General features: G+C 29.9%; 49 protein-coding genes (1 of these 49 cut by a window edge). 24 read left to right on the top strand and 25 right to left on the bottom strand.

From position 1 onward, the window contains the following. Positions 1–391 precede the first annotated feature (391 nt). The 4 genes from Q0762_RS10430 (at position 392) to Q0762_RS10415 (ending at position 3,688) form a co-directional block, all read left to right on the top strand. Positions 392–961 carry a Crp/Fnr family transcriptional regulator gene (locus Q0762_RS10430; protein WP_298766674.1) on the top strand — a complete coding sequence of 190 codons (570 nt, stop codon included), beginning with the start codon at positions 392–394 and terminating at the stop codon, positions 959–961. A gap of 61 nt (positions 962–1,022) precedes the next feature. Continuing rightward, on the top strand, positions 1,023–2,036 hold the full coding sequence (locus Q0762_RS10425) for an NAD-dependent epimerase/dehydratase family protein (protein ID WP_298766673.1): 1,014 nt from the start codon (positions 1,023–1,025) through the stop codon (positions 2,034–2,036). A gap of 147 nt (positions 2,037–2,183) precedes the next feature. Continuing rightward, positions 2,184–2,777 carry a hypothetical protein gene (locus tag Q0762_RS10420; RefSeq protein ID WP_298766671.1) on the top strand — a complete coding sequence of 198 codons (594 nt, stop codon included), beginning with the start codon at positions 2,184–2,186 and terminating at the stop codon, positions 2,775–2,777. Positions 2,778–3,076: 299 nt separating this feature from the next. Beyond that, entirely contained in the window at positions 3,077–3,688 is a 612-nt protein-coding gene (locus Q0762_RS10415; RefSeq protein ID WP_298766669.1) for a hypothetical protein, read from the top strand. 118 nt (positions 3,689–3,806) lie between these two features. Here Q0762_RS10415 and Q0762_RS10410 read toward each other — a convergent pair whose 3' ends face one another. The 11 genes from Q0762_RS10410 to Q0762_RS10360 form a co-directional block, all read right to left on the bottom strand. Further along, positions 3,807–4,253 (bottom strand): KTSC domain-containing protein, encoded by a 447-nt coding sequence (locus Q0762_RS10410; protein WP_298766667.1) that lies wholly within the window; start codon positions 4,251–4,253, stop codon positions 3,807–3,809. A 97-nt stretch (positions 4,254–4,350) separates the two neighbouring features. After that, positions 4,351–5,253, bottom strand: coding sequence for a septum formation inhibitor Maf (locus Q0762_RS10405; RefSeq protein ID WP_298766665.1), 903 nt, complete (start codon positions 5,251–5,253; stop codon positions 4,351–4,353). Between the two features lie 155 nt (positions 5,254–5,408). Next, positions 5,409–5,789 (bottom strand): cupredoxin domain-containing protein, encoded by a 381-nt coding sequence (locus Q0762_RS10400; protein WP_298766664.1) that lies wholly within the window; start codon positions 5,787–5,789, stop codon positions 5,409–5,411. 47 nt (positions 5,790–5,836) lie between these two features. Continuing rightward, the gene (locus tag Q0762_RS10395) at positions 5,837–6,385 is read right to left on the bottom strand and encodes a carboxymuconolactone decarboxylase family protein (RefSeq protein ID WP_298766663.1); all 549 of its coding nucleotides are present in this window, start codon (positions 6,383–6,385) and stop codon (positions 5,837–5,839) included. 357 nt (positions 6,386–6,742) lie between these two features. Further along, on the bottom strand, positions 6,743–7,057 hold the full coding sequence (gene trxA / locus Q0762_RS10390; RefSeq protein ID WP_298766662.1) for a thioredoxin: 315 nt from the start codon (positions 7,055–7,057) through the stop codon (positions 6,743–6,745). A gap of 359 nt (positions 7,058–7,416) precedes the next feature. Continuing rightward, positions 7,417–9,213: an acyl-CoA dehydrogenase family protein gene (locus tag Q0762_RS10385; RefSeq protein WP_298766660.1), complete on the bottom strand. Its 1,797-nt coding sequence runs from the start codon at positions 9,211–9,213 to the stop codon at positions 7,417–7,419. Positions 9,214–9,347: 134 nt separating this feature from the next. Beyond that, positions 9,348–9,473, bottom strand: a complete 126-nt coding sequence (locus tag Q0762_RS10380; protein WP_298766658.1) for a hypothetical protein — start codon at positions 9,471–9,473, stop codon at positions 9,348–9,350. A 189-nt stretch (positions 9,474–9,662) separates the two neighbouring features. Further along, entirely contained in the window at positions 9,663–10,856 is a 1,194-nt protein-coding gene (locus Q0762_RS10375) for an acetyl-CoA C-acyltransferase (protein WP_298766656.1), read from the bottom strand. A gap of 78 nt (positions 10,857–10,934) precedes the next feature. Beyond that, the gene (locus Q0762_RS10370; RefSeq protein WP_298766654.1) at positions 10,935–13,337 is read right to left on the bottom strand and encodes a 3-hydroxyacyl-CoA dehydrogenase/enoyl-CoA hydratase family protein; all 2,403 of its coding nucleotides are present in this window, start codon (positions 13,335–13,337) and stop codon (positions 10,935–10,937) included. Between the two features lie 12 nt (positions 13,338–13,349). Then, the gene (locus Q0762_RS10365) at positions 13,350–13,808 is read right to left on the bottom strand and encodes a MarR family transcriptional regulator (RefSeq protein WP_298766652.1); all 459 of its coding nucleotides are present in this window, start codon (positions 13,806–13,808) and stop codon (positions 13,350–13,352) included. A gap of 118 nt (positions 13,809–13,926) precedes the next feature. Continuing rightward, positions 13,927–14,796 (bottom strand): T9SS type A sorting domain-containing protein, encoded by an 870-nt coding sequence (locus tag Q0762_RS10360; RefSeq protein ID WP_298766650.1) that lies wholly within the window; start codon positions 14,794–14,796, stop codon positions 13,927–13,929. A gap of 149 nt (positions 14,797–14,945) precedes the next feature. Here Q0762_RS10360 and Q0762_RS10355 point away from each other — a divergent pair, with 149 nt between their 5' ends. The 4 genes from Q0762_RS10355 to Q0762_RS10340 all read left to right on the top strand — a co-directional run bounded on the left by Q0762_RS10355 (position 14,946) and on the right by Q0762_RS10340 (position 19,344). Further along, positions 14,946–15,875, top strand: a complete 930-nt coding sequence (locus Q0762_RS10355; RefSeq protein WP_298766648.1) for an ABC transporter ATP-binding protein — start codon at positions 14,946–14,948, stop codon at positions 15,873–15,875. Between the two features lie 3 nt (positions 15,876–15,878). Next, the gene (locus tag Q0762_RS10350) at positions 15,879–17,204 is read left to right on the top strand and encodes an ABC transporter permease (RefSeq protein WP_298766646.1); all 1,326 of its coding nucleotides are present in this window, start codon (positions 15,879–15,881) and stop codon (positions 17,202–17,204) included. Between the two features lie 8 nt (positions 17,205–17,212). After that, positions 17,213–18,040, top strand: coding sequence for a mechanosensitive ion channel domain-containing protein (locus tag Q0762_RS10345; protein WP_298766644.1), 828 nt, complete (start codon positions 17,213–17,215; stop codon positions 18,038–18,040). Between the two features lie 140 nt (positions 18,041–18,180). Further along, on the top strand, positions 18,181–19,344 hold the full coding sequence (locus Q0762_RS10340; RefSeq protein WP_298766642.1) for a sigma-54 dependent transcriptional regulator: 1,164 nt from the start codon (positions 18,181–18,183) through the stop codon (positions 19,342–19,344). A 160-nt stretch (positions 19,345–19,504) separates the two neighbouring features. Here the strand turns inward: Q0762_RS10340 and katG are convergent, their stop codons facing one another. Then, the gene (katG, locus tag Q0762_RS10335) at positions 19,505–21,709 is read right to left on the bottom strand and encodes a catalase/peroxidase HPI (RefSeq protein WP_298766640.1); all 2,205 of its coding nucleotides are present in this window, start codon (positions 21,707–21,709) and stop codon (positions 19,505–19,507) included. Between the two features lie 279 nt (positions 21,710–21,988). Here katG and Q0762_RS10330 point away from each other — a divergent pair, with 279 nt between their 5' ends. The 3 genes from Q0762_RS10330 (at position 21,989) to Q0762_RS10320 (ending at position 23,267) form a co-directional block, all read left to right on the top strand. Next, on the top strand, positions 21,989–22,630 hold the full coding sequence (locus Q0762_RS10330) for a peroxiredoxin (RefSeq protein ID WP_298766638.1): 642 nt from the start codon (positions 21,989–21,991) through the stop codon (positions 22,628–22,630). 68 nt (positions 22,631–22,698) lie between these two features. Then, complete coding sequence (locus tag Q0762_RS10325; protein ID WP_298766636.1) at positions 22,699–23,007, top strand: thioredoxin family protein; 309 nt, start codon at positions 22,699–22,701, stop codon at positions 23,005–23,007. A gap of 2 nt (positions 23,008–23,009) precedes the next feature. Continuing rightward, positions 23,010–23,267 (top strand): hypothetical protein, encoded by a 258-nt coding sequence (locus Q0762_RS10320; protein ID WP_298766634.1) that lies wholly within the window; start codon positions 23,010–23,012, stop codon positions 23,265–23,267. Positions 23,268–23,309: 42 nt separating this feature from the next. On the opposite strand, the gene Q0762_RS10315 is transcribed toward Q0762_RS10320, so the two are convergent. Continuing rightward, positions 23,310–23,474, bottom strand: a complete 165-nt coding sequence (locus Q0762_RS10315) for a hypothetical protein (protein ID WP_298766632.1) — start codon at positions 23,472–23,474, stop codon at positions 23,310–23,312. Positions 23,475–23,572: 98 nt separating this feature from the next. Between Q0762_RS10315 and Q0762_RS10310 the strand changes: the two genes are divergently transcribed. The 4 genes from Q0762_RS10310 (at position 23,573) to Q0762_RS10295 (ending at position 28,297) form a co-directional block, all read left to right on the top strand. Further along, positions 23,573–24,535 (top strand): DUF368 domain-containing protein, encoded by a 963-nt coding sequence (locus Q0762_RS10310; protein WP_298766630.1) that lies wholly within the window; start codon positions 23,573–23,575, stop codon positions 24,533–24,535. Beyond that, the gene (locus tag Q0762_RS10305; RefSeq protein WP_298766628.1) at positions 24,535–25,542 is read left to right on the top strand and encodes a DUF368 domain-containing protein; all 1,008 of its coding nucleotides are present in this window, start codon (positions 24,535–24,537) and stop codon (positions 25,540–25,542) included. The genes Q0762_RS10310 and Q0762_RS10305 overlap by 1 nt, the downstream gene beginning before the upstream one ends. Next, complete coding sequence (locus Q0762_RS10300) at positions 25,523–26,281, top strand: shikimate dehydrogenase (protein WP_298766626.1); 759 nt, start codon at positions 25,523–25,525, stop codon at positions 26,279–26,281. The genes Q0762_RS10305 and Q0762_RS10300 overlap by 20 nt, the downstream gene beginning before the upstream one ends. Positions 26,282–26,377: 96 nt before the next feature. Next, positions 26,378–28,297, top strand: a complete 1,920-nt coding sequence (locus Q0762_RS10295; protein WP_298766625.1) for a DUF349 domain-containing protein — start codon at positions 26,378–26,380, stop codon at positions 28,295–28,297. Between the two features lie 79 nt (positions 28,298–28,376). Here Q0762_RS10295 and Q0762_RS10290 read toward each other — a convergent pair whose 3' ends face one another. Then, positions 28,377–29,150 carry a hypothetical protein gene (locus Q0762_RS10290; protein ID WP_298766623.1) on the bottom strand — a complete coding sequence of 258 codons (774 nt, stop codon included), beginning with the start codon at positions 29,148–29,150 and terminating at the stop codon, positions 28,377–28,379. A gap of 2 nt (positions 29,151–29,152) precedes the next feature. Then, a complete protein-coding gene (locus Q0762_RS10285; RefSeq protein WP_298766621.1) occupies positions 29,153–30,247 on the bottom strand; it encodes a Nif3-like dinuclear metal center hexameric protein in 1,095 nt (364 codons plus the stop codon). A gap of 74 nt (positions 30,248–30,321) precedes the next feature. On the opposite strand from Q0762_RS10285, the gene lpxK reads away from it, so the two are divergent. Both lpxK and Q0762_RS10275 read left to right on the top strand, forming a co-directional pair. Beyond that, the gene (gene lpxK, locus Q0762_RS10280; RefSeq protein WP_298766619.1) at positions 30,322–31,347 is read left to right on the top strand and encodes a tetraacyldisaccharide 4'-kinase; all 1,026 of its coding nucleotides are present in this window, start codon (positions 30,322–30,324) and stop codon (positions 31,345–31,347) included. Positions 31,348–31,385: 38 nt separating this feature from the next. Continuing rightward, positions 31,386–31,895 (top strand): thioredoxin family protein, encoded by a 510-nt coding sequence (locus Q0762_RS10275; protein WP_298766617.1) that lies wholly within the window; start codon positions 31,386–31,388, stop codon positions 31,893–31,895. Between the two features lie 916 nt (positions 31,896–32,811). Here the strand turns inward: Q0762_RS10275 and Q0762_RS10270 are convergent. From Q0762_RS10270 to Q0762_RS10250, 5 genes are all read right to left on the bottom strand, one after another. Then, positions 32,812–33,912 carry an OmpA family protein gene (locus Q0762_RS10270; protein WP_298766615.1) on the bottom strand — a complete coding sequence of 367 codons (1,101 nt, stop codon included), beginning with the start codon at positions 33,910–33,912 and terminating at the stop codon, positions 32,812–32,814. Between the two features lie 111 nt (positions 33,913–34,023). Further along, positions 34,024–34,923, bottom strand: a complete 900-nt coding sequence (locus Q0762_RS10265; RefSeq protein WP_298766613.1) for an exopolyphosphatase — start codon at positions 34,921–34,923, stop codon at positions 34,024–34,026. Positions 34,924–34,930: 7 nt separating this feature from the next. Further along, entirely contained in the window at positions 34,931–35,419 is a 489-nt protein-coding gene (locus Q0762_RS10260) for a histidine phosphatase family protein (RefSeq protein ID WP_298766612.1), read from the bottom strand. A gap of 31 nt (positions 35,420–35,450) precedes the next feature. Then, positions 35,451–36,098, bottom strand: a complete 648-nt coding sequence (gene pdxH, locus Q0762_RS10255; protein ID WP_298766611.1) for a pyridoxamine 5'-phosphate oxidase — start codon at positions 36,096–36,098, stop codon at positions 35,451–35,453. A 12-nt stretch (positions 36,099–36,110) separates the two neighbouring features. Beyond that, positions 36,111–37,547, bottom strand: a complete 1,437-nt coding sequence (locus tag Q0762_RS10250; RefSeq protein WP_298766610.1) for a sodium:solute symporter — start codon at positions 37,545–37,547, stop codon at positions 36,111–36,113. A 95-nt stretch (positions 37,548–37,642) separates the two neighbouring features. Here Q0762_RS10250 and recR point away from each other — a divergent pair, with 95 nt between their 5' ends. Beyond that, on the top strand, positions 37,643–38,260 hold the full coding sequence (gene recR, locus Q0762_RS10245; RefSeq protein WP_298766609.1) for a recombination mediator RecR: 618 nt from the start codon (positions 37,643–37,645) through the stop codon (positions 38,258–38,260). A 43-nt stretch (positions 38,261–38,303) separates the two neighbouring features. On the opposite strand, the gene Q0762_RS10240 is transcribed toward recR, so the two are convergent. The 5 genes from Q0762_RS10240 to Q0762_RS10220 form a co-directional block, all read right to left on the bottom strand. Further along, positions 38,304–38,729, bottom strand: a complete 426-nt coding sequence (locus Q0762_RS10240; RefSeq protein WP_298766608.1) for a lipocalin family protein — start codon at positions 38,727–38,729, stop codon at positions 38,304–38,306. Between the two features lie 85 nt (positions 38,730–38,814). Next, positions 38,815–39,387 carry a CopD family protein gene (locus Q0762_RS10235; protein WP_298766607.1) on the bottom strand — a complete coding sequence of 191 codons (573 nt, stop codon included), beginning with the start codon at positions 39,385–39,387 and terminating at the stop codon, positions 38,815–38,817. Positions 39,388–39,456: 69 nt separating this feature from the next. Next, the gene (hemH, locus tag Q0762_RS10230; protein ID WP_298766606.1) at positions 39,457–40,476 is read right to left on the bottom strand and encodes a ferrochelatase; all 1,020 of its coding nucleotides are present in this window, start codon (positions 40,474–40,476) and stop codon (positions 39,457–39,459) included. A 100-nt stretch (positions 40,477–40,576) separates the two neighbouring features. Then, complete coding sequence (locus Q0762_RS10225) at positions 40,577–41,104, bottom strand: TrmH family RNA methyltransferase (protein ID WP_298766605.1); 528 nt, start codon at positions 41,102–41,104, stop codon at positions 40,577–40,579. A gap of 53 nt (positions 41,105–41,157) precedes the next feature. Further along, a complete protein-coding gene (locus Q0762_RS10220; RefSeq protein ID WP_298766604.1) occupies positions 41,158–42,039 on the bottom strand; it encodes an AraC family transcriptional regulator in 882 nt (293 codons plus the stop codon). A gap of 204 nt (positions 42,040–42,243) precedes the next feature. On the opposite strand from Q0762_RS10220, the gene hemA reads away from it, so the two are divergent. The 6 genes from hemA to hemE form a co-directional block, all read left to right on the top strand. Then, a complete protein-coding gene (hemA, locus tag Q0762_RS10215) occupies positions 42,244–43,479 on the top strand; it encodes a glutamyl-tRNA reductase (RefSeq protein ID WP_298766603.1) in 1,236 nt (411 codons plus the stop codon). A 9-nt stretch (positions 43,480–43,488) separates the two neighbouring features. Continuing rightward, a complete protein-coding gene (gene hemC / locus Q0762_RS10210; protein WP_298766602.1) occupies positions 43,489–45,078 on the top strand; it encodes a hydroxymethylbilane synthase in 1,590 nt (529 codons plus the stop codon). 33 nt (positions 45,079–45,111) lie between these two features. Further along, entirely contained in the window at positions 45,112–46,077 is a 966-nt protein-coding gene (gene hemB, locus Q0762_RS10205; protein WP_298766601.1) for a porphobilinogen synthase, read from the top strand. A gap of 89 nt (positions 46,078–46,166) precedes the next feature. Beyond that, the gene (gene hemL / locus Q0762_RS10200; RefSeq protein ID WP_298766600.1) at positions 46,167–47,456 is read left to right on the top strand and encodes a glutamate-1-semialdehyde 2,1-aminomutase; all 1,290 of its coding nucleotides are present in this window, start codon (positions 46,167–46,169) and stop codon (positions 47,454–47,456) included. A 58-nt stretch (positions 47,457–47,514) separates the two neighbouring features. Next, positions 47,515–47,892: a GxxExxY protein gene (locus tag Q0762_RS10195; RefSeq protein ID WP_298766599.1), complete on the top strand. Its 378-nt coding sequence runs from the start codon at positions 47,515–47,517 to the stop codon at positions 47,890–47,892. Between the two features lie 42 nt (positions 47,893–47,934). Then, on the top strand, positions 47,935–48,375 hold the start of the coding sequence (gene hemE, locus Q0762_RS10190; protein WP_298766598.1) for a uroporphyrinogen decarboxylase. 591 nt of this gene lie beyond the right edge of the window; 441 of the gene's 1,032 nt are visible here — the first part of the coding sequence; it begins with the start codon at positions 47,935–47,937; its stop codon lies off the right edge, out of view.

Raw genomic sequence — 48,375 nt, 5'->3', positions numbered from 1 at the left:
ACAGTGAGCTTCCTCTCTGTTAAATCAAAAATAATAAAAATTAAGACAATAAAATTAGGAATTAAAGATAGTACCTAAAATTTTTTGCCAACTCAAAGCACCTTAAAATTCAGTAAATATTTAATACAGAAGTAGTGTTGTTTAGCTTGTAAAAGTAACAAAGCAAAAGAAAAAAAGTATATTTACAAAACGACAATTAAAAATTACGAAATCCTATAATTTTACAAAGTATCGTTAATTAAAGTTGTTGATTCAGTACTTAGCAAAATCTACTCACTTCCTTAAGCATGAAAAAATAAACTAAGAAATAAATTAGAAAAATAAAATAATTATGAGAAATCACAACTTTTCATAATAAAATCAATTCCTACGCGATTTAAAACGTCAACTAATGAAAAATCTATTAAAACATATACAATCACAATTTTCTTTAACTAGTGCGGAAATTAGTTTACTTAAAAATAGTTTTATTTCAGAAAGTGTTACTGCAAACACTAAACTTTTAGAAGCTGGTAAAATAGAGCATTATGTTTATTTTTTAAGTAGTGGAATTGTTAAAGGCTATCAAAATATAGATGGTAAATTAGTTATTCAGCATCTAGTTTCTGAACAAGATTTTTTTACATCTTTAGATAGTTTTATGAACGAAACACCATCATTAGATTATTTTGAAACAATTACCGATTGTGAACTAATTAAAATATCTAAACCCGACTTTGACAACTTACAAGTAAAAACAACTTTTTGGAAAGATTTTGTAAAAACAATAACCAATGAACATTTAAACTGCAAGTTAGAACGCGTTAAAGATTTTCAAATTTTAACAGCTAAAGAACGTTATCTAAAGTTTATAAATGAAAACCCAAAGTTAGCACTTAACGTCTCTGTAGATAACATCGCATCTTTTTTAGGCATAGCACCACAATCTTTAAGTCGAATAAGAAAACAAGTCTCTTTCTAACAAATGTTATTTTTAAAGCCTTAAAAATCACTGAAATTTGCTCAAAAATAAAATAGAAAAAATGAGCAACGAAATTTCATTAGTAACAGGAGGAAATGGACATTTAGGAAATAACTTAGTAAGACTATTGCTTTCTGAAAATAAAAAAGTAAGAACAACAGTCAGAAACATTAACAATCAAAAACCATTTAAAGGTCTAAATTGTGAAGTTGTACAAGCTGACATTACAGATAGGAAATCGCTAAAAAAAGCATTTCAAGGAGTTACAAACCTGTATGCTGTTGCTGCAAATTTTAGTATGTGGGCTAAAAACCCTAAAACTGAAATTTACGATAACAATATGCAAGGAACTCAAAATGTGTTTGATATTGCAAAACAATGTGGTATTAAAAATATTGTATATATAAGTTCTATTGCAAGTTTAGATTTTACAATTTTGCCCGCCAATGTAGATAACGGATACAATAAAGATAGAAGAAATTGGTATTATAATTCTAAAAATGATTCGGATAAATTAGCATTAAAATTGGGTCAAAAATACGGAATAAGAACAGTTTTAATACTTCCTTCAGCTATGATTGGTGCAAAAGCATTCAACTTAAGTTATTCAAATAAGCTTGTCTTACAAATTTTGAATAATAAAATTCCAGTAGATACTAAGGTAACTTTAAATTGGATAGATGTAAAAGATGTTGCTTTAGGAACATATAACGCAATGAAAAAAGGTAGAAATTTAGAACGTTATATTTTAGCAAACCATAAACATACTACTTTACAAGAAAGTGTTAAGATAGCATCTGAATTATATCCTGAATTGAAATTGAAAACCCCAAAAAAAGTACCAAAGTGTTTACTGTATTCTGTTGCAGGATTAATGGAATTTAGCAGTAAAATAACAGGAAAAGAGCCATTATTACAAAGACAATATTTAGATATGTTTTATAATTTAAAACAAGATTACGACATTAGTAAATCAAAGGAAGAATTAGATTTCAAACCTAAATCATCAAAAAAAGCTTTGGAAAAAACCTTAGAATATCTTAAAAACGAATGGAAAAAGAAAAAAACGGCATAGAATATTGTGTAAATTGTATTGCTATTAATGGCTTATTTTATAAAAATCTCGCACACTTTTAATTCAGTAAATATTTGTTAACTTTACGCTAAGTCAGCACAACAAACTTTGTAAAACCACGTTAACTGTAATTAAAAATGGCAAAAAATGACACCAAAGCAAGTCGAAAGAATTCAAAATAAAATAAAGAAAATTAAACGTGAACTTGCGAAAGATAAAAAACATTGGGGTGGCTTTTATCACGATGGAAAAGGGCTTAGATATATGCCTCCAGAATTATATTTAAAATTAAAAGATTATTCAGGAGCTTTGAGATATTTTAATTGGTTTGAAAAGAATTTTCCTGAAGACTCTGGTTTTCCAATATTTCTTTTTGAATGGACAATTACACTTTTCAAAAAGAATAAGATTAAACTTGCAGAGAAAAAAGCTTTGGAAACTTTTTATTCTAATACTTACTTAATTGACTTTTTTTTGGAGAATAAATTACTCAATTTTGATAAATCTGAAAGTTCTAATTGGGAATACTCAAGTTTAGTAGAAAACTTAGAATATTCGCAAAATACAGAAGAACTTATTGATTTTTCGGAATGGCTGAAAGAATTTACAAAAACGAAGACGTTTTATGGTTTTGCTAATAATTTAATTGAAATTGAAACAAAATTAAAAAATGAACCTATTGGCAAGAAAAGATCCAAGCTAGTTAGTGAAAAATACCAACTACTTGAAAATCTGAAATAAAAAAACTAAAGCGAACAATGTGTAAAATTTATTGCTTTTTAAGATTTTTTTGGCGATTTATCACGTAAGTCTAAAAGTCTAGTTATTTTAGTTGTATTTGCGCAATAAATCTGATAGAATGAAACTGTAGATAATTTAAGGAAAATCTTAGACACAATTCAACATACAGAAAATTTGGTAAATTTTTACTAACTTTACCCTAGTAACGCTACAAATTTATACAACCATCTTTGGTGTAGTAGGAGCAAATCGCTCTAAAAAAAACAAAAGTTGATTATAATTATATATACCTTTCTAAAATGGAATCTATAAACAAAATAAAACAAAATAAATGGTTGAATCTTTTGGAAGAGGCCATTAATGAAAAGGTTGAAATCCAAGTAAATCATCGTTTTAAGTACAAAAATAAATGTTTAGGTACTTTTTTAGTATCAGCTAAAAGTAAACAAAACCCAGAATTAATTAAAAAAATTGAACTTTTAGGAGTCAATTTTAAAATGCACAGTAAACAACCTGAACATTATTTAGAAAAGTTTATTTTACAACTCTCTACTGATAAAAAACCTAATAAACAGCATTATATCACCAGATTTAATCAATATGTACTACCAAAAAAGGAACTTTTAAAAGACCAAACAATAAAGAAACTGAATAAAGTTTGGAAAAGAAAATTTGGAGATATCAGAAAATGGGAGAAACCTGAAACAATAATTGACAAAATTGAGAATTGGAAAGAATTTAGGTATAACTCTGAAATAAACCCAACTGGAAAATGGTTTGATTATAGAGTAAATATGGGAAAATTATACGGTTGGGTGTACTTAAGAAAAAGAGACAAGCAAAAAATGGGTTTAATTTTAGAGCATTTTACTAAAGAGGAAATAGCTGAATTGCAAAAAGAAGGATTTTAATAGAAAAAGCAACAACGCATAACAACATACAAAACAAATAAAATTCTTTGTGTTAGCATAAAGAACAAAAAAAATCCCAAGTTAAAACTTGGGATTTTTTACAGGATAACTAGAACTCTTAAACCTCTACAGAAGCTTTCATAGATTTTCTATACGTAAACTTGTTAAAAATATTTCTTTTACCAAAGTTGTTCATCGATTTTGCATTTAAAAATTTTCCAAAAAGTATTTTACTAACACCAAAGTATTCGTATTTATTACCATCTGTAAATGTAACTTCTAACAACATGCTTTTATGATGCCAATCTGCAACTTGAAACGCTGTAATGGTTTTTTTATAGTCTTCTAAATTTGCTGCCTTTGTTTCTGGAGCAATACTTACTAAAAAATGGTAACCGTCAATAATTTCTGTACTTTTTTCTTCAGCTTCCAATTTCTTAGTTTCATCTTGAAATTTGTCTGGATGCCATTCTTTAACTAATTTTCTATAAGAAGTTTTTAAATCTTTTAGATTAATATCGCCTTCTATATTAAACAATTTTTTATACTGCTTTATGCGTTTCATTTTTAGTTTTTTTAATGCGCACAAAACTAGTGCTATTAAATGAATAATAAACTAAAAATTATAGTAATTTATAAGTCCTGTTTTTTTGATTTTTCGCTTAATCTAAACCCAAAATTTTACGTTCTTGCACATCAGATGTTTTATTTTTACTCCAATAAGGAGACTTTATGGTGTTTATTTTGGTTGCCTTTGTAGTCATCTCTTTTCCTCTTTGTGTAATCGTTTCTTCCCAACTTTCAATTACATAAGGAAATTCTTTTGTTAAAGTGATGTTCAATTTTCTTTTTAATTTAGGGTAATGTATAGAAAAGATAAAAAATTGATCTTCTATTTTAAGGTTTACTACTGCATCATGGGCTTTTATTTGTTGATGATTTAAAGCTAAAAATTCAAAGGATGGCACAATTTTATAATTTCCTAGTTTTATGTTTTTTGGATTAATTCTTAACTGATTCCAAAGTTCGTTTTCTAAAACTTCTTTCTCTAAAATTAATTTCCTATCTGCATTACTTTCAAAATAAGAGAAAAAATTAATGTTGAATTTTTCTTTATTGTTAAGTTGCATAAAAGTATTGCCACACCATTCTTGTGCTGCAAAAGAAATTTTTATAGCTTGTTTTTGAATGTCAATAGGAGAGAAGGTGCTTGTCATTAAAGAATATGGATAAATGCCAGTAGTATATTTTTTAGTACTGTTTAATTTTAAAACAGGCACATTATTTTTATTTTGATAATCTGCTTTTACTTGTTTTTCTGGCAAGAAATCTTCCGTTACAAATATATTTACAGCAGTTCCCTCATAAATTTGTCCATATCTTACTTGAGCCAATTTATAGGAAGTAATTTCTGCTTTTCCAGCATACCAATATGCATTAAAATCAGGATGTTTTTCAACAGATTTTGTTGTTTTATAGTTAGTTGTAGTACTTTGTTTAAATTCTGGGTTTTTACAGAAAACAAATAGTAAACTTAAAAATAGAGGAGCGTAAGAAGGTAACATATATTATATTTTTTATTGCTATAGGTTACTAAATTACAACAAAACCATAGTATTACAAATTGTAAACAAAGCAATTAACAGCATTTTAATATAAAAAAAAATCGTCTAAAATTTAATTTAAACGATTTAGATTTGGAATACTTAACTGTATAGATTTACTTTACAATTAAAGTATATTCTGGTGTTTTATTTAAAGGGCAAAAATAAGTATACTCTCCTTTTTTAAGCGTTACTTTGTTAGAGGTTTGCTTGGTGTTGTTTTTAACCATAGCTTTTACGTATGCCTCTTTAATGTGATTTGCTTGACCACTTTTTCCTTTTGGTTGTAATACAAAACCAACATCAGAACCAACATTGTTGTTAGATATTTCAAAAATATAAGTACCTGCAGATAAGGTAATTTGTTTTTGGGTAAACTCACCTTGAGTTTGTTCTAAAGCCACTGTTTTTACAGTTTCTTTTTTCATGTTGTCTTGTGCATTTGTTTGAAATGCGAAGGCTAATACTACTACTAAAATTGCGATTACTTTTTTCATTTTATCTATTGTTTATGGGTAATTATATATTTATTTTTTGGATTTTCTTATAGTGTTTCTAATGCTAAGGTTTGTGCTATTGGAAAATCTACAGTTACTTCTGTTGTTTTGTGAAAGTAATTGGTAATGGTAATTTCTCCTACAACTAAAATGGCATCTGCCAAGTTTCCTTTTGTAAAACCTGCATTATAAAAGTTTTCTATACTTTCTGGCGTTGCTGCGCCTCTGTTGATGGCTACACTTCTTGCAAATTTTGCTAAAGCATCTAATTTGTCATTAAAACTTGCATTTCCTGCTCTTAGTTCTAATATTTCATCGTCAGAAAAACCGTTTAATTTTCCTATTGCAGTGTGTGCAGACAAGCAGTATACACATTCATTTACTTGACTTACAGCTAGATTAATTACTTCTTTTTCTTTAGCTGAAAAACTTGTTTTTGCGTTACCAATTGCTAAAATATTTTCTAAAGCAGTATCACTGTGTGCAAAAGAAGCATATAAGTTTGGTACAAAACCTAATCCTTTTTCTAATTGTGCAAAAATTGCTTGGTTGTTTTCAGATACTTCGTTTTTTGTTGGTACATTAAATGTGCTCATAATTTATTTTGTGTTGATTTTAGTTCAACATCTTTTTGTTTTTTGCTGATTTTTTTTTGCTCAGCGTCTTGTTAATTACTTTTTTATTTTGCTGAAATTATTTCAGCTTGGTTATTTGATACTTTTTTAATTTCTAGTGCAAACTTGGTTGTCTTCATTTTGCTCACCGTAAGTTTGATATCCCCAGCAATTTGGGCAGTTTGTTTGTGCTATTGTTTTCATAATTGTTAGGTTTTAAATTGTTGTTATTATTTTAATATTGAAACAAGCTTAGTGTTTTGTTACTGCAAAGATGCAATCGATTTCAACCTTAAAAATTGGACAAAAGTTCTTACTGTTTGGACAGTGTAAAAAATGTTATTTTAAACGGTCTATTTTATCTCTTAAATTTCTTTCTGTAATTAAGCCAGTATGTTTTTCTACAACTTTACCATCTTTAAAGAAAACTAATGTGGGTATGTTTCTAATACCAAACTCTGTTGCCAACTCTTGGTAATCGTCTACATTTACTTTTTTTATAAGTACATCTTCTTTTAACTCATCTGCTAACTTATTTATAGTTGGCAATAAGGTTTGGCAAGGGCCACACCAGTCTGCATAAAAATCTAATAATACGCTTGAGTTATTTTCAATAATGTTTTTTACGTTTGTTGCTGCTATTGGTGTTTCCATTTTATTTGTTTTTAGTGCTATTATAATTTTGTTTTTTAATTTATGAATGAAGTTCATCATTCTTGCACTGCAAAGATGCAACCGATTTTAACCTTAAAAATTGGACAAAAGTTCCTACTGTTTGGACAAGCAAAAAAAGGATAAGAAATAAGTGTGAAACTATTTTAGAGATTTCTATTTAGGAAGGTTTTTTATAGAATTACGGAAATAAATAATTTTTTCCTTAATTATATTTATTCTGAATAAAATGGTAATTATTTTATGTTGGCACACAAAAAAAGAGACTGTATAACACAGCCTCTTTCCAACAAACAACTAATATAATTTAAAACAGTATTGTTTTAAATTTTTTCTAATTCTTAAAAGCAATATTTATTTTCAGCTTTTACTTTTTCTGCGATTTCATTACGTAAGTCTACAATATCTGGGTAGTTTGTATATTTTGTAAAACGTTTTAAACCCATTAACATCATACGTTGTTCATCACCTTCAGCAAAAGAAATAATACTTTCTTTACCTTTTTCTTCAATTTTATCTACTGCATGATATAAGTATAACTTAGACATTGCAATTTGTACAGATTGTTCTTTTTCGCTTGTGCGTTTTACATTTTTTTCTGTTCTTAAAATTGCAGATTCTGCCATATAAATTTCAATTAAGATATCTGCAGCAGCAATTAATAATTGTTGATGTTCTTCTATTTCTGGTCCATATTTTTGCAATGCAGCACCTGCAACCATTAAAAAGGTTTTCTTTAATTTGGCAATCATTTCTTTTTCTTCAGAAAATAATACTGAATAATCTGGCGTATCAAAAGAAGGAATTCCCATTAAACTATTTGCAACTTCTGTGGCAGGACCTAATAAGTCTACATGTCCTTTCATTGCTTTTTTAATTAACATACCTACGGATAGCATCCTGTTAATTTCATTCGTTCCTTCGTAGATTCTAGCAATTCTTGCATCTCTCCACGCAGATTCCATTGGTGTTTCTTCAGAAAAGCCCATACCACCAAAAATTTGAATTCCTTCATCTGCACAATTTTGTACATCTTCAGAAACAGCTACTTTTAGAATAGAACATTCTATCGCATATTCTTCTACACCTTTTAATTCCGCTTCTTGGTGTGTATTTCCAGCTTCAATTCTTAAGGCAATTCTGTCTTCAATATCTTTAGCAGCTCTGTAAGATGCAGATTCACCAACATAAGCATCGGTTGTCATTTCTGCTAATTTTACTTTTATGGCACCAAAATCTGAAATAGGTGTTTTAAATTGTTTGCGCTCATTTGCATATTGTACAGCTGCAGTAATTACTCTTCTTTGAGAATCTAAACAAGCTGCAGCCAATTTAATACGACCAACATTTAAGGCATTCATGGCAATTTTAAAACCTTCACCACGACCAGCCAACATGTTTTCTGCAGGAACAACAGTATCATTAAAAAATACTTGTCTGGTAGAAGATGCTCTAATTCCTAACTTATGTTCTTCTTCACCTAATGTTATTCCATTTGGATTGTTTTTGTCATATTCAACAATAAAACCAGTAATGTTTTTGTCATTTTCTATTCTGGCAAAAACAATCATTAAACGACAAAAACCTGCGTTAGAAATCCACATTTTTTGACCGTTAATTTTATAAGATTTTCCATCTTCAGAAAGTTCTGCAGTAGTTTTTCCTGAATTTGCATCTGAACCAGCACCAGGTTCTGTTAAACAATAGGCACCAAACCATTCTCCAGAAGCCAACTTGGGAACATATTTTTCTTTTTGTTCTTGCGTACCATATAAGGTAATTGGCATAGTTCCTATTCCTGTATGTGCACCAAATGCTGTGCTAAAAGAACCTGTTCCAGATGAAATATAATCGCAAGTAAGCATGGTAGAAACAAATCCCATTCCTAAACCACCAAACTCTTCTGGTACAGCAACACCTAAAAATCCTAATTCACCTGCTTTACGCATAACGTCTTCTGTTAAAGCATAATCTTTTGCTTCAAAACGTGTTTTGTGTGGTATGATTTCTCTGTCATTAAATTCCATAACAGCTTCTTTCATCATTTGTTGCTCTTCTGTAAAATCTTCTGGTGTAAAAACGTCTTCACAATTTGTTTCTTTTACAAGAAATTGTCCACCTCTTAATAATTCTGCCATTTTGTTATATTTTAAATTTTAGAAGAAAGAAAACAGAAAATAGACCTTTATTGTAGGCAATTTTAGAATTCCATTGTTATTTTTTGGAATGCTTCTATTTTATCTTCAACTTTTTTTAATGTTTTGTTATTTTTTTAATTTCTATTTTTTGCGACTAACAATTGTGTTCCTAGCTCAAAAGATGACCCTAAAGATATATCAAGAAAAAGACGAAAATATTTATCTTTTCTTGAAGGTTTTTCTGTAATATTACTTGGCAAAGAAACTTAGTATCTATAATTTGTGAACTTAAATCATATCTTTCATTCTAAGAAAATATTTCATAAAATATCTGAAGTATCATTTGTAATCTCTAATCCAAGTTTCCAAATCTTCAAATTTTTATAATTATGTCTTTTTTTAAGCGCACATTGGTCTTTTTTCTTTCCTCTCTTTTCTTTATTTTCTATTTAAGAAAGAAACTCAAAAACACCTGCAGCACCTTGTCCTGTTCCTACACACATGGTTACCATTCCGTATTTATTTTTCATATTACGTTTGCGCATTTCATCAAACAATTGAACAGATAATTTAGCACCTGTACAACCTAAAGGATGTCCTAAAGCAATGGCACCACCATTTACATTTATAATTTCTTGGTTCAAATCTAACTCACGCATAACTGCTAACGATTGAGAGGCAAAAGCTTCATTCAGTTCAATTAAATCGATATCATTTTGTTGTAAACCAGCTTGTTTTAATACTTTTGGAATTGCAGCAACTGGGCCAATTCCCATAATTCTTGGTTCTACACCAGCAGCCGCATAATTTACAACTCTGGCTATTGGTTCTATATTTAATTCTTTTACCATTTCTTCACTCATTACCATTACAAAAGCAGCGCCATCACTCATTTGAGAAGAGTTTCCAGCAGTTACGCTTCCGCCAGCGGCAAAAACCGAACGAAGTTTCCCTAAAACTTCTTTTGAAGTTCCTTTTCTAGGTCCTTCATCTTTGGTCACCGTATATTTTTTTGTGGTTTTTTTTCCATTTTCATCTAAAAATGTTTGTTCTACTTCAATAGGTACAATCTGGTCTTGAAAACGATTTTCTGCTTGTGCTTTTAGTGCTTTCATGTGAGAATTAAAAGCAAATTCGTCTTGATCTTCTCTAGAAACTTTAAACTGATTTGCAACAGCTTCAGCAGTATTTCCCATTCCCCAATAATAATCTGCATGACCATCTTTAATGGTATCATAATTTAATTCAGGTTTAAAACCAGTCATTGGCACAGAACTCATGCTTTCTGCACCACCTGCAATAATACAATCTGCCATTCCTGCACTAATTTTTGCAGCAGCCATGGCAATTGTTTCTAGTCCAGAAGAACAAAAACGGTTTACAGTAACTCCAGGAACATCAACAGAATTTAAACCTATTAAAGAAATAAAACGGGCCATGTTTAATCCTTGAGAACCTTCTGGCATTGCGTTTCCTACAATTACATCGTCTATACGTTTTACGTCTAAATTTGGCAATTCTTTCATCATGTGCTGAATGGTTTCTGCACCCAACTCATCTGCTCTTTTAAAACGAAAAACTCCTTTAGGTGCTTTTGCTACTGCTGTTCTATATGCTTTTACTATATATGCTTGTTTGCTCATAATTTTCTTGATTTTTAGATTATTGGATTTTTAGATATTTAGATTTCTAACAATCGAGAAATCTAACGTTCTAATAATCTAATTTCTTAACGGTTTCCCAGTTTTTAACATGGCTTGTATTCTTTCCAAGGTTTTTCTTTCTGTACAAAGAGATAAAAAAGCTTCTCTTTCTAAATCTAGTAAGTACTGCTCTGTTACTAAGGTAGGTTCAGATAAATCTCCACCAGCCATTACGTAGGCCAATTTGTTTGCAATTTTTTGATCGTGTTCAGAAATATAATTAGAATGTTCCATAGCATCTGTACCTACTAAAAACATACCCAAAGCTTGTTTACCCAAAACTTTTACGTCTTTGCGTTTTGCGGGTTGTGTATAACCACTCTCTGCTATTAATTTAGCGTGCGCTTTTGCAGTGGCAATTTGTCTGTCTTTATTCACTACAATTACATCTTTTCCTTTTTGTAGTAATCCCAAATCAAAAGCCTCATAACCAGAAGTTGACACTTTTGCCATACCAATAGTTAAAAAGTTTTCTTGTAAAATGTTCAATTCAACATCTCCTTTATTAAAAGAATCTGATGCTCTTAAGGCCATTTCTTTAGAACCACCGCCACCTGGAATTACACCAACTCCAAATTCTACTAAGCCCATATAGGTTTCTGCAGCTGCAACTACTTTATCTGCGTGTAAAGAAATTTCACAACCACCACCTAAAGCCATTCCATGAGGTGCAGAAATTGTTGGGATAGATGAGTAACGCATGCGCATCATGGTATCTTGGAAGTACTTAATAGCGTAATTCAATTCGTCATATTCTTGCTCTACAGCCATCATAAAAATCATACCAATATTTGCGCCAACAGAGAAATTGGCGGCTTGATTACCAACAATTAATCCCTGAAAATTTTTTTCTGCTAAATCTATTCCTTTGTTGATTCCTGCTAAAACATCGCCACCAATGGTATTCATTTTAGACTGGAATTCTATATTTAAAATTCCGTCTCCAATATCTTCAATTACAACACCAGAATTTTTAAAAACTTCGTTAGATTTTCTAATATTATCTAAAATGATAAAACCATCTTGACCAGGTTTTTTAGTTTGCGTTTTAGAAGGAATATCATAAAAATAAGTTGCGCCATCTTTTACAGAATAAAAAGAAGTTGAACCAGAGGCTAACATTTCTGTTACCCAATTTGCAGGTTCTTTTCCTTCGGCTTTCATTAATTCAATTCCTTTTGTTACACCAACTGCATCCCAAATTTCAAATGGGCCATTTTCCCAACCAAAACCTGCTTTCATAGCATCATCAATCTTATACAATTCGTTAGAAATTTCTGGAATTCTATTTTGAACATAAGCAAACATTGCTGCAAAATTCTTTCTGTAGAATTCTCCTGCTTTGTCTTTTCCGCCAACTAAAACTTTGAATCTATCAATAGGTTTATCAATGGTTTTTGTTAATTCTAAGGTGGCAAACTTTGCACGTTTTTTAGAACGATATTCCATCGTTTCTAAATCTAACGTTAGAATTTCTTTTTTACCATTTACCACCGTTTTTTTATAAAAACCTTGTCCAGTTTTACTTCCCAACCATTTGTTTTCCATCATTTTATTGATGAAACTTGGCAATTTAAAAAGCTCGTGAGCTTCATCATTAGGACAGTTTTCATAAATACCGTTTGCAACGTGTACCAAAGTATCTAAACCAACTACATCCACAGTTCTAAAAGTTGCAGATTTTGGACGGCCAATTACAGGTCCTGTTAATTTATCTACTTCTTCAACAGTTAAGCCTAATTCTTTAACTTGATGAAATAAAGATTGAATTCCGAAAATTCCAATTCTGTTTCCAATAAATGCAGGCGTATCTTTGGCTAAAACGGATGTTTTTCCCAAGAATTTTTCACCATAACTCATTAAAAAGTCGGTAACTTCTTGTTTACAATCTGGTCCAGGAACCACTTCAAAAAGCTTTAAATATCTTGGTGGATTAAAAAAGTGAGTAACCGTAAAATGCTTTTGGAAATCTTCACTTCTGCCTTCATTCATAAACTTTATAGGAATACCAGAAGTGTTAGAAGAAATAATAGTACCTGGAGTTCTGTATTTTTCTAGTTTTTCAAAAACTGTCTTTTTGATGTCTAAACGCTCTACTACAACCTCCATAATCCAATCTACATCTGCAACTTTTGCAATATCATCTTCTAAATTACCCGTTGTAATTCTATTGGCAAATTTTTGATTATAAATAGGTGAAGGTTTCGACTTTAAAGAGGCCGATAAAGCATCATTTACCAATCTGTTTCTAACAACTTTGTCTTCTAATGTAAGGCCTTTTGCTTTTTCTTTATCGGTTAATTCTCTTGGAATAATATCCAATAAAAGAACTTCTACACCAATATTTGCAAAATGACAGGCAATACCACTTCCCATAATTCCAGAACCGATAATTGCTACTTTTTTAATTCTTCTTGTCATTTGTATAATTTTTTAAACCGCTTTGTTATTCTTTTCTGAATAAATTTCTTTTTCGGCAATTAATTTATTTATTGTTTCTGTAACTCTAAAAAAACCTTCTAAGTCTTTTTCTGAAACATTGTTGGCTATGGTTTCATTAAACTGAATTACATGGCCTTTAGAGATTTTGCGCATTTCTTTGCCATAATCTGTTAATTTAATAATTACGCTTCTACCATCTTCAGGGTTTTTTTCTCTAGAGATAGCGCCTTTGTCTTCCATAGTTTTTAATATTCTAGAAAGACTTGTTGGTTCCATGCCCATTAAAGGCCCAAGTGCTGTAGATGGCGTTCCATTTTCTTTATCAATATTTAATAAAACAAAAGCTGTAGCCATTGTGCTATTGTGTGCCAAAGCTTGCTCATTATACAATTTTGCTACCGCTTGCCACGTAGCTCTTAATTGATGGTCTATAGATTGTGTTTTTTTCATTGTTCCAAATATATAAAAATTTACTATGCACGCATAGTAAATGTAAAAAAAGTTATGCATGCATAGTAAATTTTAACATAAAATTTATTTGGCAAAAAAAAGAAGCAAGAAATTAGAACTAGATTTTTAGTAATTTAGTTCTTTTAGAACCTTTGGTATTGGATATTTCAAGAATATATATGCCTTTTTTAAAAGTTGAAATATCAATTTCTGCACTAGATTTAGATGTGCTTGTTTTTAGAAGAACACCAGTTGCATTGTAAATTTTTATTTGAATTTTACCAGTGTTTTGTATTTTTAAAATATCTTTTACAGGATTTGGATAAACTTTTACAGAAGTTAATTGATTGTTTTGTATGCTTAGCGTTTTTGCACAATTGTTTTGATTTTGAGCATTTCCATAACAATTTAGTTTCTCTAAAATACCATCTATAGTGTGTATGTATGGCGTTAAATTATTATCACTTTTCCCAATACCTTCAGTATAAAAATTACCTTGATCTGTATAAAAAACTTTTTCTCCATTTTTATTTGTGGTTACTTCTGTAATAAATATTTCTGCATCTTCTATAAAAGGTAAAAATGCATTTTCTAGTTTGTCGCCTTTTTTTAGGTTGAAGTTACAAAGGACATATTCTTTATTTTGGTAAAAAATGTACAAAATCTTTTCATTTACATCTTCTCTTAAAAAAATATCTTTAACAGGTTTAAACTCTGATGAATTGATAAAATAAGGAGGCGAAATATCAAAAGTATTTTTATCACTATCTGTAATGGTAACTTGTTTTAGTTTTGTATACCTTTTATTATTAATTTCAATTGTGCCATCAACCTGTATTCTTTTTAGATAATTATGCCCACCAAACCCTTGTTGTATGGTTTCAATATCCCAAAAAGAACCCTCTTTAAGAACAGGTGTATAATCTTGAGAAAGCATTTTAATAATTGAAGAGATTAGTAAAATACAGCATAGTTTTTGTTTGAACATGGCAAATTTTTTCTAAAAATAATGTTTTTTTTAATTACATTAATAAAAGACAATTTACTTGTAACAAAAGAAGTACTTCAATTACTAATAAACAGAAAATATGTAAGTTTGTATGCACAGCAAACTTTTAGCAAAACCAAAAAGATTGAATGAAAAATTTATTAGAAATTAATAATGTTACCAAAAATTATGGCAATTTTAGGGCTTTAAATAAGGTGTCTTTGCATATTCCTAAAGGAAGTGTTTATGGACTTTTAGGGCCAAATGGAGCAGGAAAAACATCTTTAATTAGAATTGTAAATCAAATTACAATGCCAGATGCTGGCACTGTTTTTTTAGATGGCGAAAAGTTAGCACCTCATCATGTAGCACAAATTGGTTATTTGCCAGAAGAACGCGGTTTGTACAAATCTATGAAAGTGGGTGAGCAAGCTTTGTATTTGGCACAATTAAAAGGATTGTCTAAAACAGAAGCTAAAAAAAAGCTAAAATATTGGTTTGAGAAATTTGATATTGGTGCTTGGTGGAACAAGAAAATTGAGGAACTCTCTAAAGGAATGGCACAAAAAGTACAATTTATTGTTACTGTAATGCACAATCCTAAATTATTAATTTTTGATGAGCCTTTTTCTGGTTTTGATCCAATAAACGCACAATTAATAGCAAAAGAAATTTTACAACTTAGAGAAGAAGGCGCAACAATTATTTTTTCTACACATAGAATGGAATCTGTGGAAGAAATGTGTGATGATATTGCATTGATTGATAAATCTAATAAAATTTTAGATGGTAATTTAGCTGATATTAAAAGAACCTTTAGAACGCATACTTTTCAGGTAGGTTTACAAACTACAAATGCAAAAGAAGTTGAAAATCTGTTAAGAACAAATTTTGAGGTTTCTAAAGCAGATTTTAAATTATTAAACAAAGGCTTAACGTTAAATGTAAAACTAACTCAAGGAAATTCTTCCAATGATTTATTATCTTTTTTAACAAGTAAAGGAGAGGTGCAACATTTTGTAGAAATTATACCAACTGCAAATGATATTTTTATTGAAGCTGTAAACAAAAATAGTTAAGAAATGAGCAAATTAAAACTAATAATACAAAGAGAGTTTCTAGCTAAAGTGCGCAATAAATCTTTTATAATTATGACTTTTTTAAGTCCGTTAATTATACTTGGTATGGGCGCATTAATCTACTTTTTAATGCAAAAGAATGATGAAAAAGTAAAAGAAATTGTATTTGTAGATAATTCTGGTCTTTTTTCTAAAACAGATTTTAAAGACACCAAAACCATTCATTATTTAGATTATACAAAAATAGGAGTTAAAGCTACAAAAAACAAAGTTGAAGCCGGTAATTATTATGGAGCTTTAATAATTCCTAAACAAGATAGCTTAGAGTTGTTGGCAAAGGCAATAGAATTTTACTCTAAAGATTCTCCTGGAATTTCTATTATAAATTCCTTAGAAAATAAAATAGAGAAAAAACTAAGGAATAAAAAATTGAATAAATTTGGTATCAATATTAATAAAATTAATGCATCAAGAATACCTGCTACCATAAAAATGTATAATTTTTCAGGAGAAGAATCATCAAAATTAATAAATGGTTTAAAAATAGGTTTAGGCGCTATAGCCGGTTATTTATTAATGATGTTTGTAATTATTTATGGATCTTCTGTAATGCGAAGTGTTATTGAAGAAAAAACAAGCAGAATCATAGAAGTAATTGTTTCTTCTGTAAAACCTTTTCAACTTATGTTGGGTAAAATTATTGGTAATGCTTCTGCTGGTTTATTACAATTCTTTATTTGGGGTATTATTTTATTTACCATAATTACCATAGCTTCTGCTGTTTTTGGTGTAGATGTTGCAGCAATGCAAACTGCTAATATACCCGCAGAACAAATGGAAATTGCTAAAGAAATGACTTCTGGAAGTAAAGGGCAATTAATAATTCAAGAAATTTTAAGATTACCCATTTTAAAACTATTCGTACTTTTTATATTTTATTTTCTTGGTGGTTTTATGTTGTATAGCTCTTTATTTGCTTCTGTTGGTGCTGCTGTAGATAGTGAAACAGATACCCAACAATTTATGTTACCAATTATGTTGCCCTTGGTTTTGGGCGTTTATGTGGGTTTTGCAACGGTAATTAATGATCCTCATGGTTCAATTGCAGTACTTTTTTCTCACATTCCATTTACCAGTCCAATAGTAATGCTCATGCGCGTACCATTTGGTGTATCTTGGACAGAGTTGGCTATTTCTATGACTTTATTAATAATTACTTTTATTTTTATGGTTTGGTTAGCTGCTAAAATTTATAGAGTAGGTATTTTAATGTATGGTAAAAAAGCAAGTTATAAAGACTTGTACAAATGGTTAAAATATAAAGGCTAAATATAAATATGGAATCACTCAAAGAGTTTTTAAGTTTTTCTTTTGAAATTACAGATAAAATCCATGTAGATGTAAGAACAGTACTCTTTATTATTTTTGTAATTCTAGTTACTAGTATATTACTTAAATTAATTAAAAAGTTAGTATATAGAAAGTTAAGTGAAGATGATAAAGGGAAGTTTAAAGCTATTTTTACTTTTTTACAATACTTTATTTATGTAATTGTATTAATTATTGCTTTAGAATCTTCTGGCATAGAAGTAGGGGTTTTATTAGCAGGTTCTGCGGCATTATTAGTGGGTATTGGTCTAGGATTACAAACCTTATTTCAAGATATTATTTCTGGTATTTTTATTTTGTTAGATAAAACTTTAGCTGTTAATGATATTGTAGAGGTTGATGAAAAAGTTGGCAAGATTATTGAGATTAGACTAAGAACAACAAGAGCAGTTACTATAGACGATAAAGTTTTAATTATACCAAATCATAAATTTTTAACACAAAGTTTATTTAATTGGACGCAGAATGGCGCACAAACTACAGAAGGTGTAGAAGTTGGTGTTGCTTATGGTTCTGATGTAGAGTTGGTAAGGCAAATTTTGGTTGATGTGGCTAAAAACCATCCAAAGATATTACAAACTCCAGAGCCAAGAGTGCTATTCTTAGATTTTGGAGACAGTGCTTTGCAATTTAAACTGTTGTTTAATATTAATAATAGTTATACACATTTGCAAATTAAAAGCGATTTGCGTTTTGAAATTGACAAAAAATTTAGAATACATAACATTACAATTCCTTTTCCACAAAGAGATGTTCATATTATTAAACCTGGGTAATAAGAACGCAACAATAAAAGAGGTATTTAAACTGAAAAAAATAGGAATAGTTTTAGCTTTTACAACAAAGTATACTTTTGCTAATTGAGCAAATAATACTGTAAAGCAATGAAACTTTAAAACACTGAAACGAAAATAAAATGAGCAAAATATTAATTATAGAAGATGAAGCGGCTATTAGAAGAGTGCTTTCTAAAATTATCTCAGAAGAAAACGATAGTTACAAAGTAGAGGAGGCAGAAGATGGTTTAGAGGGTATTGAAAAAATTAAAAACAACGATTATGATTTGGTTTTATGTGATATAAAAATGCCAAAGATGGATGGTGTTGAGGTTTTAGAAAAAGCAAAAAAAATAAAACCAGAAATACCTATGGTAATGATTTCTGGTCATGGAGATTTAGATACCGCCGTAAATACAATGCGTTTAGGTGCTTTTGATTATATTTCTAAACCACCAGATTTAAATCGCTTATTAAATACCGTTAGAAATGCTCTAGAAAATAAAACTTTAGTTGTAGAAAATAAAAGACTAAAGAAAAAAGTGAGTAAAAATTATAAGATGATTGGTGAAAGTGCTGCCATTACTCACATAAAAGAAATTATAGAAAAAGTTGCAGCAACAGATGCTAGAGTTTTAATTACAGGACCAAATGGAACTGGTAAAGAGTTGGTTGCACATTGGTTGCACGAAAAATCTGATCGTGCTAAAAAACCAATGATTGAAGTAAATTGTGCTGCAATTCCATCAGAATTAATAGAAAGTGAACTTTTTGGTCATGTAAAAGGTTCTTTTACAGGTGCAAATAAAGACAGAGCTGGTAAGTTTGAAGCAGCAAATGGTGGTACTATTTTTTTAGATGAAATTGGTGATATGAGTCTTTCTGCACAAGCCAAAGTTTTAAGAGCTTTGCAAGAAAGTAGAATTTCTAGAGTAGGTTCAGATAAAGATATTAAAGTAAATGTAAGAGTGGTTGCTGCTACAAATAAAGATCTTAAAACAGAAATTTCAGAAGGTAGATTTAGAGAAGATTTATACCATAGATTAGCCGTAATTTTGATAAAAGTACCTGCACTAAATGATAGGAGAGATGATATTCCTTTATTGGTAGATTTTTTCACGACAAAAATATCGCAAGAACAAGGAACTCCTCAAAAAACATTTTCTGATGAAGCCATTCAATTGTTGCAAAAATACGATTGGACAGGAAATATTCGTGAATTGAGAAATGTAGTAGAGCGTTTAATTATTTTAGGTGAAAAGCAAGTGTCTGGAAATGATGTTAAGTTATTTGCGAGTAAATAACTTAACTAAAACAGAATTTTACATATTGTTTGGCTCTATGCGAGGTTAGAACGCTGCATAATTTTTTACAATTTTCAAATTAGATTTTACAGATTATAAATAGCAAACAAAAAAAGAGATTCCTATGGAATCTCTTTTTTTTATAAAACTTTAAAATAATTTATTTCAAATCAAAACGATCTAAGTTCATCACCTTTGTCCAAGCATTTACAAAATCGTTTACAAAACGTTCTTCACCATCATTTGCGCCATACACTTCTGCAACTGCTCTTAATTCTGTATTTGAACCAAAAATTAAATCTGCTCTTGTTCCAGCAAATTTCATAGCCCCTGTTTTTCTATCACGTCCTATAAATTCTTTTTCATCTGCATTAGCAGCACTCCAAGTAATAGAAAAATCTAAAATATTTGTAAAGAAATCATTAGTTAAAGTACCTTTTTTGTCTGTAAAAACACCATGATTAGAATTGTCATAATTTGCGCCTAAAACACGTAAACCACCAACTAAAACAGTCATTTCTGGAATAGATAACGTTAATAAATTAGCTCTATCTACTAATAAATCTTCAGCAGCAACATTTAATTTTGGATTCATATAATTTCTAAAACCATCTGCAATTGGTTCTAAGTATCCAAAAGATTCTAAATCGGTTTGTTCTTGTGTAGCGTCTCCTCTTCCAGATGCAAAAGGCACAGAAACATTATGGCCCGCTTTGTTTGCTGCTTGTTCAACAGCTGTATTACCTGCTAAAACAATTAAATCTGCCATAGAAATAGTTCCAGTAAACTCGTTTTTAATATTTTCTAGCACCTTAAGCACCTTATTTAATTCTTCAGGATTATTTACTGCCCAACTGCGTTGTGGTTCTAAAGCAATTCTACCACCATTGGCACCACCTCTTTTGTCTGAACCTCTAAAAGTAGAAGCAGATGCCCAAGCTGTTTTTATCAATTCAGATATTGTTAAGTCAGAAGCTAAAATATTTTTCTTTAAAGCAGTAATATCATTATCAGATAATGTGTAAGAAACTGCAGGAATTGGATCTTGCCAAATTAATTCCTCTTTAGGCACTTCTGGTCCTAAGTAACGATTAACAGGTCCCATATCTCTATGCGTTAATTTATACCATGCTCGTGCAAAAGCATCTTCAAAAGCTTTGTGATCTTTATGAAAATGTTCTGATATTTTTCTGTATTCAGGATCTACCTTTAAAGCCATATCTGCAGTAGTCATCATTATAGCCTGTGTTCCAGTTCCACCAGCTTTTGGTGCTCTTTTAGGATTAGAAGAAGCTTTAGGAGTCCATTGATGTGCACCTGCAGGACTTTTAGTCAATTCCCAATCATAATTTAATAAAACATCAAAATAATCTGCATCCCATTGCGTTGGGTTTGGTGTCCATGCACCTTCTATACCACTGGTAATTGTATCATCTAAAACACCAGATTGAAAAGAGTTTTTCCAACCAGTACTCATTTCTTCAATAGAAGCTCCATGAGGTTCTGCACCCACATATTTTTCTGGGTCTGCAGCGCCATGTGCTTTACCAAATGTGTGTCCTCCTGCAACTAGAGCAACAGTTTCCTCATCATTCATGGCCATTCTACCAAATGTAATTCTAACATCGTGTGCAGATTTTAAAGGATCTGGCTCACCATTAGGACCTTCTGGATTTACATAAATAAGTCCCATATGTACTGCACCTAAATGTCCTTCTAAATCACCATCAGAAGTATCATATCTTTCATCATTATCTAGCCAACCAGTTTCACTACCCCAATAAATATCTTGTTCTGGTTCCCAAACATCTTCTCTACCACCAGCAAAACCAAAAGTTGGGAATCCCATAGATTCTAGTGCACAATTACCTGCTAAAATCATTAAATCTGCCCAAGAAATTTTATTACCGTATTTCTTTTTTATTGGCCAAAGTAATAATCTTGCTTTATCTAAATTTCCATTATCTGGCCAGCTATTTAAAGGTGCAAAACGCTGGTTACCAGATGCAGCTCCACCACGTCCGTCTCCAACTCTATAGGTGCCAGCACTGTGCCACGCCATTCTTATCATAAATCCTCCATAATGCCCATAATCTGCTGGCCACCAATCTTGAGAATCTGTCATTAAATTAGTTACATCTTTTTTTAGTTCATCGAAATTAATGCTGTTAAAAGCTGCAGCATAGTCAAAATCTTCTCCCATAGGATTTGATTTTGTAGCATTCTGTCTTAAAATATTTAATTTTAGTTCATTTGGCCACCAATCTCTATTGCTAGTTCCGCCTCCAGCAGATTTTTTTTGACTTCCACTCATAAATGGGCATTTTGCACTATCATTTATGTTGTAATTTCCTTTGTTACTCATGTCTAATGTTTTTTATTTTAACCCAAATCTACGACAAATTATCATATCATTTTTATCTATATTTTTTATTTTACGATAGATAGGATTTATTATTTTTTTAACTAGTTGATTTATATAAAATTACAAATTATTTTTGAATGTATTTGTATGATATTGAAAAACCTTATTCTTAGATAAGTTTTATCTTTTTTTTTACTTTTCCTAAGCCATAAAAAGCCTATAATTTTGTCGTAACAAAAATTAAATACTAACATTAAGTAATAAAATAAAACAAAAAAAATGGCAACACTAGTTGGAAAAAAATTCCCAAATTTAAATGTAGACGCAATGAATGATATGGGAGATACATTCAAGTTAAATGTATTAGAAGAAGCTGCTAATAATAAGAAAAAAGTATTATTATTTTGGTATCCAAAAGATTTTACATTTGTATGTCCTACAGAATTACATGCTTTTCAAGCAGCTTTGGCAGAATTCGAAAAAAGAAATACAATTGTAATTGGTGCTTCTTGTGATACTCCAGAAGTACACTTTGCATGGTTAAGTACTTCTAAAGATAACGGAGGTATAGAAGGTGTAACGTATCCTATTTTAGCAGACAGTAACAGAAATTTATCTTCAATTTTAGGTATTTTAGATATTTCTAACGAAACTTTTGACGAAGCAACACAAACGGTTCAAGTAGAGGGAGATAATGTAACGTACAGAGCTACTTACTTAATTGATGAAGAAGGTACTGTTTTTCATGAAGGTGTAAACCACATGCCAGTTGGTAGAAACGTAAGCGAATTTTTACGTCTAATAGATGCTTATGCGCACGTACAAACAAACGGAGAGGTTTGTCCTGCAAATTGGGAAGAAGGTAAAGAAGCAATGGCACCTAATGCTAAGGGAACTGCAGAATATTTAGCAGCCCACTAAAAATTAATTAGAATTGTGCATTGTAAACGTTTAATTTACAATGCACAATTAAAAACTCACTATATATTATGTTACAAGAATTAACCGCAGATAATTTACAAGAAATTGTTAGTAATAATGAAAAAGTAGTTGTGCAATATTCTGCAACCTGGTGTGGAAACTGTAGAATTATGAAGCCAAAATTTAAAAAATTGGCTACTGAAAACGACAATGTTGCGTTTGTAATTGTTGATGCTGAGAAATTTCCGGAAAGTAGAAAATTAGCAGATGTAAGTAACTTGCCTACTTTTGCAACTTTTGTTAACGGCGAAAAGAAAAATCAAACACAAACTAACAAGTTTGATGTTTTAAAGGAATTAACAAGCGAAGTTTTATAATTATGAAACTACCTGTAATAAAACATTTAACCAATTTTATTGAAGAAAACGACCAAGACTACGTTTTAGAAACAATAGAAACGCTAGAAGCTTTAACAGAAGTGCCTTCACTTAAAGATGAGGAGCTAGATGTTATTGGCGAATTAATTTCTAACATGTATGGTGCTGTAGAAGTGGATAAAATGATAAAAGAGGGCGCACCCAAAAAAGAAGCCTTAAACACATTTATGAAACGCGTATTAGGATCTATAGATAATTAATATCAAATGCATACTATTCTAAAAAAAAACCTGAGCTTTTGCTTAGGTTTTTTCTTTTTGCTCGTTTACTTTTTTAATAATTGCTTTTAGGCGCTCTTTATGCAACTGTTTTTCTAGTTTTACCTTATTAATTTTTCGATTCATTAATTTGGTGTGCTTTGCCTTATTAACCGTATTTTTTGCTTTTCCTTTCCCTTTTTTAGGCATTTTTTTTATTTCTTAGTGGCAATAGAATTCCTTTATTTACAATAATGTTTTAGCGTAAAATCTATTATCTTCGTTACCTACAAAAATAATAAAATATAATGGGTAGAAGCATAAAAGATTATATAACCAATGGATTAAAAGGATTAGCTATGGGAGCTGCAGATGTAGTACCTGGCGTTTCTGGAGGTACCATTGCTTTTATTACAGGAATTTATGAAGAATTAATAGGAACAATAGATAATTTAAATCTAAATATTTTTAAAACTTGGCAAAAAGAGGGTTTTAAAAAAATGTTTACTACCTATAATTTAGGTTTTTTAATTAGCTTGTTTCTAGGGGTCTTTATCAGCATTATTTCTCTGGCAAAAATAATTTCGCATTTGTTAGATAATCATCCAATTTTGGTTTGGTCGTTTTTCTTCGGATTGGTTTTAGCAAGCATTATTTACATCGGGAAACAAATTGAAAAATGGAACGTATTAACTTTTGTTGCTATAATTTTAGGCGCAACAATAGCATATTATATTACTATTGCATCTCCTGCTACAGCTCCAGATGAATGGTATTACTATTTGTTTTCTGGTGCAATTGCAATAATTGCAATGATTTTACCAGGAATTTCAGGTTCTTTTATACTCGTTTTATTAGGTTCTTATAGTTTGGTTTTGGAAGCACTAACCAATTTTATTGAAGGATTATTAGCTGGAGATTGGGAAATAATTAAAACCAACTTTATTAAAGTATTTACATTAATAATAGGTTGCTTGGTAGGAATTAAACTTTTTTCTAAAATTTTAAAATGGATGTTTGCCAATAAAAAGAATATAACTTTAGCCGTTTTAACTGGTTTTATGATTGGTTCTTTAAATAAAATATGGCCTTGGAAAAAAGTTATATCTACAAGAATAGATAGGCATGGAGTAGAAGTGCCGCTTTTAGAAAATAGTATTTCTCCTTTTTCTTTTAATGGTGATGCCAATTTAATGTTTGCAATCATATTGGCAACTATCGGTTTCGTTTTAATATTACTTATGGAGAAATGGGCAAATAAAAATCATTAATGAAAAAAGATAACACTTTTTTATATAAATTATCTTTATTCTTAAAAGGGCTGGCTATGGGCGCAGCTAATAAAGTACCTGGGGTTTCTGGTGGTACCGTTTCTTTTGTACTTGGTTTTTATGAAGAGTTGATATTTTCTTTTAAAAAGGTGAATTTAGAAGCTTTTAAGCTACTTTTTAGTGGAAAATTAACAGCTTTTTTTAAACATATAAATGGTCAATTTTTACTGCTTATAATGGGCGGTAGTATTTTTAGCTATTTTAGCATTTCTTTACTTTTAGATTATCTTTTAAAGCATTATGAACTTTATGTTTGGAGTTGGTTTTTTGGGATGATTATTGGTTCTATTTATTACTTGGCAAAAGATTTTGGTATTTGGACTAAAGCAAGCATTATTTCTTTAATTATTGGAGCTGCAATTGGTATAGGAATTAGTTTTTTAACACCAGCAAGAGAAAATGATAATCTTTGGTTTGTTTTTATTTGTGGAATTGTTGGGGTTTCTGGCATGACTTTACCCGGTCTTTCAGGTTCTTTTATTCTAATTTTAATGGGTAATTATGTGTTGCTATTAGTAGATGCTGTAAATGAACTTTTATTTGTTCTAGGTAATTTAATAGTGGGTAATTTTGAAGTTTTAGATGATCCTGAAAAAATTAGATATTTAAAAATAATTACAGTTTTTACAGCAGGTTCTCTTTTTGGTTTAGTTTCTATAAGTCATGTTTTAGGTTATGTTTTAAAGAAATACAAAAGTATAGTTATTGCAACAATTATTGGTTTTATAACAGGTTCTTTGGGTATTGTATGGCCATGGAAAAAGGCAGTTTATTTAATGATAAATGATGAATTTGTAACTGCAAAAAACGGATCCAAAATTATAGAAAATTACAATAGATTTATGCCAAATTTTTTAAGATTAGATACTTGGTTGGCTATTTTTTACATTATTTTTGGCATTGCACTAATTTTATATATCGATTTTTATGGAAGAAAAAAAGAATAAAACCTTTGGTTTATTAGGAAAAAATATAGCTTACTCTTTTTCTAGAGGATATTTTTCTAAGAAATTTGAAAAGTTAAATTTATTAGATCATACTTATAAAAATTTTGATCTACAACAGATTGCAGATTTGCCAGAAGCAATTAAAAAAGAACCTTTTTTATCTGGAATGAATGTAACCATACCTTACAAAGAAGCCGTAATACCGTATTTAGATAAGTTAGATAAAACTGCTGAAGAAATTGGCGCGGTAAACACTATTAAATTCACAAAAAAAGCAGGATTAAAAGGATATAATACAGATGTTTTTGGTTTTGAGAATTCTATTAAACCATTTTTGAAAAATCATCATAAAAAAGCATTAATATTAGGTACTGGTGGTGCTTCTAAAGCAGTAGCTTACGCTTTTAAAAAGAATAATATAACCTATAAGTTTGTTTCTAGAAGTCCTAAAGCAGATAATCAAATTGCTTATAACGATTTAACGGAAGAGGTAATGTATGCTTTTAATATTATAGTTAATTGTACACCAATTGGTACTTCTCCAGATATTCATTTATTCCCTAATATTCCTTATGAGTTTTTATCTGAAAAACATCTGTTGTTCGATTTAATTTACAACCCAGAAGTAACCGCTTTTTTAGCAAAAGGTTTAGAGAAAGGAGCTGCCATAAAAAACGGATATGAAATGTTAGCATTACAAGCAGAAGAATCTTGGCGCATTTGGAACGAATCCAAATAAATTAAAAAAATAGGACCACTTGTGCAGTAGTTCATTTGTCCGTATTTTTATAAAAATAATAATTTATATTATTAATAGAACTTAAACATTGTAGATATGTTAGAAAATGAAGGTAAAAACGTTGAATTAACAACAAATAGTAGTAATGCAGAAACAGTTGTTAATGCGCATACAGTAGAAACATCTGTAGTAAATAAAACGGCGGAAGACGTTGAAAATCTTGCAGAAACCAATACAGCACAAAATACAAACGCTGTAAATGAAGTAGAGCAATCTGTAGCAGAGAATGCAGAACAGGAAAAAGAAGAGGAAGAGGAAGTAATTGATTATTCTCAATTAAGCTTAGAAGATTTAGTTAGCGCATTAAAAAGTTCATTAGGCAAAAACCCTGCGCATAAAATTAAAAATCAGGTAGAACATATAAAAAGTGCATTTAATACCAAATTTGGCGTTCTTTTGTCAGAAAAAAAAGAAGCATTTTTAGAAGCAGGAGGAGAGTCTATAGATTTTCAATTTTCTAGTTCTATAAAAACAGAATATAATACACTTTTATCTGAATATAAAAAGCAACGAGATGCTCATTATAAAGAATTAGAAACCCAATTAAAAGAAAATTTAGAGAAAAGGCTTGCCGTAATTGAAGATCTTAAAATATTAATTGTAGAGGCCAATGCAGATACAATGTATAAAGACTTTAAAGAAATACAAGATGCTTGGCGCGCAATTGGGCCAGTATCTAAAACAAGATATAATGATACTTGGAAAACATATCATCATCATGTAGAGCGTTTTTATGATTTACTAAACATAAGAAATGATTTTAGAGATCTAGATTTTAAAAATAACTTAGAAGAAAAATTAAAAATTATATTAAAAGCAGAAGCTTTAGTAAATGAGCCTGATATAAATATAGCTTTTAAAGATTTACAAGATTTACATAGAATTTGGAAAGAAGATATTGGCCCTGTTGCTAGAGAAATGCGAGAAGAAATTTGGCAAAAGTTTAGTGAAGCTACTAAGAAGATTCACGACAAACGTCATGAACATTTTCGTGAAATGAAATCCAAGTATCAAGAAATAATTGCTAAGAAATTAGAAATAATTGCAGCCATTGATGCTTATGATACTTCTAAAAATTTAAAACATAACGATTGGCAGAGTAGCATTAAAGATATTGAGACGTTAAGACAAGCGTATTTTAATGCTGGAAAATTGCCATATGCTAAAAGTGAAGAAATTTGGCAAAAATTTAAAACAGCCACTAAAAAGTTTAATAGTGCTAAAAATAGATTTTATAAGGAAGAAAAAAGTGTTCAGCAAGAAAACCTTCAGAAGAAATTAGCATTAATTGATATCGCAGAATCTTTAAAGGAAAGTGAAGATTGGGAAACTACCACAATAGCACTGAAAAAAATTCAATCTGATTGGAAAAAAATAGGACATGTGCCTAGAAAGTTTTCAGATGATATTTGGAAAAAATTTAAAGGTGCTTGTAATTATTATTTTGATAGATTTCATAAGCAACAAACAGAAGTAGATAAAGAACAACAAGCTGTTATTGATGCTAAGAAAGCTTTTATAGAATCTTTAAAAACGGCAGAAAATCAAACCAAAGAAACGGTTTTAGAAGCTATTGCAAAGTGGAAATCTTTAGGTGCTTTGCCAAGAAATGTAAGGCATTTAGAAGGTAAATTTAATAAGCAAATAGACAGGTTGTTAGAAGGTTTGTCATTAGATAAAAAGGAAGTAGCCATGTTAAAGTTTACAAATGTTGTAGATGGTTTATTGGCTAATAATGATACAAGAAAGTTAGATGCTGAACAGTTATTTGTTAGAAAGAAAATAGACGAGGTTGTAAAAGAAATTCAACAATTAGAAAATAATTTAGGTTTCTTTTCTAATGCAAAAGACAATAACCCGCTTGTAGCAAATGTAAAAAAGCAAGTTGTAGATTTTAAAAATGATTTAGATGTTTGGAAGGAAAAGTTATCTTATATAAAGAAATTAAATTATTAAATGGAATCTAAAATTAATGCATAAAAAAACTCGAAGTTGCGACTTCGAGTTTTTTTTTATGATTTAAAAAGATAAAGAATTAGGCAAATAATTTATCCATTTTTAATTTTTCTTCTTCTGCTAAAGCTGCATCAACTAAAATACGACCACTATGCTCATCTATAGTAATCTTTTTTCTGTTTGCAATTTCTAGCTGAACCTGTGGCGGAATTGTAAAGTAAGAACCACCAGAAGCGCCTCTTTCTATAGCAACTACTGCTAAGCCATTTTTAACTTTAGTTCTTATTCTTGTATACGCATTAAATAAATGCTCATCTAAAGACTTTGCAAACTCTTCAGATTTTTCAGCTAACAATTTTTCCTCTTTTTGAGTTTCATTTAAAATAGCATCTAATTCTGCTTTTTTATGTTTTAAATGTTGCTCTTGTTTTGCTAACTTTTCTTTGGTTTGATCAATAACCTCATTTTTTTGAGCAATTTTGGCTTTATACTCATTAATTCTTTTTTCAGCCAATTGAATCTCTAAATCTTGGTATTCTATTTCTTTAGCTAAAGAATCAAATTCTCTGTTATTTCTAACATTTTTTTGTTGCTCTTCATATTTAACCATTAAGGTTTTAGAGTTTTCAATAGCCTGTTTTTTATTTTTAATTTCTGTTTCTAGGTTGGCTGCATCTTCTCCTAAGTTAGCTATACGTGTATTTAAACCAGCAACTTCATCTTCTAAGTCTTCTACTTCTAAAGGTAATTCTCCTCTAACGTTTCTAATTTCGTCAATTCTAGAGTCTATTAATTGTAAATCATATAGTGCTCTTAATTTTTGCTCAACTGAAATTTCTTTCTTTTTTGCCATGTTTATATATAATATATAGGATTTGTACTTTTTTCTGATAAAACGATTGCAAAATTACTAAATTTTTTCGTAAGATAATCAACCAAAAGGTTTTTTGTAAACTGTTCGCTCTCATAATGACCAATATCTGCTAAAAGAATACTGTTTTCGGCCTTAAAAAAGTCATGATATTTAAAATCTGCACTTACATAAACATGTGCACCAGCTTTTTTAGCATTTTCTATTGCAAAACTGCCAGAGCCGCCCAAAACTGCTACTTTTTTTATTTTTTTATGAATTAAGTTAGAGTGTCTTACACAATCTGTTTTCATTGTTTTTTTCAAATAGGATAAAAAATCTTTTTCAATCATTGGTTGTGGCAATTCACCTACCATGCCCATACCAATATGTTGATGCACATTTTCTGTTGTATTTAATTGGTATGAAATTTCTTCATATGGATGATTTTTTTGCATCGCTTTTAAAACTTCACCTTCATTTTTACTTTCAAAAACTACAGAAATTCTAGTTTCTGTCTCTGTGTGCAACTTCCCTTTTTCTCCTTTTGTAGGGTTTGTATACTCATTGCCTTTATAGGTACTTTCTCCATTTACATTGAATGAGCAATTGCTATAATTGCCAATACTACCTGCACCTGCTTTAAAAAGTGCATTTCTTAAGGATGGCGCATTTTCTATGGGTACAAATGTGGTTAGTTTTTTTATAATCCCTTTTTTGGGTATTAAAATTTTAGTGTTTTGCAAACCAATAACTTCACACATTTTAGCAGAAACACCATTTACAGAGTTGTCTAAAGCGGTATGTGTGGCATAAATTGCAATGTTATTTTGTATGGCTTTTAAAACAACTCGCTCTACATAAGAATTACCATTTAGCTTTTTTAAACCACCAAAAATAATAGGGTGAAAGCTAATTATTAAATTACATTTTTTGGCAATGGCCTCATTTACTGTTTCCTCTAAAGTATCTAAGGTAACTAAAATTCCTGTTACTTCCGTAGAATAATTACCCACCAATAAACCAACATTATCAAAATCTTCTGCATAGTTTAGTGGCGCTAATTCTTCTAAATAATTGGTTACTTCTTTTACAATCATATTTAAGTTCTTTAGATATTCAAAGTTAATATTTTCTATCTAAGATTCCATAAAAATGCAGTATTTTCGTTGTAATGAAAAAAATACGCTTCTTATTATTTCCTTTTACTTTAATTTACGATTTGGTTACTAGAATTAGAAATTTATTTTTTGATTTCGGTATTTTTAAACAGACTTCATTTAAAATACCTGTTATTGTGGTTGGTAATTTAAGTGTTGGAGGCACTGGTAAAACGCCACAAATAGAATATTTAATTCGGCTATTACAAAATGATTTTAAAACTAGTGTTTTAAGTAGAGGTTATAAAAGAAAAACAAAAGGTTTTATTTTATTAAATAACACGCATACTGCTACAGAAGTTGGTGATGAACCCTTACAGTATTTTAAAAAATTTAATAAAATAAGTGTGGCTGTAGATGAAGATAGAGTGCATGGAGTTAAGCAATTGCTTGCACAAAAAAAGCCAGATGTTGTTTTGCTAGACGATGCTTATCAACATAGAAAAGTAAAAGGTAGCTTTTATATTTTACTAACAAAATATCAAGATCTTTTTATTGATGATTTTTTGTTACCAACAGGAAATCTAAGAGAAAATAGGGCAGGAGCAAATAGAAGTACTGTAATTTTAATTACAAAATGCCCCTTAGATTTAGCTGTAAAAGAGCAACAAATCATTAGAAAAAGATTTGCTCAATTTAATAAACAAATATTTTTTACAGGTATTTCTTATGGTACATTAGTTTTAGGAGATAAAGAGTTTGCTGTTAATGAATTAGAAAGCTACAATGTTTTGTTGGTTACGGGAATTGCCAACCCAAAACCGCTTGTAAATTACTTAGATGGTTTACAAGTTAATTTTAAACATTTGGTTTATTCAGATCATCATCATTTCTCAGAAACAGATATTTTGGCTATTCAAAATCAGTTTCAAGAAATAAAATCTTCGAAAAAAATAATTTTAACTACAGAAAAGGATTACGTAAGATTAAAAGGTAGCATTGAAAATTTAAGTTATTTACCTATAAAAACTAGCTTTTTAAATGACCAGTCTTTAATTTTTAATGCATTGATTGATGCGCATTTAAAAGAAAATAATTAACTTTGGTATTATATTTGATTATTTTTAATAAACTTTTTATGAATAAATTATTTTTCAACTTTCTTTTTGTTTGTATTTCTGCTTTAACTTTTGCTCAAGATGAGGCAGATAATTTGCCGTTGTATGGTAAGGCAATCCATATAGATGAGGTAAAAGAAAAAGAATCTTTTCTTAAATGGGAAGACAATTTTAAAAAAGCCTTAAAAAAATCTAAAAAGCAAAATAAACCTGTATTACTTTATTTTACGGGTTCAGATTGGTGTGGCCCATGTAAAGTTTTAGATAAGAAGTTATTTCACTCAGATAAATTTAAAGCGATAGCCGATAAAGATTTAATTTTACATGAAATAAATAATCCGCAGAACAAAGATTTAGTTACTCCAAAAAGAATGAAAGAGAATTATGATTTAATTAGAAAATATAAGGTTAAATCTTACCCAACTTTGGTTTTTGTAAATCATAAAGGAGCTATGATTGGTTATAAAAAAGGATTAATTTTAACTGAATATTACTATCCTTTTATAAACTCCGTTATAGAAAACTACTAAATAATGTAGCAATTTAAACTTTTAACTTAATAGGTTAATTGCAACTGAATAATACATTAGAACACTATACAGCTTAGCAATTATGAGATCTAATTTTATAGTGATTTAATTGTATGCTTTTTTTTAAATGGTGCTACTATAGTTTTAGATTCGTATTATGTTGTAAGTTCTATAATATTTTATGTAATTCTATTCAAAATAAACTTCATTTATACTTTTTTTAGTTTTCTTGTCTTGCTTTTATACATTTTAAAGAAAATAATTTACTTACAGATTTTTTTCTATTCTTTATGTATCATTTTATGGTTTCATAAATTGAATAATTGTCGCTTTATTTTTCATCATTAGGATTGAAACGAAGTAGTAATGAAAAGTTGTTTATGAAATGGAAAATAGCATCTGAATAACAAATTTGAATAGCTGTTTTACTCAGGTTTTTTGTTGTTGTTTTCAATACATTATTCAATTTTGGATTAACATTATTTTCTATGGAATGAAATAGTTATGAAATTCGTTGTTTTTATTTTTTTTGAATTATTTATTTTATATCGTCAAAAAAATTAGCAATTTTTAGAAGGAATAAAAAATGTTTAGGTTAGGTATAAACTAAGAATTTTGATCATGTTTTTAAGTATCGTTTTTTATTCCATTTCTATGAAATGAATAAACTTAAAAGGGAAAGAATAGCGTCAATTTTAGTGATGGTAGTGTAAAAATACTAGAAAAATAATAATATAACCCTTTGTATTAATTTAAGATCTTACATCATTATTCTTATTAATTCATAGCTAAAAATTTATGAAACATAGGTATTCTAATACTTTATAACTTTAAAATAACAAGAATTTTAAGCATAAAAAAGCCGAAGTAAATAATTACTTCGGCTTTTAAATCTTTAAAAGATTTTAATAAAAGATTACTTTTGGTTAATTACTCTAAAAGTAGTTCTTCTGTTAGCTCTGTGTTGTGCTTCTGTACAAGAAACACCATCAGCACACCTATTTGTTAATTTAGATTCACCCATACCGTTTCCAGTTAATTGACTTGGGTTTACACCTTTAGAAATTAAATAGTTCGTTACAGCTTGTGCTCTTCTTTCAGATAATTGTTGGTTATTAACTTTAGAACCTCTTGAATCTGTATGAGACTCAATTGCTACAGCTACACCATCTTTTAAGATAGGTAATAAACGAGCGTCTATAATTCTTTTAGCAGCAGAAGTTAAAGTAGCACTACCTAAGTTCCAGTTAATTGGTAAAGGTGTATTGTTTACTAATTCACATTCAACTTCTTTCCAAGTTGTTAATCCACCTTTGTTAACTAAAACTTCTTTAGTAACTGTTTTGTATTTAGCAGGTATAGTAACCTCTTCTTTGTAAGCATCTTTTACTAAAACGATTTTCTTAATAGTAGAATATACAGCAGGAACATCAATAATTTTTGTTGTTGGTCCTTTAACCATTACTCTTTTAGTATACGTTTTATTGTAACCATCTACTGGAGAACTTACAGTAGAAGCATCTTTTTCTAAAGTTGTTTGATTAACTGTTACAAATTTTGCAGGAATTGGCTTAAAACACCAGTATCTACAATCGTTAGGATCACTAGACTCACAATCAGGAGCTTTTTCACTCATTTCCCAAACAGCAGAAGCTGCTTTAGTTTCAATTACTTGAGAATCTGATCCAAAAGTAGCTCTTATAACGCTTAATTTGCTAGCATCTTCTTTACCAACATAAGTCATCGTTTTAGTTTCCCAAACACTTGGTACTACTACTAATTTTTGATCTGCTTCTTTAACTAATACTCTTTCTGTAATCGTTTCAAAAGTTGCAGGATAAGTTACAATTTTCTTGTAAGCAGGAGCTACTTCTATAGTAACATCCTCGTTTTTCCATACTTCTGGAGTTTTACAACGTACGTAGCATTTTCCTGGTTCTGGGTTTGATGGTAAATCTTGTCCGAAAGTTACTGCGCCAAACATTAAGAATGCGGCTCCTAGTAAAATTTTTTTCATAATTATAATAGTTTTTGATTTATATACACCTTTAAGACACACTATTTTTCTAAAGGTCACAGCAAAGATAAAGAAAAGTTAAAAAGAGTTAACAAAAAGTTAAGTAAACTTTTAAATTTTATTATAAAATAGGCTTTTTATAATACCATCAGAGAGTCCTATCTTAGGAACAAATATTTTACGGGCACCGCTCCATTTCATTGCAGATAGGTAAATTTTGGTAGCAGGTATAATAACATCTGCCCTATCTGGGTTTAAACTTAATTCTGATATTCTCTGATTATAAGACATTTGCTTTAAAAATTGGTATTGCGCGCTTAAATAAATAAAAGAAATTGGTTTTCCTTCAGTTCTACCAGACATTTTAAAAAGTTTATTAATATTTCCGCCAGAACCTATTAAGGCTATTTTTTTATAGTCTTTAGTATTTTTCTTTATCCATTTTTCTACGTTTGCAAATATTTCTTTATTTACAGACTTTTTATTGTTAAGCAAACGCACTGTACCCATTTTAAAAGATTTAGAGGTAATAATTTTTCCTTTAGAAAAAATAGTAAATTCTGTACTACCACCACCAACATCTACATAAAGATAGGTGTTATTGCCGTCTATTAATTCACTTAAATCTGTAGAAGATATAATGGCAGCCTCTTCTTTACCACCAATAATATCTATTTTTATACCTGTATCTTTTAAAATTTGTGTAACCACTTCTTTTCCATTACTAGCTTCTCTCATAGCAGATGTTGCACAGGCTTTGTAATGTTCTACATTATGTACATTCATAAGTAGTTGAAATGCCTTCATGGCATTTACCATTCTAGTTACATTTTCTTTTGTAATAATACCTTTACCATTAAAGGCATCTGCACCTAGACGAATAGGCACACGAACTAAAGAAGATTTTTTAAATTGTGGTTCTTTTTCTTCGGAAACAATAACGTTGGCAATTAATAAACGAATTGCGTTTGAACCAATATCTATGGCGCCGTATTTTTTTATGTCTAACAAAACCTTTTTATTTATGATTTTTTGGAAAATCAACTAAAATTGTTTTTCCTTTTTTAATGTTTTTCCAATGTTTGTCTTCAAATTGAATGCCAATAATACCACAGGTTGCTACATGAGAAATAGGCGTACTACCAAATTTGTTTACAAAAGAATTAATACCATGATCATGACTAAAAATAATGGCAGAATTAAAGCTATCATCTAAGGCTTTTACAGTTTTAACCAAATAACCATCACTAAAACTGTATAATTGTTTCTTTATTTGAAGGTTTGCTAATGGGTAACCTAAATTTTCACAAAAAATTATGCCTGTATGCAGTGCTCTGTTAGCACTACTAGATACAAAAACATCTGGCTTTTCTATTTCTTTAGAAATAAATTTAGCCATTAAATGCGCATCTTTAATTCCTCTTTTTTTTAAAGGTCTGTCAATGTCCTTTATGCCAGAATATTCCCAAGAAGATTTTGCATGTCGCACAATATAAAGAGTTTTCATTTTTTTTAAGTTGATAGGGTAAATATAAAAATTATGGTGCTAATCTTTCTAGTTTCCAAGAAAAATCTTCTTGTAAAGCGTATAAAATTCTATCATGTAGTCTGTTAGGTCTCCCTTGCCAAAATTCTATAGCTATTGGTTTTACCAAGTAACCACCCCAGTGTTTTGGTCTTGGTATTTCTTTGTTTTCGTATTTCTTTTCTAAGGTTGATAAGTTTTCTTCTAATTCTTGTCTTGAGCTTACAACACTACTTTGGTTAGATGCCCAAGCGCCCAATTTGCTACCATTTGGTCTTGATTCAAAATAACCATCAGACAAGTTTTCTGCTAATTTTTCTGCTTGTCCTTTAATAATAATTTGTTGTTCTAAAGCCGGCCAAAAGAAAGACAAACAAATATTGTTGTTCTCTTCTATGGCTTTTCCTTTTTCTGAAGTATAATTGGTGTAGAATATAAAACCTTCCCAAGTAAACTTTTTTAATAAAACAATTCTATTTTTAGGGAAACCATCTTTACCAATGGTGCTAATATTCATTGCATTGGTTTCTTCTACAGTATTAGACTCATCTGCATTTCTAAACCAAGTTTGAAATAATTCCATAGGGTTTTTTGGACAAGTACTTTCTAAAAATTCTTGTTTTTCGTAAGATTTACGGTAATTACTTAAGTCTTTTGCCATTTTTTTTCATGTTTATTTTCTTTTAAACAAATATAACCCCAAAAAAGTTAAAAATCCGTTTAAGGCTAAGACAAAAAAGCCAAAATCAAAATTCATGAGATATAAACTATTATAGCTAATAATAAAGGTTAAAATTGGTGCAACAATACAAATAGCAGGTACCATTTTATCTTTTACTTTTAGTTTTGTAAACAAACCAAAACTATACAAACCTAAAAGAGGACCATAAGTATAGCCAGCAGCTTTAAAAATATTGGCAATTACGCTTTCGTCTGCAATAAAATATTTAAATATTAAAATTGTAATAATTAAAATGATAGAAAAAATAATATGTACTTTCTTTCTAATCTTTTGCTTCTTGTAAGCTGTAATATTTTTTTTATCTAATTCAATAATATCTATGCTGTAAGAAGTTGTTAAAGAGGTTAAGGCGGAATCTGCACTAGAATACGCCGCAGCAATTAATCCTAGTAAAAAGAATAATGCTGTTGCTAAACCTAATTTTCCACTAGTTGCAATTATAGGAAAAAGCTCATCTTTATGTGCGTTAATGCTATTAGCTTGTGCATAATCTGTTAATAAAACGCCTAAAGCTAAAAAGAAAAAATTTACAATAACTAAAACAATTGTAAACCAAAACATGTTTTTTTGTGCGTCTTTTAAGTTTCTGCAGGTAAGGTTTTTTTGCATCATATCTTGATCTAAACCCGTCATTACAATAGCAATTAATGCTCCAGAAAAAAATTGTTTCCAGAAATAATTTCCGGCATTTATATCATCAAAAAAGAAAGTTTTAGAGCGTTTATTATTAGAAATATAATCAAATAAATTTTCAATTTTCATTTCACTAGAAATGGTATAAATACAAACACCAACAGCAATAAGCATAAATAAGGTTTGCAGTGTATCTGTCCATACAATGGTTTTAATGCCGCCTTTAAAAGTATATAGCCAAATTAATAAAATGGTTATAGAAACAGTAATCCAAAAAGGAATACCATAGGCATCAAACAAAATTACTTGCAATACATTTGCTACTAAAAAAAGACGAAATGCAGCACCAATAGTTCTAGATAGTAAAAAGAAGCTAGCACCTGTTTTGTAAGTATACTTACCAAACCTATCTTCTAAATAGGTGTAAATTGATGTAAGATTTAGTTTGTAATAGAGAGGTAGTAAAATTAAGCCAATAACAGCATACCCAACAATATAGCCTAAAACCATTTGAAAATAACTCATGTTTTGTGCTTCTACCCAACCAGGAACAGAAATAAAAGTTACTCCAGAAAGTGATGCGCCAATCATACCAAAAGCAACTAAATACCAAGGTGAAGAGTTATTTGCTTTAAAAAAGGTTTTATTATCTGCAGATTTCCCTGTAATGTAGGAGATAAATATCAGTACAGAAAAATAACCTATTATTAATAATATAATATGAAGTGGTTGCATTAGTTATTACAAATGTTTAATTATGAAATACGAATATATGTTTTTCTTGTATCTTTTTAGGATTTCGTAATTCATAATTCGTAATTTTGTTGCTTATGGATTTTTCATCTAAATTATTAGAAAATGCAGTGAATGAAGTGAGTCGTTTACCAGGAATAGGTAAGCGTACAGCATTGCGTTTGGTGTTACATTTATTAAAGCAACCTACAGATCATACTAAATTTTTGTCTGAAGCTTTACTACAGGTTAGAAATGATGTAAAAACGTGCGAAAAATGTCATAACATTTCAGACACCATTTTATGTGCTATTTGTCAGAATTCTAAAAGAAATCCAGAAATTGTGTGTGTTGTAGAAGATATTAGAGATGTAATGGCTATAGAAAGTACAGCTCAATTTAAGGGTTTGTATCATGTTTTAGGTGGTAAAATTTCTCCTATTGAAGGTATTGGGCCACAAAATTTACAAATAGATTCTTTAATTCATAAAGTAGAAAGTGGGGAAATAAAAGAATTAATTTTTGCTTTAAGTTCTACTATGGAAGGTGACACCACTAATTTTTATATTTATAAACAAATTGAAAAATTTAACATTACCACTTCTACAATTGCACGCGGAATTTCTGTTGGAGACGAATTAGAGTATGCAGATGAGGTTACTTTGGGCAGAAGTATTGTAAATAGAATTCCTTTTTCACAATCTCTAAAGGCATAAAAAAAGCCCACTTTAAAAGTGAGCTTTTCTAAAGTGTATGTAACTATATTTTTTTGTAAGTAATTACACTTGTAAATGTCATTCCGTCAAAAGTTTCACTTACAGAAATAGTAAAAATAGTGTTGTTTTGTGAGAAAATTAAATTAATATCTTCAAACTCATCTTCAGTATCATATGTTATTCTGTATATAGAATCTGAAATTTTTCTCCAAGAAGAGGTTTCTGTTTCGCTTTCACAACCGTTGTTGTCTTCAAAAAAACTAATAGCGTTTACAACCCCGTTTTCCAGGAAAGTTACTGTAGTTTGTTTCTCACATTCTGTGGAGAATTCTTCGTCGTTTATTTCAGCTGACTCTAATTGCCAGGTGCCAATAATTGGATCTGAATTAGACATGTCTTCTTCATCTTCATTAGACTCACAAGAAATTAAAAGTGTTGTTGCAATAAATAGGTACAATAATTTTTTCATAATAATTTATTTAAGTTAAGAAACAAATGTATTGAATATTTTACTTTTTTATTATACCTAAAACAGGTACTTTATATGTTTTTTATCATTTTTCCAAAACTTCCTTTTCTGCTTTATCCCAAGATTTTTTTTGTCTTAACTTTTTATAAAGTTTAGTGGCTAGCATCAGTATAACACCAAAAAGTAAAATACCCACAACACCCCAAAGCCAACTTATTGCACTTTGTACGGTAACTAAAAAAACTACGGCAAACAAAATTATTGTAGGAATTTCATTAATTACTCTAAGTTTAAAAGCAGTATATGGTATAATATCCTTTTGAAGTTTCTTGTATAAATTATGGCAAAAACCGTGATAAAAATAAAGTGCTAAAACAAAAGATAATTTTACCAACATCCAAGGTTCTTGTAAATATTCTGGGAAGTGATAAAAAGTCCAAAAACCAAAAATAAAAGTTAATATAGCAGAAGGCCACGTAATAATGTACCACAAACGCTTTGCCATTAATTTGTATTGGGTTTGTAAAATAGACTTTGCTGGCGCTAACTTTTTTTCTGCCTCCACTTGGTAAATAAACAAACGCGGAATATAGAATAAGCCAGCAAACCAAGTTACCACAAAAATAATATGTAATGCTTTAATATAATAAACACTCATTTTTTTAATTTTTGTTTAATCGTAAATCGTACATTGTAAATTGCTAATCGTTAAAAGATTTGCGACAAACTATTCAGTTTCTATCCAGTTTACTAAAACATCTACCCAATCATCATTATCATTTATACAAGGTATTGCATAAAAAGCTTCACCACCGGCTTCTAAAAATTCTTCTTTACCTTCCATGGCAATTTCCTCTAGAGTTTCCAAACAATCAGAAACAAAAGCAGGAGTTACAACTGCTAATTTTTTTACACCTTCTTCTGGATATTTCTCTAACATTTTATCTGTGTAAGGTTGTAACCATGGGTCTCCTGCTAAACGAGATTGAAAAGAAACAAAATATTCTTCGGGAGTTAAATTTAAGTATTCTGCAACCTGTTTTGTGGTTTCATAACATTGGTGTTTGTAGCAAAACTCATGAGCAGGAGAGTTTGTTTTACAGCATTCAAAATTTACACTATCATTTGGTTTACAGTGCGATTTTGTGATGTCTGATTTTCTTACATGTCTTTCTGGAATTCCATGATAAGAAAATAAAATTTTATCCCATTCTTTGCCTTCTAAAGTTCGCTTAATACTATCTGCAAGTACTTTAATGTAATCTTTTCTATCATAAAATGCAGGAATATGTTTGAATTTCATGTGAGAGAAAAATTCTTGTCTTATTTCTTCTGCCAATACTAAAATAGTATCTGTAGTTGCCATAGCATGCTGTGGATAAAGCGGAACAATTAATACATCTGTAACTCCTTTATCATGTAATTCTTGCAAACCAGCTTTTATAGACGGGTTTCTGTAACGCATTGCTAAAGCTACAGGTATTTCTGTTTTCTTTTGCACCTTATCTAACAATCTTTCTGATAAAACAATTAAAGGAGAACCTTCATCCCACCAAATTTTCTTGTAAGCTTTTGCAGATTTTTTTGGCCTGGTATTTAAAATAATACCTCTAACTAATATGGTTCTTAACCATTTTGGTGCGTCTATAACACGCTCATCCATTAAAAATTCATCCAAATATTTTCTAACATCTTTTGTGCTGGTGCTATCTGGTGATCCTAAATTTACTAATAATACTCCTTTCATAATCGCATCTTAGTCTTCCTAAGGAAGAAATTTATATTTTTGATTTTATACTCTTTATTCTTTTAGAAAGTCTAAAAATATTCTTTTTCTTATTAAATTACTATTCTTTTACCTTGTTAAGGTTAGAATAGGATAACTGATTTGTAACCTCATACAAAGTTATTGCTAAACTGTGTATAACATTCATGCTAGAATTTCTGCCATACATAGGTATTGCAATGGTTTGGTCTATTAAAGTTGTGTTTGCAATTCCGTTTCTTTCACTACCCAAAAGTAAAACGATTTTTTCATGATTTTTAAAATTAAAATTCTGAATATCGATACTTTTATCAGTAATTTCTATGCCTATAATTGTATTGCCTTCTTTTTTTAATTGTTGCATCAATTGATCAAAATTATCATAAACGCTATGTTTAATTTGATTAATTGTGTTTCTAGCAGTATTAATTACCTTTCTATTTGTTAAAGAAGGTGAGTTTTCATGAAAATAAATTTCAGAAACACCAAAACTTTCGGCAATTCTAAAACACATACCTATATTTTCTGGCGTTCTAATGGCATCACAAACAATTGTTATGGGAAATTGCTTTTTAGAATTTTCGATATCGTAATGTGTTAACTGTTTCAAATTTTAAAATTAGTTTTAAAGTTAGGTTTTTGCATTGCATAAATATGCATAAATTAACCAATACTTTGCATGTATTTTTTTGGTGTTGTACCAAATTTCTTTTTAAATGCAGCAATAAAATGGCTGGCAGTGCTGTAACCAACCTGTAAGCCTACTTCATTTACGTTATATTGGTTGCTTTCTAATAATTTTCTAGAATGTTCCATTTTATAATCTAATAAAAAACTATAAACGGTGTCGCCATAAATTTGTTTAAAACCTTCTTTTAAGCGTTTTAAACTTAGCCCAATTTCATTGGCCAATTCTTGCAAACTTGGTGGTTCAGACATTTTAGAAATTATAATATCTTTGGCTTTTCTAATTTTTAAAACATTTTCTTCATCTACCAAAAAAGGACAAAATTCTGCATTTGTGTTTTCTTCTTTTTGAAAATGAAGACTCAATAGTTCGTATACTTTACCTTTTACATATAAATTTTTAATAGAACTGTTTATGTTAGAATTAATTATTTGCTGTAAAACAATAGAAACATTAGGCTTTATTTCTTGTTCATCATAAAATTTACGATTGCTATTTTCATCACTTAAAAACGGAATATAACCAGACTCTTTAGAAAATAATGAATGAAATTTTTCAATAGAAATTAAAAGTGATACTAATGTAGTTTTTGGCTTAATCTCTAAATTTATAGGTAAAGTTTTTTGCGGGTTATAAAGTAAAATCGATTTTTTGTCTAGCACATCAAAAGAATAGTTACCCGTATTAAAATTAAACTTTGCTGTACCTTTTAAACAAAAATGCATTTGTATATAGGTACTGTCTATTTTTCTCTCAAAGTTGGCAGTGTTGCCGCTTTCGTTCTGAAAATGAAGTACATAAAAACCATTCTCTAAAGTAATCTCATTAAAAGTACTTTCTCCGACATTTTTAAACATAAAAAAAGTGGTTTTTTAAGTTGTTTTTATTTAGAATCATTCTATATTAATTCTTTCGAATTGACTATAAACACTGCAAAAATAAATGTTTTTGTGCTTTATCTTGTTAAAAATCTTCTAAAAAACATTTATCGTTATTAAAAGTACTTCTAGCGATGTTTTTATCTTAATGAAGTTTTTATTTTTGTGCGAGCTTAAAATGAAATGAAAGAACTAGGGCAAGAGCACTTTTACAACATTGGGGTAAGTTATAAAAAAGCAGATGCAGAAACTCGCGGTAAGTTTTCTGTGTCTAAAGAAAACCAAATAGCGCTTTTAAAAGCGGCTAGCAACAAAGGTATTTCTAGTGTTTTAATTATTTCTACCTGCAACAGAACAGAAATATTTGGTTTTGCAAACAGACCTTGTTTGTTAATAGAATTACTTTGTGAGCATTCAGAAGGTAATACCAAAGAATTTTCTGCTTACTCTCATGTATACCAAGATCAAAAAGCAATAAATCACATGTACAGAATTGGTACAGGATTAGATTCTCAGATTTTAGGAGATTATGAAATTGTTGGTCAATTAAGGCAATCTTTTAGGTTAGCACAACAACAAAAAACTACAAGTGCTTATCTAGAAAGATTAGTAGGTAGCGTTTTACAAGCAAGTAAAAAAGTTAAAAATCAAACCAAATTAAGTTCAGGTACAACTTCTGTTTCTTATGCAGCTGTGCAATACATTATTAAGAATTTAGCCAATTACAACAATAAAAACATTTTGGTTTTTGGTTTAGGAAAAATGGGGAAACATACCTGTAAAAATTTAGCAGAATATACCAACAATAAATCTGTTTGTTTAGTTAATAGAACAGAAGCAAAAACTACAAATTTTGTAAAAGAAAACAGCGCTATAAGAAAAGCTGTTATAGAAAATCTAGATAAAGAAATTGCCAAAGCAGATGTTTTAATAGTTTCTACAGGAGCAGATAAACCAACAATTACAAAAGCAAATTTAAAACAAGATAAACCTTTATTAATTTTAGATTTGTCTATGCCAGAAAATGTGGCGCATGATGTTTTAGAAAATGATAATATCTCTTTAGTTAATGTTGATGAGCTTTCTAAAATAACAGACGAAACATTGGCAATTCGTTTGGCAGAAGTGCCTAAGGCAGAAAAAATTATAGAAACACACAAGGTAGATTTTAACGATTGGTTGAACCATAGAAGATTTACACCTGCAATTACCGCTTTAAAAAATTCGTTAGAAAATATTAAAAACGATGAAATTAACTTCCAAAAGAAGAAGATTTCTAATTTTGATGAAGATCAAGCAGAGATTTTAACATCTCGCTTGATACAAAAAATTACCACACAGTTTGTAAAACATCTTAAAAACGAAGATACTTCTGTATCAGAAAGTATAGATGTTATTCAAAAAGTATTTCAATCATAACCAAACCACATGCAAAAAGTAATTAGAATAGGAACTCGTGAAAGTGAATTAGCACTTTGGCAAGCAAATAAAGTGCGCAAAGAATTAACAGATTTAGGTTATGAGGCTGTTTTAGTACCAATAAAATCTTTAGGAGATATTGTTTTAGATAAACCTTTGTATGAATTAGGTATAACAGGTGTTTTTACCAAAAGCTTAGATATTGCCATGCTAAATGGTGATATTGATATTGCTGTACATTCTATGAAAGATGTGCCAACTGCTTTACCAGAAGGAATTGTGCAAGCAGCGGTTTTAAAAAGAGGTAATTATAATGATGTATTGGTTTTAAAAGACAATGAAGAGTTTTTTGGACAACCAAACGGAATTATTGCTACAGGAAGTTTGCGTAGAAAAGCAATGTGGTTAAACAGATATCCTACGCATAAAATTGAAGATTTAAGAGGAAATGTAAACACCCGTTTGCAAAAACTTGAAGATAGCGAAACTTGGAATGGAGCAATTTTTGCTGCTGCAGGTTTAGAAAGATTAGGTATTAGACCAGAAGAAACTGTAGATCTTTCTTGGATGATTTCTGCACCCGCACAAGGTGCAATAATGATTGCCGCTTTAGAAAAAGATACCTATGTTTTAGATGCTTGTGAACAATTAAACCATCATGAAACCAAAGTTTGTGTAGGTGTAGAACGTGAGTTTTTAAGATTGCTAGAAGGTGGTTGTACAGCGCCAATTGGTGCTTTAGCTTATGTAAATTCTAAAACCGAAGAAGTTAATTTTAAAGGCGTTTTATTGAGTAAAGACGGTACCAGAAAAATTAAAGTAGAAAAAGCAATTAGACTAGGCAGTCATCATAATTTAGCAAAAGATTGCGCTGATTATATACTTAACAGAGGTGGTAAAGACCTAATGTTGGCAGATTTAGAAGGGGTTTCAATAGTAAAAACTAAAGTGTATTCTACTAAAAAACTATCTAAACTTCAAAAGAAAGAATTACCAAGTAGTATTGGAATAGAAGATAGCGATTTTATTAAAATTCGTTTCAATAGAATTTCGCCAAAAGTGATGAAACAGGCGCACGAAAACGTAATTATTACCAGTCAAAACGGAGTAGAAGCTATTTTAAACTCTTTCACAAAAGACGAAATTAATTTCAAAAATATTTTTTGTGTGGGTAGAAGAACCAAAAAATTAATTGAAAATAGAATAGGTAAAGTAACTAAGGTTGCCAAAAATGCTCAAAAACTGGCAGAATATATTAGTAAAGAAACTGATATTAAAAAAGTTTCTTATTTCTGTAGTGATGTAAGATTAGATGTTTTGCCATCAATTTTAAAAGAAAACGGAGTTTTAGTAAACGAAGTTGAAGCATACAAAACAATGTTAAGTCCAGAGAATATAGCAGCTGATGTAAAAGGAGTTTTGTTTTACAGTCCGTCTGGAATTAAAAGTTATTTAGAGCAAAATACAACAGATAAAACTGCTTTTTGTATTGGAGAAACAACAGCTATAGAGGCAAGAAAACATTTTGAAAATGTAGAAGTTGCTTATTTGCCAAGTGCAGATAGTTTGTTGGATTTGGTAAAAAAAAGATACGCGTAACAAAGGATTTAAGTCCCTTGTAAAAATAAATAAATGTATAGAACAAGAAGACTAAGAAAACACAAGGGAATTAGAAGGTTGGTAAAAGAAACCAAACTTTCTGTAGATGATTTTGTGTATCCTCTTTTTATTGAAGAGGGAGAAAATATAGAAACAGAAATTGTTTCTATGCCAGGTATAAAGCGTTTTTCTTTAGACAGAATTTCTAAAGAATTAGATGAGGTTGTAGCTTTAAATATTCCTTCAGTTTTATTATTTGGAATTCCGTCAGAAAAAGATAATGAAGGTACAGAAACTTGGAACGATAATGGAATTATGCAACAAGCTATTCGTTTTATCAAAAAAAATTACCCAAGTTTATATGTAATTACAGATGTTTGTTTTTGTGAATATACTTCTCATGGTCATTGTGGTATTATTCATGATAATGATGTAGATAATGATGCAACTTTAGTAAATATAGCGAAACAAGTAATTTCTCATGCAAAAGCTGGTGTAGATATGGTTGCACCATCAGGAATGATGGATGGAACGATAGATATGATTCGCCAATCTTTAGACAATACAGGTTTTGTAAACTTACCAATAATGGCGTATTCTGTAAAATATGCATCTGCATTTTACGGTCCTTTTAGAGATGCTGCAGATTCTGCTCCAACATTTGGAGATCGCAGAACTTATCAAATGGATCCTTCAAACAGAGACGAAGGAATGCGTGAAGCAACTTTTGATGATCAAGAAGGCGCAGATATTTTAATGGTAAAACCAGCATTGTCTTATTTAGATATTATTAGAGATTTAAAAAATAATTTTGATAGACCAATTGCCTGCTATAATGTTAGTGGAGAATATGCCATGGTAAAAGCAGCCGCAGAAAAAGGTTGGATTGATGGCGAACGCGTAATGATGGAAAGTTTATTATCTATGAAAAGAGCAGGAGCAGATATTATTATTACCTATTTTGCAAAAGAAGCAGCGAAAATCTTGTTAGAAAAATAACGTCATTACGAGGAAGCATGACGAAGTAATCTTTTTCATATGAATAACAGATTGCTTCACCGTGTTCGCAATGACAGAAAAGAATAAATATGAAATTCAAAAAATCACAAAAGTTATACGAAAAAGGATTAAAAAACCTTGTTGGAGCTGTAAATTCTCCAGTAAGAGCATTTTCATCTGTTGGAGGAAATCCTTTGTTTATAAAAAAAGCAAAAGGAAGTAAAATCTATGATGTTGATGGAAATAAGTATGTAGATTTAGTAGTTTCTTATGGTCCTATGATTTTAGGTCACAGACATAAAAAGGTAGAAAAAGCAGCTAAAAAAGCCTTAAAAAATGGCTATTCTTTTGGAGCATCTACAGCAGCAGAAATTAAATTAGCAAAAATAGTTTGTGATGCTTTTCCTGAAATGGATAAAGTACGTTTTGTAAATTCAGGAACAGAAGCTGTTTTAAGCGGCATTCGTTTGGCAAGAGCTTTTACGGGTAAAGATAAAATTATTAAATTTTCTGGCTGTTATCACGGGCATCAAGATGCATTATTGGTAGCTGCAGGTTCTGGTTTGGCAACATTAAGTTTGCCAGGTTCTAAAGGAGTACCAGAAGGTGCTGTAAAAAATACCTTAATTGCAGAATACAATAACTTGGAAAGTGTAAAAAAACACTTTGAAGAACATGATGATATTGCAGGTGTAATTATTGAACCAATTGGTGGAAATATGGGTGTTGTAATTCCGCAAAACGGATTTTTAAAAGACCTAAAAACTTATTTAGAATCTAAAGGTGCTTTATTAATTGCAGATGAAGTAATGACAGGTTTTAGATCTACTTTTGGTGGTGCACAAGAAAAATTAGGTGTTGTTGCAGATATTACTTGTTTGGGTAAAGTTATTGGTGGTGGTTTTCCTGTTGGAGCTTATGGTGCAAGAAATGAAATTATGGAAAATGTTGCGCCTTTGGGCGGAATGTATCAAGCAGGAACGTTGTCTGGAAATCCAATTGCTATGGCAGGTGGAATTTCTACTTTATCAGAATTAAAAAGACAAAATCCTTATGATAAATTTGATGAAATTGGTGCTATAATAGAAGTAATTTTATTAGAAACTGCTAAAAAATACAATGTAGATTTGGTAGTAAATCGCTTTGGCTCTATGATGAATCCTTTTTTTACCAAAAGTAAGGTTACTAATTTTGCAGAAGCTCAAACCTCAGATACAGAAAAATTTGGCGTTTTCTTTTGGGAAATGATTAAAAATGGTGTGTTTTTGCCACCAAGTCAGTTTGAAGCTTGGTTTTTAAACTCTGCTATTTCAGCTAAAGATATAAAAGTAATTGCAGAAGCAACAGACAAAGCAATGAAAGCGGTGTCAGAAATGTAAAATAAACCGCAAAGAAAAAAAGGGCGCAAAGTTTTGGTGGTTACAACTTTAAATTTTTATGACAGAAAATGAAATTTCTAAAATTATAGTTGATTGTGCTTACAGAGTGCATAAATCATTAGGTCCTGGTTTATTAGAAAGTACATATGAAGCTTGTTTGTACTATGAGTTAGACAAAAATAATTTGGTTGTTCAAAAACAAAAAGTACTACCAGTAATTTATGATAATTTAAAATTAGAAGCTGGATATAGGATAGATTTATTGGTTGAAAACAAAGTGATAATAGAACTAAAATCAGTTAAAAAATTAGATGATGTTCACACAGCTCAAATGATTACCTATTTAAGATTATCAGATTGTAAACTAGGGTTATTAATAAATTTTAATGTGAGTCTAATAAAATACGGTATTAAAAGAATAGTGAACAACTTATAGAACCTTTGCGAACTTTTGTGTCTTCGCGGTTAATAAAATATTATGATAAAAAACGATTTATTTTTAAGAGCCTTAAAAGGAGAAACGGTAGAACGTCCTCCAGTTTGGATGATGCGTCAAGCAGGTAGATATTTGCCAGAGTTTCAAGAAATAAAGAAGAAATATGATTTCTTTACACGCTGTCAAACTCCAGAATTGGCATCAGAAATTACAGTGCAACCTATTAGAAGGTATGGTATGGATGCTGCCATTTTATTTTCGGATATTTTGGTAATTCCACAAGCTATGAATATACATGTGGAAATGAAACCTAATTTTGGGCCATATTTACCAAACCCGGTTAGAACTTCAAAAGATGTAGATAATGTAATTGTACCAGATATTCAGGAAACATTAGGTTACGTTATGGAAGCCATAAAAGCAACCAAAGAAAAGCTGAATGACGAAATTCCCTTAATTGGTTTTGCAGGTTCTCCTTGGACC

Source organism: uncultured Polaribacter sp. (genome assembly GCF_947495205.1).
Taxonomy (GTDB): Bacteria; Bacteroidota; Bacteroidia; order Flavobacteriales; family Flavobacteriaceae; genus Polaribacter.
This window is presented reverse-complemented; position numbering and strand designations above follow the sequence as displayed.

Excerpts from the sequence above, each read along its gene's own strand:
- Q0762_RS10370 (WP_298766654.1), bottom strand. The coding sequence starts at position 13,337 with ATGACAAGAAGAATTAAAAAAGTAGCAATTATCGGTTCTGGAATTATG.
- Q0762_RS10260 (WP_298766612.1), bottom strand. The coding sequence starts at position 35,419 with ATGAAAACTCTTTATATTGTGCGACATGCAAAATCTTCTTGGGAATAT.
- Q0762_RS10340 (WP_298766642.1), top strand. The coding sequence starts at position 18,181 with ATGAGCAAAATATTAATTATAGAAGATGAAGCGGCTATTAGAAGAGTG.
- Q0762_RS10395 (WP_298766663.1), bottom strand. The coding sequence starts at position 6,385 with ATGAGCACATTTAATGTACCAACAAAAAACGAAGTATCTGAAAACAAC.
- Q0762_RS10405 (WP_298766665.1), bottom strand. The coding sequence starts at position 5,253 with ATGTTACCTTCTTACGCTCCTCTATTTTTAAGTTTACTATTTGTTTTC.
- recR (WP_298766609.1), top strand. The coding sequence starts at position 37,643 with ATGGATTTTTCATCTAAATTATTAGAAAATGCAGTGAATGAAGTGAGT.
- Q0762_RS10195 (WP_298766599.1), top strand. The coding sequence starts at position 47,515 with ATGACAGAAAATGAAATTTCTAAAATTATAGTTGATTGTGCTTACAGA.
- Q0762_RS10310 (WP_298766630.1), top strand. The coding sequence starts at position 23,573 with ATGGGTAGAAGCATAAAAGATTATATAACCAATGGATTAAAAGGATTA.
- Q0762_RS10220 (WP_298766604.1), bottom strand. The coding sequence starts at position 42,039 with ATGTTTAAAAATGTCGGAGAAAGTACTTTTAATGAGATTACTTTAGAG.
- Q0762_RS10385 (WP_298766660.1), bottom strand. The coding sequence starts at position 9,213 with ATGGCAGAATTATTAAGAGGTGGACAATTTCTTGTAAAAGAAACAAAT.
- Q0762_RS10415 (WP_298766669.1), top strand. The coding sequence starts at position 3,077 with ATGGAATCTATAAACAAAATAAAACAAAATAAATGGTTGAATCTTTTG.
- Q0762_RS10300 (WP_298766626.1), top strand. The coding sequence starts at position 25,523 with ATGGAAGAAAAAAAGAATAAAACCTTTGGTTTATTAGGAAAAAATATA.
- Q0762_RS10315 (WP_298766632.1), bottom strand. The coding sequence starts at position 23,474 with ATGCCTAAAAAAGGGAAAGGAAAAGCAAAAAATACGGTTAATAAGGCA.
- Q0762_RS10320 (WP_298766634.1), top strand. The coding sequence starts at position 23,010 with ATGAAACTACCTGTAATAAAACATTTAACCAATTTTATTGAAGAAAAC.
- Q0762_RS10235 (WP_298766607.1), bottom strand. The coding sequence starts at position 39,387 with ATGAGTGTTTATTATATTAAAGCATTACATATTATTTTTGTGGTAACT.
- Q0762_RS10425 (WP_298766673.1), top strand. The coding sequence starts at position 1,023 with ATGAGCAACGAAATTTCATTAGTAACAGGAGGAAATGGACATTTAGGA.
- Q0762_RS10355 (WP_298766648.1), top strand. The coding sequence starts at position 14,946 with ATGAAAAATTTATTAGAAATTAATAATGTTACCAAAAATTATGGCAAT.
- Q0762_RS10305 (WP_298766628.1), top strand. The coding sequence starts at position 24,535 with ATGAAAAAAGATAACACTTTTTTATATAAATTATCTTTATTCTTAAAA.
- Q0762_RS10350 (WP_298766646.1), top strand. The coding sequence starts at position 15,879 with ATGAGCAAATTAAAACTAATAATACAAAGAGAGTTTCTAGCTAAAGTG.
- hemH (WP_298766606.1), bottom strand. The coding sequence starts at position 40,476 with ATGAAAGGAGTATTATTAGTAAATTTAGGATCACCAGATAGCACCAGC.
- lpxK (WP_298766619.1), top strand. The coding sequence starts at position 30,322 with ATGAAAAAAATACGCTTCTTATTATTTCCTTTTACTTTAATTTACGAT.
- Q0762_RS10360 (WP_298766650.1), bottom strand. The coding sequence starts at position 14,796 with ATGTTCAAACAAAAACTATGCTGTATTTTACTAATCTCTTCAATTATT.
- Q0762_RS10295 (WP_298766625.1), top strand. The coding sequence starts at position 26,378 with ATGTTAGAAAATGAAGGTAAAAACGTTGAATTAACAACAAATAGTAGT.
- Q0762_RS10410 (WP_298766667.1), bottom strand. The coding sequence starts at position 4,253 with ATGAAACGCATAAAGCAGTATAAAAAATTGTTTAATATAGAAGGCGAT.
- Q0762_RS10285 (WP_298766621.1), bottom strand. The coding sequence starts at position 30,247 with ATGATTGTAAAAGAAGTAACCAATTATTTAGAAGAATTAGCGCCACTA.
- Q0762_RS10430 (WP_298766674.1), top strand. The coding sequence starts at position 392 with ATGAAAAATCTATTAAAACATATACAATCACAATTTTCTTTAACTAGT.
- Q0762_RS10325 (WP_298766636.1), top strand. The coding sequence starts at position 22,699 with ATGTTACAAGAATTAACCGCAGATAATTTACAAGAAATTGTTAGTAAT.
- hemB (WP_298766601.1), top strand. The coding sequence starts at position 45,112 with ATGTATAGAACAAGAAGACTAAGAAAACACAAGGGAATTAGAAGGTTG.
- Q0762_RS10330 (WP_298766638.1), top strand. The coding sequence starts at position 21,989 with ATGGCAACACTAGTTGGAAAAAAATTCCCAAATTTAAATGTAGACGCA.
- hemL (WP_298766600.1), top strand. The coding sequence starts at position 46,167 with ATGAAATTCAAAAAATCACAAAAGTTATACGAAAAAGGATTAAAAAAC.
- katG (WP_298766640.1), bottom strand. The coding sequence starts at position 21,709 with ATGAGTAACAAAGGAAATTACAACATAAATGATAGTGCAAAATGCCCA.
- hemA (WP_298766603.1), top strand. The coding sequence starts at position 42,244 with ATGAAAGAACTAGGGCAAGAGCACTTTTACAACATTGGGGTAAGTTAT.
- pdxH (WP_298766611.1), bottom strand. The coding sequence starts at position 36,098 with ATGGCAAAAGACTTAAGTAATTACCGTAAATCTTACGAAAAACAAGAA.
- trxA (WP_298766662.1), bottom strand. The coding sequence starts at position 7,057 with ATGGAAACACCAATAGCAGCAACAAACGTAAAAAACATTATTGAAAAT.
- Q0762_RS10270 (WP_298766615.1), bottom strand. The coding sequence starts at position 33,912 with ATGAAAAAAATTTTACTAGGAGCCGCATTCTTAATGTTTGGCGCAGTA.
- Q0762_RS10400 (WP_298766664.1), bottom strand. The coding sequence starts at position 5,789 with ATGAAAAAAGTAATCGCAATTTTAGTAGTAGTATTAGCCTTCGCATTT.
- Q0762_RS10375 (WP_298766656.1), bottom strand. The coding sequence starts at position 10,856 with ATGAGCAAACAAGCATATATAGTAAAAGCATATAGAACAGCAGTAGCA.
- hemC (WP_298766602.1), top strand. The coding sequence starts at position 43,489 with ATGCAAAAAGTAATTAGAATAGGAACTCGTGAAAGTGAATTAGCACTT.
- Q0762_RS10345 (WP_298766644.1), top strand. The coding sequence starts at position 17,213 with ATGGAATCACTCAAAGAGTTTTTAAGTTTTTCTTTTGAAATTACAGAT.
- Q0762_RS10365 (WP_298766652.1), bottom strand. The coding sequence starts at position 13,808 with ATGAAAAAAACACAATCTATAGACCATCAATTAAGAGCTACGTGGCAA.
- Q0762_RS10240 (WP_298766608.1), bottom strand. The coding sequence starts at position 38,729 with ATGAAAAAATTATTGTACCTATTTATTGCAACAACACTTTTAATTTCT.
- Q0762_RS10275 (WP_298766617.1), top strand. The coding sequence starts at position 31,386 with ATGAATAAATTATTTTTCAACTTTCTTTTTGTTTGTATTTCTGCTTTA.
- Q0762_RS10250 (WP_298766610.1), bottom strand. The coding sequence starts at position 37,547 with ATGCAACCACTTCATATTATATTATTAATAATAGGTTATTTTTCTGTA.
- Q0762_RS10420 (WP_298766671.1), top strand. The coding sequence starts at position 2,184 with ATGACACCAAAGCAAGTCGAAAGAATTCAAAATAAAATAAAGAAAATT.
- Q0762_RS10290 (WP_298766623.1), bottom strand. The coding sequence starts at position 29,150 with ATGGCAAAAAAGAAAGAAATTTCAGTTGAGCAAAAATTAAGAGCACTA.